Genomic DNA, 57,671 nt, shown 5'->3' with positions numbered 1-57,671 from the left:
TCGGTGGCCTTTGCTCCCTCGCCCACCGTGGAGGTACCTACGCCGCCCACTCCGCCCAGCGTGGTCACGCCCCAGGTAGTACTTCCCCCCGTACCCGTACAGCCTCCCCAGCCCGTACCGGCCCCGCTGGCCGTGGCAGTGAAGGATACGATTGTGCCCAAGCCAAAAAGTACCCGAAATTCCGTGTCCACGATTCAGATAACCCGGAGCGACAAGCAGTACAGGATTGTGGAGCGAGACGGAAAAATAACGGAGCTGGAAATTGACGGGCAGACGATCCCGGAGGATGAAATAGAAAGCTACCGGTCTGAAATAGAGCCCATCCTGGCGGAAGTGAAAGTACAGCGCGAGCAAGCCGAGGTGGCGCGGGCGCAGGCGGATGTCATGCGGAAAGAAGCTGAAATAATGCGAGGACAGGCCGACCAGATGCGCAAGGGGGCCGAAATGTTTCGGGCGAATGCCGAAGTAACGCGCCAGTTCGCCCAGCACATGCGGGAGGAAGCCCAAAAACAGCGGCAGGCGGCGGAAGCCATGCGGGTAGCCAGTAACGAAAACCGGCTGTACGCCGAAGAGGCGCGTAAGCAGGCTAACCAAAACCGCAACGAAAATGCCGAGGCGATCAGAGCGCAGGCGGAGGAGGCGCGCAAGCAGGCCGAAGTAGCCCGTCAGCAGGCCGCAGAGGCTCGTAAACAAGCGGAGGTACTTCGGGCCGAAGCGGACGTGATGCGCAAGGATGCAGAAGTAATGCGTAAAGAAGCGGAGAAAAAACGCGCGGAATTTGAGAAAATGCAGGCGGATTTTATCCAAGAACTCATCAGCGAAGGCGTGATCCGGGACAAGTCCGGCCTGTCGTACAAGCTGAGCGCGGAGGAACTGATCGTCAACGACACCAAGCAGCCGGAGGCCCTGCACCAAAAGCTCAAAGCCAAGTACCTCAAAGACGTGGCCGCCGAGATGGTCTATAACTGGAAAGGACGCACGGGCTACACCACTACCGGCTGGATTTATACCCGCTAGGGTACTTTTGAAGCGGGTTTTGAAGGAAATGGGCTATAAAAAGGCGGGAGGCGAAGAGCGGGCTAGGTTCAGTTTCTGGGTAGCTTCCGTAAAGTCCTTTTTCTGAATCAAATAAATGTCCGAATTGATGGCTCCGATGCCTTCGTAGTACTCGTCGATGTTTCCGACCAAGGTACCTCCGGCGGCTCGTATAAACGGCACGGCGGCCAGATTCATAACCGGCTTTCTGACCGTGGTCGTAACCATGGCCTCGTAACCCTGGTGCTGAAAGGCTTCGTTTAAAAGCGCAAAAGCTAGCCGGGGAGCGGCCCTTCGGTAAGCGGGCCGAAAGGCCAGCTGCTCGAAGTAGCACAGCTTTTTGTCTTCCAGCTCGTGGAGCGGAATGGTCCAGCTGGCCCGGTTTCTTTTCTGCCAGATCTCCGACGCCTTCACCAGGGCGTCGGGCAGTAAGATCCCAAACCCGACGACCTCGTTTCCGGTTTCGGCCACCAGACTCTGCGCCTGCTCTATAAAAAAGGCGTACACCTGCTCACTGGTACCCAATAAAAAGCCGCCCTGCTGGGTACTTTCGGTGGCCTCGGGCATGGGCAAGCCTTCTTTGATTCGTACCATTGACGCCGCATCCTCAGGGCGCGCTTTTCTTATTTTCATGCGTAAACACAATGTTGGGTCCTTTGAGTTGATTCAGAATAGCCCGCAGCAAACTGTCCGTACTCTGATTTTGTTGATGGTACTTTTCGGGTAGGGGCGTTCGTTTTTTTGGCAACTCGTACCAGGGTATGTTGGGGTGCTGATGGTGCGTGGCGTGCTCGTTGAAGTTCATGAGTATCCAGGAAAAAAAAGGCACGTAGCCCAGCGAACGGACGTTAAAGCGCGTTTCGCTGCCGATGGTGGTATCGTAGTGAAAGATGTACACGAACAGCGAAAGTACCCAGGCAAACGCCAGCATGGGGTACCCTAGCGAGTACAGGTACACCGCCGAGCCCCCTAACCAGTACACCGCCAGGTGAAAGCCGACGCCCAGGCCAAACAGGGCGATGGCTTTGAGCTGATCCTGCATGGTCCAGCCTTTGAAGGCCGGCGAGATCCTGACGCTGACCGAGGGCGGAATGAAAAGAAACAGAACCACCGACACCAAGGAGTGGATAAACCAGCCGCCCAGAAACACGCTCACGTACCACAATAGGTAATAAAAAGCTTTCACCAGCCAGCTGGGCTTTTGTCGGGTTACGTAGGTGTCCAGCGCCGAGGTATGGTGGTCTTTTCGGTTGAAACCGTGGTGAAAGAGGTGAATCTTCCGAAACACATTGATGGGTGTCATGATCGGAACCAGAATGAGGCCTCCCCAAAAATCATTTTTTGCCACGCTACCCGGAAACAGCTTCCGGTGGGATGCTTCGTGTCCCAGAATGTAAAGCCTGTAAAACCAAAACCCCTGCAAGAGAAGCAGGGGTAGGTGAAAGTACCAGGCGAGTCCGATCGCATTCAGGTACACGGAGCAGGTACTTAGCACCAAAAACAGACCGATGGTCTCGATCAGCAGGTAGGTGTTGATGTATTTTTTGGGCAGGCTGAGCATAGGGTTACTGGTTTTTGAAGGCTATTTTCTTTTATCTTCCCAGATGAGCTTTTGATCCGTTCTCGAAGCGAAAAAGTCAGAACACCTACCGTCGCCTCCTCCACCAAGTCCGCCGTCAGGAGCACAAAGGCTATTACATTTCTCGTCAATAAGGGTACTTGGAATGTCACAACACCGTGGGGTAACATAATATACCGTACTACCCTGGTACGTGTAACTATAGATTTTTGCGGGCGGGTTTCTGACCGGTTCTTTGGATATGCTTTTGATCAGATCCTTTATGCAGGAAGGGGTACCTCTGGGTATGTTGGCGCTTTCGCAGCCGAGGAAAAAGCCCGCGCAGAGAATGAGAAGTATTGACTTTTTCATGAATGGATTTTATTTATAATGTATTGCTAAATCACTGCTCGTCCCGATTTTCAATCGGGATGCTATCCTCTAGCGTTTTTAACGCCTATGGATGGCTATAACCTACTATCCCTCCAAATTAACTTTTCATTCTTTCTCAAATCAAAAAAGTCAGGACATTTCCCGTCGCCGTATCCATGAAATCCTCCGTTGGGTGCACAAAGAACATTACAATTTTCATCCAAAAGGTAATCATAGGCGTCGCAGCAATGTGACCGGAGGTAGTACACGGTCTTTCCCTTGAATTGGTAGCGGTACACCTCGGCCGGTGATGACCACACACCTTCGGGGGTAGCTACGTCGTTGATCAGATCCTTTATGCAGGAAGGGGTACCTCTGGGTATGTCCTCGCTTTCACAGCCGAGGAAAAAGCCCGCGCAGAGAATAAGAAGTATTGACTTTTTCATAGGTGGATTGTTTTGATGGTTTAGAGAAAAGAAAGAATCTACTTGAGTAAGTATTTGACGCCAACCGACAAGGTGATGGCTTTGTGCTTCATGGTATTACCTGAAAAGTAGTCAGGAGTTGTGAAACTGGTAAAGCTGCGCTGGTACGAAAGCGAGGCGAATAGCCAATAGGTACTTTTGAACTTATAGCCACCGCCGAATTCGGCTAATCCCGCAAGATCGAATTTCTTTATTCTATTCAATACGTCTACTACCTCCTGTTCTATAACTACATTGTCTATTTCAAATCTTGGAGATACCGTTTTTGCATGGACGAGTAAAGAGGGAGCAAGCCCAACGTTCACAAATCCGTACAGTTTATCGCCTTCGTGAAGCCCTGCTTTAATGGGAAGTGAAAGGTAGTCATACTTAAATTTTGTCGAGTGTGTGGTTGCTTGTCCAAGGGCGCTCGTAGCAACCATATCACTGGTAAAACCACGCTGTGCATAAAGTAAATCCACGCCTGCGGAATAACGTTGCTTGGCTAAATATTCATAGGATAATCCCGCAGAAACACCGTTCCTTGGGTTTGATTGAATGGAAAAATCTTTTGAAGTAACAGTACTTGCCCTGTTAACACCACCGCTAATCCCGACCACATGGTGTTGTCCCGCAACAGGTAGTACTTTAACTAGCATAAAGATAAAAAATACGTATTTCATTTTCTTAAAATTTGTGGTTTTTTGCCCAAAGGATAAACCTACTGCACCTTCTTTTTCTTCCCGAATTTCAGCACAAAATCCACGTAGGGAATGGCAATGAACGTATCCAGGCCCGCCGCCGCGGGTACCCAGAGCGCCAGGTCAATGGAGGTGCGTTCGCCAAAGAAACGCACCCCGCCCGACAGCAGCCCGACCGCCGACTGCCTGCTGTTGCCAATCAGCAGCCAGTTTTCGGTGACCAGCCCTACCTTTCGGCCCACGCGCGTCATGTAGTTAAAATTCAGGATGGGACTGGAGGCGAATTCTTCGTTGGCAAAAGCCCAGCCCAGGCCTAGGGTGGCGTTTTGTTCGCTGTTACCAAGCGTGACGTTGCCGTAAGCAATGCCCGCCAGATCTAGGTTTATTTTTGAGGTAGTTGTATTGGTCTGGTAGTCGTAGTTGTACGCACGGTTGAAGATCCCGACGCCGATGAGGCCAGCCCCCAGCGTGACGGGCCCCTGGCTAGGAAAGCTGACCTTGGGCGTAATGAAAAAAACCTGCCAGTCACGAAAGGTAGGGTTGAGCACAAAGCCCGCGCCCATGGTAAAATGATCCGTAACGCCCATCACCGCCGAATTGACAAAGACGTAGGTATTTTGGTAGTAGCCTTCGCCCTTTTTGAGCGTAAGGGCCGAAGGCGCAAAAAAGTACCGCGTCGAGTGCGGATTCGGGAACCAGTACTGGCCGTTGCGGTAGTAGCCGTCGGTCAGCTCTTCGAGACGGTCGATCTTGTCGCGGCTCAGCCGTACTTCGCCCAGGTTATCCGTCCGGACTACCACTTCGTCGTTCGTCTCCGCGATGACCTGCCCGCGGAGCGTGGAGCCATCTTTCATGTGAATGACGGACTGGCGCGCTGTTGTAGGCGTTGGGGTACCATCTTGCGCGTAAGCTGGGTGAAACAGCCAGGTACCTAGCAGGACCAGAACGAGTAAATAAAAGTGCTTTTTCATGAAATAGTCCGGGCGAATGGTGTGCTCCGAGGCAGGCGCTAGCAGCGCGGCCACCTGGGTACCGGAAGGTACTTGCGTAAAAATAAACAATGTTGGTAAATGTTGTTGGATTTTGTACCCATTCCGGGTAGGTTTGCCAGGATACCCAAAATGTTTTGGGCGCTATGTACGTGTTTTTGCTCATTTTAGCGTCTAATTAAGTACCTGTTCTTAACCAATCGCGCTTCGGCAATTATTTACTTATATTAAGTACCTCCATGTCCCGTTCTCTGCATTATGTCGCTGCTTTCCTGGCCCTGGTCGTGGGGTTGATCAATTGTGTGAGTAGCAAAAAAGGCCAAAGTACCCAACAAGGTACTTCGGCCACTACCAACGCCCTGGCCGAAGGCAAAGAGCTCTTCACCACCAACTGTATTTCCTGCCACGCGCTGGAAGAAGACGGCATGGGGCCGCGGCTGGGAGGCGTGTCGGGGGGACTTTCCGAAAAGCAATTTGTGGCTTTTGTGAACAATCCGGCCCGGTTTATCGACGCGGGCGACGAGCGCGCCGTAGCCCTGCACGCCCGCTACAAGCTCCTGATGCCGCCGTTTGAGTTTTTGGGCGACGATAAAATCAAGGCCATTTTTGCCTACCTCGACCAGGAAACCAAGCAGCGGTCCATCGCGCCGCTACCGCTCGAACAGATCAATAGCAGCTCCAGCAAGGCCCTTACGGGTAAGCTCACGCCGGTGATCCGGAAGTCGGGCCTGAAGCTGGAGCTCGAAGAATTTGCGCAGATTCCGTTTTCCAGCGAAACCCCGCCCCGCACGCGCCTGGCTACCATGCGCCCGCACCCCTCGGCCGATGGCACGCTCTACGTAAGCGACCAGCGCGGCATCATCTACCGCATCGAGAACGGCCAGGTAGGTACCTTTCTGGATGTGCGGGACAAAATCCAGGATTTCATCAATACGCCCGGCCTGGCTACGGGGCTGGGGAGCTTTATTTTCCATCCCGAGTACCTCCAGAACGGCCTGATTTACATCACCCATACCGAAGCCTACAAGCGTAAACCCGCCGACTTCGAGTACGCCGACTCCGTGAAGGTAGCCATGCAATGGGTACTTTCGGAGTGGAAAATCAAGGACGTAAAAAGCAAGGTATTTGAAGGCGACCGGCGGGAGCTGCTGCGCATCAATGTACCTAGCCAGGTACACGGCGTGCAGGACATCAACTTTATCCCCGGCCTCAGCAAGCGCGACAGCGACTACGGCCTGCTGTACATGGGCATCGGCGATGGCGGGACTACCATCGGGCGGCACCCGGAGCTTTGCCACACCATTACGTCGCTGCTGGGTACCATCATCCGGATCGACCCGCGGGGCAGCAACAGTCCCAACGGCAAGTACGGCATCCCGGCGGATAATCCCTTCGTGAAAGAAACCAACCCCGCCGTGCGGAAGGAAATATGGGCCTACGGCTTCCGCAACCCGCACCGCCAAACCTGGGACCTCGCCCACGGCAAGCGGATGTTCAGCACCGAAGTAGGGGAGGTACATATTGAAGAAGTGAACGTGATCGAGAAGGGCGGCGACTACGGCTGGAACGTGCGCGAAGGTACCTTAGGGATTTCGGCCAAGGAGCTCAAGAGCGTATTCCTGGTCAACGACGGGCCCAATTCGCCCTACCGAGTACCCTTCGTGCAGTACGACCACCTCGACGGCAACGCCATCAGCGGCGGGCCCGTGTACCGGGGCCCACTGGCGGCCCTGGACGGAAAGTACCTCTTTGGCGATATTGTCAGTGGCCGGATTTTCCACGTCAATATTGACAAGCAGCTCACTGACTCCACGGCCTACGAAATAGGCCTGGTGCAAGGTACCCGCGAAACCACCATGCAGGAGCTCACGGCCACCAAGCGCGTGGACCTACGCATCGACTATAACCCCTATACGAAGGAGCTCTACCTCATGAGCAAGAACGACGGGAAGATCCGGCGGGTGACGAAGGCCTACTTCGAGAAAAATCCGTGACGGTGGCGGAGGTAGGTACTTTATTGATACAGGGCTACCTGATGAACGCTACGGCCACCATCGGGTAGCTTTTTTTGCTACTTTTGGCCGGGCCAAAGGGTACTTTGTGCTTTGTACCAAGTACCTTACTTGTCCCGTATCAAATCGCAAAGTACCCCTTGCGCTTATCAAAGTACCTTCTCATGAAAAAAAGTTTACTGCTGCTGCTATGCTCCTTTATTTCGTATAACCTGCTGGCGCAGAATGCCTCGCTGCGTGGCTTTGTGCTGGACCAAAGTACCCGTAAGCCGCTGGCGGGCGCCGTGGTGCAGCTGGACGGCGCGCCCGAGCGGGTGCGCGTAACCAACGAGCTGGGCGAATTCCGGTTTGCCAACCTACCTTCCCAAGAATACGCGCTTACGGTCACGTTTGTGGGCTTTGAAGTACTTCGCCAAACGGTACGGCCGCAAGAGGCCAGTCAAGAATTTTTCCTGACGGCCAGCCTGGTGGCGCTGGAAGCCGTGACCGTCCAGAGCCAAAAGGCGCACCAGCGGCAGCTCATTAGTCCCATCGACATCGGGCTGCGGCCCATCATGAATTCCCAGGAGGTACTTCGGCAGGTACCGGGGCTGTTTATCGGGCAGCATGCCGGGGGCGGCAAGGCCGAGCAGATTTTCCTGCGGGGCTTCGACATCGACCACGGCACCGACGTCCGCCTGACGGCCGACGGCCTGCCCGTCAACATGGTGTCGCACGCGCACGGGCAGGGCTACGCCGACCTGCACTTTATCATTCCGGAACTGATCGAAAGCGTGGCCTTCAAGAAAGGTACCTACTCGGCCGAGCACGGCAATTTTTCCACGGCCGGGTGGGTGGATTTCCGCACGCGCGACGTCCTGGACCGCAGCTTTGTGAAGGCGGAAGTAGGGCAGTTTGATACCTACCGGGTACTGGGGGCCTTCGACCTGCTGGGCGAAAAAGCCAAGCAACGGAGCCAGTCGGCCTACCTGGCTACGGAGTACAATTTCTCCAACAGCTACTTCGACTCGCCCCAGCACTTCAACCGCCTTAATGTACTGGGAAAATACAACGGCCAGCTTAGTCCAAGTACCTACCTGAATGCCGCTTTCTCGACCTTCTGGAGCCGCTGGAACCACTCCGGGCAGATCCCCGACCGCGCCGTGGCCGACGGCCGTATTTCGCACTACGGGGCCATCGACGACACCGAAGGCGGCGAAACTTCCCGGACCAACGTCAACCTCCAGTTCCTGACGCTCACTCCCCAGGGAGGCGTTTGGAAAAACCAGGTATTTTATTCCCATTACAACTTTGAGCTGTTCTCGAACTTTACCTTTTTCCTGGAAAATCCCATCGATGGCGACCAGATCAAGCAGTACGAGCGGCGGAATCTTTTTGGCTACAACGGCAGCTACTCCCGTCCGCATACGTTGGAAGGTAAAACCGGCGAGCTGGTGGTGGGCGTCAACTACCGCCACGACCTCACCCGCGACACGGAGCTATCCCAAACCCGCAACCGCGCCGAGGTACTGGAGCGGCTTATGTACGGCGACATCAACGAGGCCAACCTGGGCGTGTACGTGGAGGAAAACCTCAGCCTGGGAAGGTACTTTAGCCTGAACGCGGGCCTTCGCTACGACGTCTTCCGGAACCAGTACGCCGACCACCTCAGCGGCGAAATCGGCGTGGCGTCGGCGGGAATTTTGCTGCCCAAGCTCAACCTGTACTATACGCCCAGTACCTCCGTGCAGCTGTACCTGAACACCGGCAAGAGCTTTCACTCCAACGACACCCGCGTGGTAGTACCCCAAAACGGCCGGGAGGTACTTCCGCCCGCCTACGGCAGCGACCTGGGCGTGAACTGGAAACCCTTCCCGCGCCTGCTGCTGAATGCGGCGGCCTGGTACCTCTGGCTCGACCAGGAGTTTGTGTACGTGGGTGATGCGGGCGTGGTGGAACCCAGCGGACAAACCCGCCGCCAAGGGCTGGACCTTTCGGCCCGCTACCAGCTGACTTCCCGGCTGTACTTCGACGCCGATCTCAACTGGGCGCAGCCCCGTGCCATCGGCGAGGAACCTGGTACCGACCGGATCCCGCTGGCGCCCGTTTTTACGTCGGTGGGTGGGCTGACGTTCCAGGGCCGCCAGGGCTTCAGTGGCTCGCTGCGGTACCGCTACATGGCCGATCGCCCGGCCAACGAAGACAATAGCCTGGTGGCCCAGGGGTACTTTATCTCCGACCTGCAACTCAACTACACGCAGAAGCGCTACGCCCTGGGGCTTTCCATTAATAACCTGCTCAATACCAAGTGGAAAGAAACGCAATTTGCTACCGTAAGCCGCCTGCGCAACGAGCCCGAGCCCGTCGAGGAGATTCACTTCACGGCGGGGAGTCCGTTTTTTGCCCGGCTGGCTTTTACGTATTTCCTCCGGTAGCTATTGGTCCCGCTGTTTCTCGACTTGCTCCAGTTCGTCCTGCTTGTCCTGACTGAGGTCGATGCGGTGAAAAGTACCTGTAGTAGGTAGTATCATCTGAAAACCAGCGATGTAGTCGATTGAGACCTTGACTTTCCCCAGCGTGCAAGCCAGCACGTGGCCGCCCTGGGTGCGGTCGTGGGTGAGGAAATGCAGGTGGTAGCCCGGTACGTTGAGGCCCTTCATGAAAGGCGGCGTGCGAAAGCCCGCCAAGGTACCTTGGGTTTGGGTAAAATCGAAGGTAGGTTGGTTCTTAACTACCTCCACCAGCGGCCGGTAGGGCTTCTCCTGTCGGGGCACGCTGCGGGTTTTGACGGCCCCAAAGTACCCCTCCACCCGGATGGCGTAGAAGAGGTTTTCGGTAGGAATGAGGCTATCGACGTAAGCGAGTAGCTGCTCAAAGCGCAGCGGACGATCCAGCGAAAAGACCGTATCGGCTTCAAAATGTACCACCGTCGCAAAGGGTGTCCGGGCCGAATCGGGCACTGGGTAGGCCTTCCCGTCCGACCGGATCTGGTAGTAATGGCCGTCCAGCGCCAGCAGCTCGCCGTCGAGGCCGTTGAAGGTACCTACGCCGAAGTCGCCGTTTTTTCGCAGCTCCCCAAAGGTAAAGGTACCGTCGTAGTCGCCCGCCAGCAGTGCGTCAATGGTCGATACCTGAAAAAGTACCTGCTCGCCGGGGGCGTGTGGTGCTTTTTCGGAAGTACAGGTACTTAGCAGCAGCCCGAGCGCGGAGCAAAGAAGGGGTAAATAGTGATTTTTCAAGTACCTGCTGGGGTTAAGGTGAAAAGAACGGCGAAAGATACAAACTCTGCGTGCACCACCGGCGGATCTTTCGTCCCCATATTTTAGAAGTACTTTCGATTTATTGGCCAGCGTCACACTTAGCTCCGTACTTGCGGTGAAGGCACCTTGAGAGGGTGACGACCACCGTAAAGTAAATAAAGAAAATTAGCCCAGGAATTTTAATACGTTTTTGTCGCTAATTTCTTTTCTTTGCTTCCTCTACACGCACTTTGTCTATCACCCTACTTTTAAAACGAAGCAACCCTTCGTTCGTTCACACCTTATTTTTGCGCTCGATTTGCCTTGGTAAAAAGGTGCTCTCGATGAGAAGACAGACCGTCATGCTCTTGCTTCGAGAAGAAAAGGTGGTAAGAGACAAAGTACCCTATCAAATAGGTTGTTAGCTGTGCATTTGAATGTGGATGAAGTACGGATGCTACACGATTTCAGGCCCGCCAGGGCGTACCTGGGCCAGGCGCTGATTTTTTCAAGAAGATGCCTTTACATGTTAGTGGTGTCTGGTAGCATAGGTACCTGTTTGGGATAGTAAAAAAACAACGTATGAGAAAATTTTCCTGGATTATTTGTGTTTGGGCTTGGCTAGTGGTTGGTAGTGCTTCCGCGCAGGACGTCCGGATCAACGAGCTTCTGGCTTCCAATTCCTCCACCATTACCGATGCCACCGGCGACTACGCCGACTGGGTCGAGCTGCGCAATACGACGGGGAGCGCGGTGTCGTTGGCCAACTACTACATTACGGATAATTTATCAAACCTGACCAAGTACCAGCTTCCAGCGGGGGTGACTGTACCTGCCAACGGGTACCTGATTTTGTGGGCGAGTGGAATGGCCAGCCGGGGCAACACTCACCTGGGGTTTAGCCTTTCGGCGGACGGGGAATCGCTGGCCCTGGTGAACCCGGACGGGCAAACCATCGTGGACCAGGTAACCTTTGGACCTCAGCGCGCCAACGTGTCCTGGGGGCGCAAGCCCGACGTGACCGGCGACTGGTACTTCCTGACCCAGCCCAGCCCGGGGGCCAGCAACAACGCCTCGCCCGCCTACAGCGCTATTCTGGACCCTCCTACTTTTTCGCAGGCGGGTGGTTTTTTTACCTCTCCTTTCGAGCTTTCCTTAGGCGTGTCCGATCCGGAAGTTACTATTTATTATACCCTCGACGGCTCCGAACCCAGCCCGAACAACGTCACGGCCCAAAGCTATACGTATAAAAATAGCTATCCGCAAAATGCCGGACATCCCTTCGGCCCGTTGCTGACGAGGTACTTTCAGTCTTACTCATTTACGGCACCGTTGCCCATTCAGGACCGCACGGGTGAACCCAACCAGGTGAGTAGCATCTCCTCTACCTGGCATCGTGATCCGTTCTACATTCCTAGCTTTCCGGTTGATAAGGGTACCGTGGTGCGGGCGGCGGCCTATAAGGAAGGAGCACTTCCCAGCCAGATCGTGACGCATTCGTACTTTTTTACGCCTACCGGCACCAACAAGTATACGTTCCCGATCCTTTCGCTCACGATACCGGAGCGCTCGCTGTTTGACTACCAGACGGGCATCTACACGGCGGGGCGGCGCTTTGACCAGGAGCGGGAAAACAACCCTTCGTTCAATGCGGCTCCTTGTAATTTAGCCAATTACTCCAATTCGGGCAGCGCCTGGGAGCGTGAGGGCAACGCCGAGCTGTTTGTAGGTACCTCCGCGGCGTTCAACCAACCCGTCGGTGTGCGGATACACGGAGGATGCTCCCGATTTTCCCAGATCAAATCCCTGCGGCTTTACAGCGGGGGGAATTTCAACTACCCCATTTTCTCGGACTACCCTTCGCTGATTCACCGAAACCTCTTGGCTCGGAATTCGGGCCAGGACTGGAATCTCACGCTGTTCCGGGACGCTTTTTTACATAAAATGGTGCAACACCTGCACTTCGATACCCAGGCGAGCCAGCCGTCGATCGTTTTCATGAATGGGGAGTATTGGGGGATTCACAACCTGCGCGAACGACACGACAACCACTACGTAGAGCGGGTATACGGCGTCGATGGGGATAACCTGGATATGTACCAGTTCAACTGGAATACCCCGCCGGAGCTGGAGGAAGGTACCTCGGCGGCCTATAATGCGTTTTCGGCCTTTATCCAAAACAATACCTTCGCCGATGCGGCCAAGTACGACTCAGTGCGGAACTGGATCGACATGAACAATTTTATCGACTACCAGGCTACCCAAATCTACGCCGCCAATACCGACTGGCCCCACAACAACGTCCGGATCTGGCGGTTGCGGGTACCGTATCAGCCCAATGCGCCGCGGGGGCATGATGGCCGCTGGCGCTGGATGCTGTTCGATACCGACTTTGGACTGGGGCAGGCGCAGCCGATTTCGCACAATACCCTCGAACACGCTACCGCCAACAACGAAAGTACCCGGGTACTTCGGCGCATGTTGGACAATACGACTTTTCGCACCGATTTTATCAGTCGGTTTACGGATTTACTCAACAGTACCTTTTTGCCCGCCCGAACGGTACCGATGCTGGAGCAAACCAAGCAGCTGTACGCTCCCGAAATGGAAGCGCACATTACCCGGTGGGCCAATATCCCCAATTTTGCTACCTGGGAGGCCAGCGTGGATGTGATTAAAAGCTTTCTGGAGCAGCGGGCCGGACACGTGCGGAATCATTTGCGAAGCAGGTTTAACCTGGGCCAGGACCGAAACGTCGTGATCAACGTCAGCAACCCAGCGCAGGGCTACGTGCGGGTGAACACGATCGACCTGCTACCCACGACCGAAGGCGTGAGCAGCCAGCCTTACCCCTGGTCGGGGCAGTATTTTCAGCAGGCATCGCTCACGCTGCGGGCACGAGCCCAGGTAGGGTACCGCTTCAAGCACTGGCAGGAGGGCGTCAACATCGCTTCCTCCGACTCAGTGTACGTACTGAGCCTGGCCGCTTCCGACCGCTCCCTGACGGCCGTCTTTGAGGTAGACCCTGCTTTTACGGCGGAGCCCCCCGCTTATGACCTTTCCGCCTGTACCTACGAATTTATGGGCTGGCCTGCCGACACCACGGCGGGTACTTTCCCATCTAACATGGCCTTTGTATACATGGATGCGCCTGACCCAACGCTGGGAGCGCAGATTGCGGGCTTCACCAGCGGCTTGTACAACTACGGTACCCGCAGCCGGGTGAATGGCCTGGACGCGGAGGGGATCTCGTTTGTAAATACCACCAGCAACGATGCCAACAACATCAACGAAGGCTACCCGATGGGCCGGATGGGGGGCGCGCTGCTGGCCCTGAACACGCTGGGACAGTCGGACGTGAGCGTGAGCTGGGTAGGTGGTACGGTAGAAGCCAACAACCGCACCTACGCCCTGCGGTTGCAATACCGGGTGGGCGACAACGGCCCCTTTACCGACCTCCTGGACGGACAGGGACAAGCCGTGGAGTACGTGCGCAATGCCACTTCGGGCCACAGCGAGACGCTGGGGCCGGTGCAGCTCCCGGCGGCGGCGCTCGACCAGCCCTACGTGCAGCTGTTCTGGCGCTACTACCAGAAGGAAACAGGGAGTGGCTCGCGGGCGCGCCTGCGCCTGGATGACATCGTGGTCAGTCGGGGTGGGTGCGAGAGTATAGCCTCCGGAGACTGGCAGAATGCCTCTACCTGGAGCTGCGGACGGGTACCTAGCGTATGCGACGCGGTGTTGATCCACGAGGGGCACGTGGTACGTCTGGAAGGGACGGGCCTGGCGCGGCAGGTGCAAGTGGCCGATGATGCGCAGCTAGAACTGGACGAAGATGCCCAGCTACAGCTGGGAGAAAACTAAAAGTACCTTCTTTCTTTACAACGCCTCGAAGTGCGCCACCATTTTCTTTCGGCCCGCCTCGTCGGGCATAGCACCGTAGCCCGCTCCCAGGTTATCGACCACGTGCTTGGGATTGGAAGTGCCCGGAATGACGCAGGTGACGGCCGGGTGCGCCAGGATGTATTTTAGAAAAAACTGCCCCCAACTCTGAATGCCGTAGTCGCTGGCCCAGGCGGGCAGCGGCTTGTTTTTTACTTTCTGAAACAGCGAGCCCGACTCGAAGGGCTCGTTGATGAGTACGGCCACGCCGTGGTCCTGAGCCGCTTTCAGCAGACTTTTCTCGGCGTCGCGCACGCCGATGGAGTACTTGAATTGTACAAAATCTACCCCTTTCGCTTTCACGATCTGCTCCAGCTGCGCGTTGGCCGAGGTACTGTAGTGCGTTACGCCCGTGTAGCGGATCTTCCCTTCGGCCTTCCACTGGGTCAGCGTTTTCAGGTGGGTTTGCCAGTCGATGAGATTATGTACCTGCATGAGGTCGATGCGCGGTCGCTTCATTTTCCGCATCGACTCCTGCATCTGCTCGATCCCCGCCCGCTGGCCCTGCGTCCATACTTTGGTGGCGTAGAAGAACTTTTCGCTCAGCTTTGTTTCCTGCGTCAGCTCCCCGATCACCTGCTCGGCCCGGCCGTACATGGGCGAGGAGTCGATCAAAGTACCCCCTTGTTCTACCATCCGCTGAAGTACCTCCCGCAGAGGCTGGCGTTCGGCGTCGGAGGTACCTACGTCAAACTGAATCCAGGTACCTAGCCCTACCACGGGTACCGGCTCGTTGCTGGAAGGAATGGGGCGCGTGCGCATGGTAGCGTGGGGTATAGCTGCCCAAGTACCCCCCTGGCACGCCAGGCCCAGCGCCGTACCGCTCGTGAGTTTCAGCATCGTTCGTCGGGATAGCAGGGGTTGCATGGCCAAGGTGTTTTGGTTCTTTCCTAATAAGCTTTTCGGTGGGAAGAATGTTTGGGGTTAATTCAGGATTGTGTAGGGCTGGTTAGGGCTGGTTCGCGTTTGCAACGCGAACCCCCGAGGCAAAGCGTTTATAACGCGCCATAAAACAAAATGAAAAAGCCGAAGAAAGAAGAGGAAAGGCTGATCTTGCTACGAAGATGGTTGTTATACAAATGAATACTATATTTGTCATTCGCTTCGTAAACAAACCCTGACTTTAACGGTCCATGAAACGCCGAAATCTAGTAGGAATGACCCTCATCACCGCCATGCTCACGAGCGCCCCCGGAACGGCGCAAAAAATAAACTACCCTGCCACCCGCCAAGTTGATCACCGCGACGAGTACCACGGCACCCAGGTACCTGACCCCTACCGCTGGCTCGAAGACGACCGCTCCGACGAAACCGCCGCTTGGGTCAAAGCCCAAAACGATGTGACCTTTGGATACCTGAACGCCATTCCGTTCAAGGAGAAGATTTTTCAGGATCTCGAAAAAGCCTACAACTACCCCAAGTACTCCGCGCCGCGCCAGAAGGGGGAGTACTTCTATTTCTACAAAAACGACGGCCTGCAAAACCAGTCGGTTTTGTACCGGCAGAAGGGCCTGAAGGACGGGGCCACCGCCGAGGTAGTACTTGATCCGAACAAGCTTTCGGCCGACGGCACCACCCGCCTGACGGTGTTTAGTTTGTCCAAAAACGGAAACTACGCCGTGGTGGGCTTTTCCCAAGGCGGCTCCGACTGGCAGGAATACCAGGTCATGGACATGAAAACCCTCAACATGCTGCCCGATAAGGTAGCGTGGGTGAAGGTATCCGGTGCTTCCTGGCAGGGCGACGGCTTCTACTACAGCCGCTACCCGAAGCCCGAAGGCAGCGCGCTGGCCGCCAAAAACGAAAACCACCAGGTCTTTTACCACCGGGTAGGTACCTCGCAGGACCAGGACCGGCTGGTATATGAGGACCCCGCCAATCCGCAGCGCTTCCACACCGTCCGCACGACCGAGGATGAGCAGTACGCCGCGCTGTACGTGAGCGACCGCGGCCAGGGCAAAGACGGCAACGGGCTGTGGGTGATGAAGCAAGGCGAAAGTACCTTTACCCCCATCGTATCGGAAATCACGGATTTTAGCTACGGCCTGGTGGAGCACCTGAACGGTACCTTCCTGATCGAAACTAATGCAGACGCGCCCAACCGTAAGGTAGTTCGGTACGATACCAAAACCAAAAGCTGGCAGCCCTTCCTACCCGAAAAGCCCGAGCCGCTGACGGGCGTTGGCACGGCGGGCGGTAAGCTATTTGCGCTCTACTCCCAGGACGTAAGTACCCGGGTGTACGTCTACGACCTGAAAGGCAAGCTCGAAAACGAAGTGAAACTACCCGGCCTGGGGGCGGCGGGCGGTTTTGGCGGTGAGAAAAACGATACCTTCGTGTTTTACACCTATACCTCCTTCAACTACCCGCCTACCATTTTCCGCTACGACCTCGCTACGAAAAAAAGTACCGTTTTCCGCGCGCCGGAGGTCACTTTCAATCCCGAAGACTACGAAACCAAGCAGGTATTTTATCCCAGCAAAGACGGCACCAAGGTACCTGCCTTCATCACCTACAAAAAGGGCCTGAAGCTCGATGGCTCCAACCCCACGATCCTGTACGGCTACGGCGGCTTCAACGTCAGCCTTACGCCCGCCTTTAGCCCCACGCGCATTCCGTTCCTGGACCAAGGTGGGGTATACGTGCAGGCCAACCTGCGCGGCGGCAGCGAGTACGGCGAGAAGTGGCACGAACAGGGCATGAAGCTCAAAAAACAAAACGTCTTCGACGACTTCATTGCGGCGGCCGAGTACCTGATCCAGGAAAAGTACACTTCGCCCGAGCGGCTGGCCCTTCAGGGCGGCTCCAATGGCGGCCTGCTGGTAGGTACCGTGATGAACCAGCGCCCCGAACTTTTCAAGGTAGCGCTGCCCGCCGTGGGTGTCATGGATATGCTGCGCTTTCACAAGTTTACCATCGGCTGGAACTGGATCGCCGACTACGGCAGCAGCGACAACCCCGAGGAGTTCAAGGTACTTTACGGCTACTCGCCCCTGCACAATATCAAAAAGGGCGTAAACTACCCCGCCACGCTCATCACCACCGCCGACCACGACGACCGCGTCGTACCGGCGCACTCGTTTAAGTACGCGGCTACGTTGCAAGAGGTAGCGGGCGTAGGCTCTACCAATCCGTTGCTGATCCGGATCGACACCAACTCGGGCCACGGAGCCAGCAATACCAAGAAAGCCCTGGAAACCACCGCCGATATGTACGCGTTTGTGTTCCGAAATATGGGGCTGTTTTGGAAGTAGGCGAGGGGTGTTAGGCTTTCTTAAGAAAGCAGGTTTTGAGTACGAGATTGCTGCCATCCACGCGGCAGTCGATCTCCTCGGGGCTGGAAGTAAGGCGAATATTTTTGATCACTTTCCCTCGCTTCAGCGTTATGGATGAGCCCTTTACCTTCAAATCTTTAGTGAGGGTTACGGAATCACCCTCGCTTAGTATGGTGCCGTTACTGTCTTTTACGTCCATGATTTTGGTAGTTAAACACTGGATTTCGTCTGAGCCAAGCGGGCTCGAAGTCGGGGCAAAGGTACCTTTCTGGGGAGAGCATTACTAATTCGACTTCGGATTTTGTGGGACCTGAGCCCATCAGCAAGCAGCTAGCCAGGATAAAAATAGACGCGCCAGAGGATGGATAGTAGCAACAAGGTACTTGCACGGCTTTACGGGGCTAAGAATAGCTAGCCCGTTCATGTATAGCAAGTTTTTATGTTTTTTTAGTTATAATCATCATCAACAATTTCAATGCAAAGAATAACAACAACCAGTAGTAAACGAGTGGCATTGCTGCTTTGTGGAGCGGCACTGACCGTGCAAATGGAAGCCGCCGCGCAAAAAGCGGGTGTAAGCATTTCCGGTGGTTCTACACAGGCCAAATTCATCGACCCCGCTAACATGGATACTTCCGTGAAGCCCGGCGACGATTTCTACACCTACGCCAGCGGCAATTGGGTCAAAACCAACCCCGTACCAGCCAAAGAAACCCGCTGGGGTAGTTTCAACGTCCTGCGCGACTTCAACATCAACGCGGTAAAAGGATTATTGGAAGAGTCGGCCAAAAATAAAACGGCCCCCGCGGGTTCGGTAGAAAAGCGCGTGAGTGACTTCTACATGGCCGCGATGGACAGCGTAACCATCGACAAGCTGGGCTACACGCCCATCAAGCCCGACTTGCAGCGCGTGGCCAATCTCAAAACCAAGCAGGCGGTGATTAACGAAATCGCCGAGTCGCGTACGCGCGGTACGGGCAGCCCGTTCTTTGGTTTTTATGTAGGGCAGGACCGTAAAAATGTGGAGGTGATGGTGCCGCAATTTTCGCAGGGAGGTACTACCTTGCCCGACCGCGACTACTACCTCAAAAACGATGCGCGCTCGGTGAAGATCCGGGAAGCGTACAAGGAGTACATCACCAAGCTTTTTACGCTGACGGGTACCCCGGCGGCCCAGGCCACGGCTAATGCCGACGTGATCCTGGCCCTGGAGACAAAGTTGGCGGCCGCACAGATGGCACGCGTCGAAATGCGCGATCCGTACAAGACGTACAACAAACTGTCGGTGGCAGATTTTTCCAAAAGTACCCCCAACCTGGATTGGAAAAAGCTGATGCCCCTCATGAAAGTGACGGGAGAGGATACGGTGCTGATCAATAACCCGTCGTTTTTTGTCAAAGCCGATTCGCTCATTGCGGCTACTTCCCTCAATGACCTCAAAACCTACCTGAGCTGGAACGTCCTGAAAACCTCGGCCTCCTACCTGAGCACCGACTTCGTCAACGCCAGCTTTGCCTTCAACCAGGTACTTACGGGCCAGAAAGTACAAACACCCCGCTGGCAGCGCATGTCGCAGCTCACCGACGGTACCATTGGCGAGCTCCTGGGCCAGCTGTACGTGAAGAAGTACTTTACGCCCGAGGCCAAGGAGCGCATGGACGAGCTCATCAAGAACCTCATCAAAGCCTACGAGGTCCGGATCAATAACCTGGAATGGATGAGCCCGGCTACCAAAGAAAAAGCCCTGGCGAAGCTACATACCTTTACGCCCAAGATTGGCTACCCCGACAACTGGCAGACCTACGAGGGCTTTGAGATTAAACCCAATACCTTTTACGCCAACGTAAAAAATGGCAGCCGCTGGGGCTATCAGGACATGGTGAGTCGCCTGGGCAAGCCCGTGGATAAAACCCGCTGGGGCATGACGCCGCCGACGGTCAACGCCTACTACAACCCCGTGCAAAACGAAATCGTGTTCCCGGCCGGAATTCTTCAATTTCCGTTCTTTGACCCCAACGCCGACGACGCCATCAACTACGGGGGCATCGGGGCGGTGATCGGTCACGAAATATCGCACGGCTTCGACGACAGCGGCAGCCAGTACGACAAAGACGGGTACCTGCGCAACTGGTGGACCGACGAAGACCGTCAGAAGTTCATGGAGCGCGCCAATCAGATCGTGGAGCAGTACAATAAGTACACCGTGCTGGATACGCTGCACGTCAACGGCAAGCTCACGCTGGGCGAGAACATCGGCGACCTGGGTGGGCTGAACGCTGCCTATACAGCCTTCAAAATGACCAAGCAGGGGCAGTCCAACGAGAAGATTGACGGCTTCACGCCCGACCAGCGCTTCTTCCTGGCCTGGGCGCAGGTATGGCGCACCAACATCCTGCCCGAAGCCGCCGCCCAGCAGGTACTCGTAGACCCGCACTCGCCGGGGCAGTGGCGTACCATCGGTCCGCTGGTGAACATGGACGCCTGGTACGAGGCCTTCGACGTGAAGCCCGGCGACAAGCTCTACGTAGCACCCGAAGACCGCATCCGGCTCTGGTAAGCGAAGGGTTATATATCGGCTAAACGGGGTACTTCGTTACTTTTGCACCTCTGCCATCCGGCGGAGGTGCTTTTTTTGTTAAGGAACAAGAACAATGGTGGATACATGATTGTATTTGAATTGGTACCCGATCCGGGTTTCAATTCAAATCCACTTTGCCGAGTAGACGAAATAGCTACCTCGGAAGTACTTGAAGCCTAAAAGACGAATCTCTTTAAATTCGACAAAAAAGGTACTTTTAAAATGCATAAACCGAGCTATACATGAAAGCAAACACATTTTGGGGAGTGATGCTGGCCGCGGGGGCAAGCCTGTGTATGCATTGCACCAGCTCCACGTCGCGCCAGCAGCACACCGCGGCGGCGGTCAGCGACAGCGTACCCTACGGGCGCATGACGCCCTCGCGCGACGGCATCGGGAAGACGTACCTGGGGCGCGAAATTGCCCAGGTGATGGGCTTTGCCGGGGCGGGTTGGCTCGAACGGGACGAGCGGCAGGAAGAGGAAAATACCGCGCTGGCGATTGAGAAACTACCCATCCAGGCCACCAGTGTGGTGGCCGACATCGGCGCGGGAACGGGTTACTACACCTTTCGCATGGCGCCCAAAGTACCCCAGGGGAAAGTATACGCCGTAGAAGTGCAGGACGAGTCGATCAGGTACCTGCGGCAGCGGGCTCAGGAAAGCGGCGTGGAGAACGTCACGGTGATCAAGGGCGGGGCGCGCTCGCCGAACCTACCCGCCCAGGCGGTGGATCTGGCGATCATGGTGGATGTGTACCACGAGCTCGAGTACCCCCGCGAGATGCTCCAGGCGCTCCGGCAAGCCCTGAAGCCCGGCGGCAAGTTGCTGCTCATCGAGTACCGGGCCGAGGACCCCAACGTACCCATTAAAAAACTTCATAAACTAAGCGTGGCCCAAGCCAACAAAGAGCTGGCCGCTAACGGCTTTCGCCTGGTGGAGCGGGGCGACTTCCTGCCAATCCAGCATTTTCTGTTGTACCAAAAGGTAGACTAAACGAGCGGCGGGCAGAGGGTACTTTGTATCCGACAGATCGCCCGGAAATAGTGTCACGGATGAATCAGTTGAAAAAGTACCTTCAAAAAAGGCCTGAGCATTCATACGCTCAGGCCTTTTTTTGAAGGTACTTCAAGCCAATTTACTACATCGCGCCGTTATTGAACAGGAACGTGTCGATCGCGAAGAGTGGCTTGCCCTTGGCGTTCGGATTTTTGAACACAAACACCAGGTTGTGCTTGCGGTTGTCGGCGGGGCTCTTGATCGGCAACGTCACGTCGCCGGCAGTGCCATTGGGTATTTCTACCGAGCCTACCACTGGGCCCGTGGGCGAATCGAGCCGGGCTTCCAAAGTACCCCCGACGGTCATATCCTGAGTCGTAAATACCGAGGCTTTCAGGTGGCTGATGCCGGTGAGGTCGAGGTCGTCAAACTGAATGTACCCGCCGTCGGCCAGGGCCACGACTACCTCGGCGTTGGTAGGTAGTTTGTATTTCATGAATTCCTTACCCGAATCCAGCGTATTGGCTTTTACTTTGGCCGGGCGCAGCGCCAGGGTATTCACGCCCGTCATGGGACCAATGGCCCCGCTTCCTTTGTCCGTGTAAGAGGCCGACAGGATGTACGAGCCGTCTTTTTCCTTGGCCTGCGTAACGTAGGTACCTTTGAGGGGTTCTTTCTTTACCTCTTTTTCCTTGGCCAGTGACAGGATGTACTTCACCATGTTTTCGGCGTCGTCCTGCTTCAGCTGCGGGTGAGCGGCCATGGCCTGCTCGCCCCATACACCGCCGCCGCCTTTGATGACTTTGTCGGAGAGCTTCTTCACGGCGCTGTTGTCTTTCTCGTAGCGCTTGGCTACTTCGCGGTACGACGGGCCGATGGAGCGGGTGTCGATGCTATGGCAGGCTTTGCAATCGCTGAGGTCGATGAGGCGCTTGCCCGTAGCAAAGCCGGTGTTGGCCTGGTGTCCCTGGGCCAGGAGCGTTTTGTCGAAGCCTTCGAGGTAGTTGATGGTCATGGTTACGTCCGTGTCGGCAATGGTACCTTTGGCCAGGCTTCCGTCTTCCTTGTCGCTTACTTTGACCTCGTACTCAACGGGTTTTTTATCCCAATAAAAGGACTTGTTGCCCTTCAGGGCGATCTCCACGTTAGGTACTTCGTTGCCCACTTTCACGGTTACGGTGGAGTTGCGGCTGTTACCGGCGGCGTCGGTCACTTTGAGCGTGGCGACGTACTCACCCGGCTTGGTGTAAGTATAGGTAGGGTTGGCCTGGGTACTTTTAGGCAATCCTTTACCAAAAGTCCACTCGTACTTGAGGGCGTCGCCGTCGTAGTCCAGGGTACCTTTAGACGAAAAGTCCACTTTCAACGGCGCGGCTCCAACGGCTTTATTCACTGAAGCCATGGCCACGGGCGGACGGTTGCCGGGGTTGAAAGTAATGTGCGAGAGCCGCGCTTCTTCATTTTGGGCAAACCAGTTGGTACCGTACTCCAGCGTGTAGAGCGAGCCATCCTTGGCAAACTGCATGTCGATCAGGTGGTTGAATTCCATCGAGGGCAGGAAGCGCTCCATGCTCACAAAATCGCCCTGGGGCGTCATCGTTACGGCGTTGATCCAACCCCGAATCCAGTCGTAGGCAAAGAATTTCTTGTCGTAGTAGCCGGGGAATTTTACCTTGGAATCCTTCTGGAAGTCGTCGGAATAGTAGACTGGCCCGGCCATGGCGTTACGCCCGCCCGTCCCTACTATGGGTCCAAACTCCGGCGAGTCGGCGTAAGGGTAGAAAATGAAAGCCTTCTGAGCGGGAGGTAGTTCGCGCAGACCCGTGTTGAGCGGTGAGTCGTTGATCGGCTTGGCCGGGTCGTAGCGCTCACCCGACTGCTTGGTTTCGAAGTCGTAGCGGTTGTAGGCACGGTTGTCGGCCACGAAGAGCGGCCAGCCAAAGTACCCCGCCTTGCGCGCCTGGTTCACCTCGTCGTAGCCACGGGGGCCGCGCTCTGCCTTGTCTTCGCGGGCGTCGGGGCCTACTTCACCCCAGTAGAGGTAGTTGGTACGCTGGTCGATCGAGATCCGGTAGGGATTGCGGTTACCCATCACGTAAATTTCCGGACGAGCCTTCGGGTTGCCTTGGGGAAACAAATTTCCTTCGGGAATGGTGTAGGTTCCGTTGGCCTGGGGCGTAATCCGCAGGATTTTCCCGCGCAGGTCGTTGGTATTGGAAGACGACTCGCGCCCGTCGAAGCCTACCATGCCGGGGCGCGGGTCCATGGGTCCGAAGCCGTCGGACTTGAAGGGATTGGTGTCGTCACCGGTGGAGAGGTACAGGTTTCCTTTGCTGTCCCAGGCAATGGAGCCGCCCGTGTGGCAGCAGTCGGTGCGCTTCACGGGTACCGTCAGGAGCAGTTGCTCCGTCGAGAGCAGCAGGGTATCCTTCACGTCGTCGTACTTGAAGCGTGAGAGGTGCTGGGCCGTATCGGCCGCCGACGAAAGTGGGGAGTAAAACAAATACACCCACTTATTTTCCTGGAATTTAGGGTCGATGTTCAAGCCCATGAGGCCGTACTCAAACTTCGTAAACACGGGTACGTCGGCCACTACTTTGAGTTTGCCGGTCTTGGGGTTGTACATTTTTACCTTTCCTTTACGCTCAGCGAAAAGTATCTTTTGGTCGTCGAGAACGGCCAGCTCGGTAGGCTCGTCCAGGTCAGAAACCAGGATGTTACGCGTAAAGCGGTTTTCTTCGGGGCGCGCTTTGCTGTAATCCAGCTTGGCAGCCATGGTGTACTGCAAACCACCCAGTAGGTGCTTTAGGAAAATGGGGTCAACGAAGGTTTCGTCGGCGTGGCCAAAGTTGGTATAGAAAGCCTTGCCGCCGTCGTACTCGTGAAACCACGCCATGGGGTGGTCGTCGCCCATCTTGCCTTCTTTGTACGTTTTTTCGTCGATTTTCACGACGACGTCCACGTTTTTGTTGAAGTTTTTGAAGTCATAAAACTCATCCTTGATGGTCCAGCGGGCCGGAAAATCCTTCATCGAAGGGTGGTTGTGGTGCACGGCATAAGCTTCGCCCGTTTGCACGTTGGGGTTGCCGGGGTGGCTGGCAAACTGCGCACCGGCCAGCTTGGTATACCAGGGCCAATCGTACTCGGTGTCGGTAGCGGCGTGGATACCCACGTAGCCACCACCCGCCTGAATGTACCTTTCAAACGCGGCCTGCTGCTCGTTGTTCAGGACGTCGCCGGTGGTACTTAGGAAGATGACCGCGCTGTATTTCTTAAGATTGTCTTCGGTAAAAAGCGTTGCATTTTCGGTGGTATCTACCGCAAATCCATTCTCCTTTCCCAATTTAAGAATGGCGGTTTTCCCGGCCGGGATGGAGGTGTGCCGGAAACCACTCGTTTTTGAAAATACCAGAACTCGCTTGCCCGGGGAGGTACCTTGGGCTTCAGCGCGGTACCCGCTCAGTAGGAGCACCGTAGCGCCAAGGGCCCACAGGACTCCTTTCACGTACTTGCTGTAAAAATTACACATGATCAATGATACATTTTAATTGGGGGTTACTAAAATCGTGTAAAGGTACTCATGCGAAAGTTACGTTTTGGAGAAATCTTGTCATTTTTCGTAGACAATCCCCAAGAAGAAGAGGTACTCTGGATTAGAAGGGTACTTTCTCCGCTTTTTACTTGTCAGAGCGACAACTGTTTTACCTGATTTGTATTACTTAACGATGGCCGGTACATTTTCGTACTTGCTCCAAACGGGAGATCGGGTACTTTTTGGAAATAGAATTGTAGGGGCACGGCGGTATTCATTCGGGCCCGAAGGTACCTTGAGGGCTCGACCGTGCTTCGTGGTTTTACAAAAAAAACAGCCGATGCTTGTTTGGAGCAAGCATCGGCTGGGCAAGAAGGTGCTGCCTTAATTAGCGGCTGGATACGGGCGATTTCTTGGTTTTCTGAATAACGAAAGGTACGCACACGGCTTCGGGGCAGCAGTCTTCTACCACCACGATGGTAGGGCAGCAGCCCTCCTGCGGACAGGTACCCTGGGTGGTGGTGTAGGTGTATTCAAAGGTACCCAGCTCCGACTCGGACACCGTAAACTGGTTGCCGGTACTGACCTGCACGGGCTGGCCGCCCTGCGCTTTGCGGAACCAAACTACCCCCGTATAGGGCGCGGGTACCTCCAGGAGTACCTGGACGCCCTGCCCGCGGCAGATCATCACGGGTACCGTAAAGCAGGTACGGTCGATGTCGTCTTCGCCTTCTTCGCCGTTGCCGGGGGTACTGTCTTCATCGTCTTCGTCCATGTGGGTAATTTCGGCGGTATTGAACCACACGCCTTGCTTCACGATCCGGACCCGGATCTGTAACGCTACGGTATCGCCCACGGCCAGGCTGTCGAAGGCCCATTGGCCGGTGGCGGTGGTGTAGGTACCTACGCTGGCGGTGGAGCTCAGGTACTGCACACCGGCGTTGAGGGTGTCGGTCACGACGATGCCGTGGGCCGTAGCTTCACCCTCATTCCAGACGCGCACCGTGTAGGTGATCGTGTCGCCCAGCATGGCCAGCCGGGTACTTACGGCTTTGTCCAGCGCCAGGTCGAAGGCCGGGTCGCAGTTGAGGCGGGTGACGGTCACGGTGTCGCTGCAGTCATTATTGCTAATAATAAAAGTGTAGGTACTTCCCTTGGCCACCAAGCCCGTAATGTACCCCTCGGGCGTGATGCTGGCTGTGTTGCCGGGAGCTACGCTCCAGCTGGCGCCGGGTACTTTGGGGAGCGATAGGGTATCGGTGCAGCTATTTTGGCTAGCGAGGCTCAGGATACCCCGGAACACGTAAACGGTGTCCGCGCAGGTACCTACCTGGGTATCCAGCAGGATGAACGTATAGATGCCGTTGGTAGCCAGCCCGGCTACGGCTCCCGTCTGGGCGTCGATGGTCACACCGGCGGGATTTTGCGCGCCGGTGATCCAGGTTTGGTTGGCCCCGGCATCGGGTAGGTTGATGCTACTGGTCGGGTGGCAGATAAACTGATCGGCCCCGGCGTTGGGTTTGTAGCATACCTCGCCGCAGTAGGGGATGAGCAGCGTGGTGTCTTGGTAGCAATTTTCTCCGTTAAAAATCCGGAGGTAGTAAGTAGCGCCGCCGGGTCCGTCGGGGTTGGGAAGGTTCGTGACACTGAAGGTACCCCCGGCCAGCGCAGTGGCCGAAGCGTAGTTGGCCAGGCCCGCCAGGCTGGTGGCGTAGGTGTACTTGTCGGCATTGGTGATACCCGTGCCCTGGAAGCTGGCGTCGTCGTTAGGCTGGCCATTGCAGGTGATGCCCGTCACGCTCACCGTCCCGATGGTGGGCTTCGGCGTAACCGTCACAACCACCTGCGCCGTATCCGAGCAGCTGTTGGCGTTCTCAGCCACGAGGTAGTAGGTAGTGTTAGAAGTGGGGCTCACGCTGGTGGGGCTTGCCACGGCCTGGCCAGCCACGCTGCCAGCCGTCCATTTGGGATTTGAGTAAGTACCGTAGTTAGGGATGAGGCTGGTCAGATCCACGCTTTCCCCGGCGCACAAAACCGTGGCCGCATCGGCAATTTGGGGCTTAGGATGGACCGTAACCGTTAACTCGGCGCTTGGACTTACGCAGCCACTGACGGTATTGGTACAAGTGGCGTAGTAGGTGGTAGTCGTAGTAGGACTGACCGTCAGGCCAGTAAGTACCTGACTAAGGGCTTCATTGGTATAAAAAGTAACGGTGCCGCTACAGCCCGAGGCCGAGAGGGTGGTACTTTCCCCGGCGCAAAGCGTAGCCGAGGTAGCAGCCAGCGTAGGGGCCGCTACGGGCGGGCAGGTGCAGCTATGGGTTACATAAAGGGTGTCTTTACAGCCGTTTAGCTCCGCGATGAGCATGAGCTGGCTACCGCTGCTGATGCCGCTCACGGTATTCCCGCTGAGGGTACCTGTGCTGGTGGTAATGGTGGCCTGGGCCGGAGCGGTAAAGGTCACGGAATAGGTCAGCAAGTCGGCGGCGCAGGTAGGTTGGCCCGCCAGGCTGAGGCTGGGCTTGGGATTGACCGTAACTACTACCTGAGCGGTATCCGAGCAGGTGCTGGCGTTCTGAGCCACCAGGTAGTAAGTAGTGTTAGCAATCGGACCCACGCTGGCAGGGTTCCCGACGGCCTCGCCATCCACACTGCCGGACGTCCAGGTGGGGTTCAGGTAGGTACCGTAGTTGGCGATGAGGCTCGTTAGATCCACGCGCTCTCCTTCACAAAGGGTAGCCGAGCCGTCGGCAATCTGCGGTTTTTCACTCACCGTGAGTTTCACAAAGGTAGTATCCGAACAAGCGATGCCGTTGGCCACCGTTTTCACCACGACCGCGTAGTACTCCGTACCGGAAGTAGGTAGTACTGAAGGCGTGAAGCTGTCGGAAGTGGCGCTGCCGAGGGCATTGCCGAGGCCGGAGGTGGTATCGGCCAGCGGGCCGTACCATTGGTACTCCAGGCCGGTGGTTGGCGTAGCCGACACCGTGAAGGCGGTCGCGGGCTCCGCGGCACAAAGTACCTGGGCGGCCGGAAGTACCTGCACCACGGGCGTTTCCAGGATCGTCAGTGTTACGGTGGTGGCGTTGTCGCAGCTGTGCAAACCATTGGTAGCCGTGGCCACGACCCGGTAGCTGTATACCCCCGGAGCCGTCGGGAGGGCCGTAAAGCAGGCCTCGGTTTGGCCGGAAATGGCCGCCGTGCCGGGGTTGGCCGCGCCGTTATTGGCATACCACTGGAAGGTAGGCTTCGCTCCTAAGGAATCAAGGGCACACAGGTTATTAAGCTCACCCTTGGCACAGATGGTCTGGTTGGGAATGTGCTTGAGAATGGGGCAGGGGATCAGGCCCATGTCGAAGGTATGGTTCACCGAAGCTTGTGCCCCCGTAGCCGCCAGGATGTAGGGAAGCCCGGCGGGAATGGCTCCCAGCGCGGTGCTGTAGGTCGTAGGATCCACGTCGGAGTCGTTCAGGTCAGGCTGGTCGCCTTCACCCGTATTGGCCAGCGTAAGCAGGTACGAGCGCCCACCCACGGTTATTTTATGATCGGCGAAAACTCCTTGTCCAAATACAATGGTGTAGTTGGTGCTGGGTGTAAGCGCGTCACCCCGGCTGGTCGAAAAGTAGTACTCGCCGTTGGCGTCGGTGGTATCGCGGGCTACCAGGGTTCCGTCGCTGGTTTTGTAGAGCGCTACGGGCACTTGGGGTACTACGCCTTGGCCGGGGTCTTGTACGCCGTTGCCGTTGGCGTCGATCCAAACGCGGTTGCCCAGCTCAAGGTACACGGGTAGGGCGCAGGTTAGCTCTACGTCACCAAGCCCGGCGGCTTTGCCCAGGGTACCGGTGCCGATCCCGTTGCTTGAGTAGATGGCGTAGGAGTCGTCGAGCCGCCCCGTATTATTATTTAATAATCGAAAACCGCCTGACCAGTACACGCCGTCTCTGGGGTCCATCGATACGGCCACGGTTTGTCCCGAACCGGGCCGGATCGCCAGTCCACCCAGTACCGTTTCGGTATGGGAGGGGTTACCGGTACCATTCGCATTAACATACCAGTTATCATCGAAGTACTCGCCAAAACCAGGGCCCTGGTTGTTGCCGGGGCCGTAGCCTTGGTAGGGACCGGCTTTTCCGTTGTTTTCGAGAATGAAGACGCCATTCCGGGCGTAGGCTTTCAGGATATCCCCCCCGCTAAAACCCGAGTGAATGGTAGTGGCTGTTCCGGTGGGCATGTAGTTCTGGATACCCGTCTGGAAACCGGTGCGGTCGGCAAGGCCAATCAGCATGGAGCCGTCGGTGTCAAATTCAATGTCGGCAAAAATGGGCTGCGGTAGCGCTACGTTGTAGTTGGTGCCCGAGCCTTTGAGGTAATCGCTCCAGCTGTCGGTCCAGGGAAACCAGCCCGCCGCCGTGATGATGTTGGCGTCGGCGTACCCACGCGGGTACGTCAGGGGGAAGTCCATGATGGGCGTAGGGGAGAAGCTACCGTTTTCATACACGTACACATACGCCCGCATGCTTCCTTTTCGGACTTCGGCTGAAGCCGAGGTATTGGAGCCGTCGCACACGCCACCTACGTACAATTTACCCCGATAGTACTTCAGTGCCCAGGGGCGCCATTCTCCGTTGGTACAGCCCGGATTCGGAATCGCGAGGCTGGTCACGGAGGTTGGTTTTGTGACGCCGTCCTGGTTGAAAGCCGATATATTCAGGACCAAGAGCGTTTTTTCGTGGAGGTTTACGGCAAAGAGTGTATCGCCATTTTCGGAAATATCCAGGTCGCCCAGGCCATCTTTACCCGTCAGGATAAAGGCGTTAGCATCCCGACTGGGACTGTTCTTGGCCGCGGGCAAATCCCGTCCGTTATTAGCCTGAGAAGCATTGGTACCCGTGGTATAGGTAGCGGTAAGGTTTACGTTAAAAGGAGCCGCGTCCAGATCTATAAAGGAAGACGTATGCGTGGTGTTGTTGGTGGGGGTACTTTGCGTCATGTCCGTTACGTAAATCCCCCCAATCCCTAAGGGCCCAAAGCCCGTGTGGCGGCGCAGCAGCGAGGCTGAGAACATCTTCTTGGTGTAGCGGTTATAGGCCAAGCCCCATACCGAGCCGGTCTGGCTGTTGATGCCCCAGTACCGGTTGGCGGCGCTCGTGGTGGTAGTGGTGAAGCCCTTACCTATGTTATTGAAAGGAACTGATACCAGCGTGGCGTCCGGGCCCGAAGTACCTCCGCCCAACGGGTGACCGTTGACGTAGCAAGGCGTAAACATCTGAGGGCTGGTATCGCAGTAGTCGGTAGGGCGGTTTACGCCCAGGTTTACGTTACAATTGGCCGCGGAAACAAACTGCACGGTGGTGCGGCTGCTGCTGCCGTTGAGGGTAGAGGAGCCGTTGTATTCGGACGGAATCCCCGAAAACTCAACCCGAGCCGGATAGGTAATGGACTGGCTGATGGCATAAGTACCATACGTATCGGTCGTGGTGGTAAAGGTATTGCCGGCGGCGTCGGTAACGCGGACTTTAACGCCCGCCAGCCCGTCGGTTTCACCGCTTTCTACCTGAATACCCCCAACGGTGGCCAGGGCTGTTTCGCGCACCCCATTTCCGTTGTAGTCGTTAAAGACAATTCCGCCAATTCCGTTAGCATTACAGGGAGTGGCGGGACAAGCCGCCGGAGCGGTGTAATTTCCCGTGGTGGTACAGCTACCGTCAAAGGCGGCGGTAATCGTACCGGCGGCCGCGTTGGCGTCTATCTCAAAGGCAATAACCTGCGGTGAGACAATCGTTTGACTTCCTGTATTAGTACCTCCGTAGTTAAACGTGTTCGCGCCCGGCTTGAAGGTGCGGCTGGTAGGGGTAGCGGTGCCGCTGGAAGGCGCAATGGATACCGTCACGGTACCGTTGGTAGGGGCTTCTAGCCAGCTGATTTCGGCCGTCACGGTGGCTTTGCTTAGACCATTGACCAGATAACAACCCGAAACGGTGATTTTGCTGATGGTGATGGAACAGGTCGCCAGCGGATCGGCGGTGGTGGAGGTACTTGTGGGCGCAGGGGCGTGGGAGAAAATTGCTTTTTCGAGCCAGCGGGCGTCAAAAGACGCACTTTCGCCGAAAATCAGCGCCAATACAACCAGGAACGGTAGTACTTTTTTCATCAGGAAGTGAGTAGTATAGTGTTAATAAAAAAGCAGTATAGCGTACTATACGTGCGCTCTCATTTCAGCAACAATTGAGCCAAAAAATAGTTATGCTGCTAAATTGAATCCTTTTTTTTAAAATGTACTGGTAGTAAGCTCTTTAAGTTAAACCACGCTCCGGCTGTACTACTAGGTAATACCCCGAAGAACCATGAAACGATTGTAAAAGCCGAGAGAAAGGGCCTAACAAAAACCGGACCAAATCCCGTATACGCAAGCGAGGCTGCTCCAAAAGAAGCAGCCTCGCCCGAAAAAATACAAATCCAAAGTACCTAGAGTCCAAGTACCTTGCGGTTGAAGGCTTCGTCGGCACCGGTACCGGCAAAGTCATCGAAGGCTTTGGTAGTGACTTCGATGATGTGGCTCTCAATAAAAGGAGCGCCTTCGGCCGCACCCTGCTCGGGCGACTTGATGCAGCACTCCCATTCCAGCACGGCCCAGCTGCCGTAATCATACTGGGATAATTTCGAGAAAATAGCCGAGAAGTCTACCTGGCCGTCGCCCAGGGAGCGGAAGCGCCCGGCGCGGTCCGCCCAGCCCGCAAAGCCGCTGTACACGCCTTGCTTGCCCGTGGGGTTGAACTCGGCGTCTTTGACGTGGAACGCCTTGATGCGGTCGTGGTAGAGATCAATGAACTGTAGGTAGTCGAGCTGCTGTAGCACGAAGTGGCTGGGGTCGTAGTTGATGTTGGCGCGGCTATGCCCACCAAGGTAGTCTACAAACATCTCGAAGGTAGTACCGTCGAAAAGGTCCTCGCCGGGGTGCAGCTCGTAGGCTACGTCCACGCCGTTTTCGTCGTACACATCCAGAATAGGCTTCCAGCGGGCCGCCAGCTCTTTAAAAGCCGTCTCGACCAGTCCGGCGGGGCGTTGCGGCCAGGGGTACAGGAACGGCCACGCCAGTGCGCCCGAAAAGGTAGCGCTGGCGGTGAGGCCCAGGTTGCGGCTGGCCACGGCCGTGTACTTGAGCTGCTGCGTAGCCCACTCAGCTCGGGCTTTGGGGTCTTTGCGCACTTCGGGGATGGCAAAGCCGTCGAACATGTCGTCGTAGACGGGATGCGAAGCCACCAGCTGCCCAATGATGTGCGAAGCCAGCTCCGTGATCTCCAGCCCCAGGTCCTGGAGCTTGCCCTTGAGCTCGTCGGCGTAGGTTTGCGACTCGGCGGCCTGCTTTACGTCAATGATGCGCGGGTCCCAGGTGGGTAGTTGTACACCCTTGTAGCCCAGGGCAGCCATGTATTTGCCAATGGTCTCTAAGGAGTTAAAGGGGGCTTCGTCGCCCAGAAACTGGGCCAGAAAGATACCCGGTCCTTTTATGGTTTTCATAGGATGGATGTTAAAGGTTAAATGGTTGATGAGGTACCTGCGAACTAGATTTCTACCCAGGCTTGTTTTTTGTTACTTTCCAAGATCCTCTCGCAAATCAGCAGCTCCCGGTAGCCATCGGCGAAGGTAGGGAAGCTGGGGTTTTCCGGCTGCTTGCCTTCGGCAATGGCCGCGTACACTTCCTTGAACATCTGCTTGGAGGTGTCGGGGAAGCCCTCGTTGTGCCCGCCGGGTAGCGAAATAATGGCCCGGGCGGCGTCACCTACCAGCGAGGGGTCGCGCAGCAGTACCTGGTTAGCGCCGTCGCGGTTCCCGATCCACATTTCGTTGGGTACTTCGGAGCACCAGTTGAAGGTTTTCTTCGAACCAGAGATTTCCAGCGTCATGCGATTTTTGCGCCCGGCCGACACCTGCGACACCGTAATGACGCCCCGGTTGCCGTTGTCGAAGCGAAGCAGTACGTTGGCGTGGTCTTCGGTAGTGATGGGTACATCGGCGTAGTCTTCGGGCCGGAGCATCATGCCCGAGTAGGTCTCTACGGGCCGCAGCGGCTTCTTACGCGTTTTGTGAATGGTGTTGAAATCCGCCATGACGGCCACGGTTTTGAGCCCGGTGATGTACTCCAGAATGTCCATCAGGTGCGAGCCAATGTCGGCGATGGCGCGCGAGTCGCCGGATTTATCGGGCTCGAGGCGCCAGTTGTAGTCGGTTTCGTAGAAAAGCCAGTCCTGCAGGTAGGAGCCAATGATCGAGTACACATCGCCCAGCTCACCGCTCTCGCACATGGCCTTCATTTGGCGGGCCAGCGGGTAGTAGCGCAGGTTGAAGTGAACGGCATTCACCAGCCCCGTTTTGGCCGCCAGCGCTACCAGCTCCTCGGCCTCGGCCAGGTCTTTGGCCAGGGGTTTTTCACAAATCACGTGCTTACCGGCCTCCAGGGCAGCCTTGGACTGCGTGTAGTGCAGGAAGTTGGGCGTACAGATATGGATACTCTGGATGTCGTCCTGCTTGAGGAGTTCGTCAAAGGTGTAGGAACGCTCGATACCCAGCACATCGGCTTTTTCGCGGGCCAGTTCGGCCGTTACTTCGCAGAGAGCGGCTACTTCTACGTTGGGTAAGCGGCGAAGCGCTTCGATATGGGCCGGACCAATGAAGCCCGTTCCCACCACACCTACTTTAATTTTGCTCATAATGAAGGGGAATTGAAAATGTAGACTAGTAAGGGGTTTAATTTTGAATGGATTCAGGATAAAAAACTACTCGTGGAAAGGCGTCCATTTGGTGTCGCTTTCGTTGGAGGCGATGACCGTATCGATGAACTTCATGCCGCGCAGGCCGTCTTCCGCCGAGGGGAAATCAAAGAGTGGGTCGGGCTTGTGACCGATTTCGTAAGCCCGTACGGCCAGGGCAAAGTTACGGTACAGGTTGGCGAAAGCCTCAAAGTACCCTTCGGGGTGCCCCGCCGGAATGCGCGTATGTACCTGCGCGGCCTCCGACAGGTTACCGACACCCGTGCGGATGATCCGAACACCCTCCTGGGTTTTGTGAATGAGCGTATTGGGCTCCATTTGCTTCCACTGTAGGCCGCCATGCTCGCCGTATACCCGGATGTTCAGGTCGTTTTCTTCGCCGTTGGCGATCTGGCTGTTTTGCAGAATCCCCTTCGCGCCGTTGTCGAAGCGAAGCAGGATGTGGGCGTCGTCGTCGAGCAGGCGACCTTCTACAAAGATGGTGAGGTCGGCACAGACTTCCGTAATTTTAAGACCGGTGATGTACTCCGCCAGGTTTTCGGCGTGGGTACCGATGTCGCCCAGGCCACCGGCGGCACCCGAGCGGGCGGGGTCGGTGCGCCAGGCGGCCTGCTTGTTGCCGGTGGCTTCTACCAGCGTGGCGAGCCAGCCCTGGGGGTACTCCACAATGACCTTCCGGATTTGGCCCAGCGCGCCCGAGCGAATGAGGTGCCGCGCCTCTTTCACCATGGGGTAGCCGGTGTAGTTGTGGGTGAGACAAAACAGCAGCCCCGTTTCTTTCACTAGAGCTACAATCTCTTCGGCCTCGGCGGTATTGAGCGTAATGGGCTTGTCGCACACCACGTGGAAGCCGTTTTCGAGGGCCATCTTGGTAGGGCCGTGGTGAACGTGGTTGGGCGTTACAATGACGACGAAGTCCATGCGTTCTCCCTTGGGAAGTTTTTTTTCCTGCTGGATCATCTCTTCGTAGGTACCATAGACGCGTTCGTCGGGTAGATACAACGCCCGGCCGGTTGCCTTAGACTTTTCCGGGCTCGAGCTAAAAGCCCCGCAAACGAGTTCGATTTCACCATCCATAATGGCGGCTCGGCGGTGGACGGCGCCGATGAATGCGTCCGTACTTCCACCTACCATGCCCATGCGAATTTTTCTTGGCATTGCTGACTGGCTTAGGGTTTGTTGAAAGATTATTCTAAAACAAAGAGTAGTATCCTCCACTCTTACTTCTTACAAAGGTAGCAAGATCAAAAAAAACAGATAATACCTATCCCTTTTATTAGTAGAAATGGGGCCTATTTCTTTTTTTTACGAAATTATTGGACAATAACTGAACAATATCAACCTTTACAACCTATCCTTTTAACCTTAAACTTTGCTATTCTTATGAATCAAAACGTCAATGCAGATCGCCTTTTTCTAGGTAGTTGCTTTGCACTCATTACCACAGCCTTTTCATTTGCCATTCGGGCGGGAATCTTGCCCCAGCTCGGAGAAGAGTTTGGGCTGAGTGCTGAGGAGCTGGGCTTTATCAACTCCATGTGGTTCTACGGTTTCCCCATCGCCATGATCGTTGGTGGCCTTGTGTATCACACCGTGGGGCCGCGTATTATCATGATGGTTGCCTTTATCATGCACACGCTGGGCATTATCATGACCATCTACTCGGGCGGATACACCGGCTTGCTGATTTCTACCCTCTTTATCGGAATTGGTAACGGCTGTACCGAAGCGGCCTGTAATCCCATGATCGCCGACTCGTACGCCGGTCTGAAAATGAACAAGATGCTGAGCCGCTTCCACATGTGGTTCCCCGGAGGGATCGTGTTGGGTAGTTTGGTTTCGCTGGCCATGACCAAAATGGATTTGGGTTGGCAGGCGCAAATCTGGATCATTATGATTCCGACGCTGATCTACGCCTATTTATTCTGGGGACAAGCCTTCCCGAAAGCCAAGGTGGAAGGGGCTACGTCCTTGTCCGAAAACTTCCGCGGTATGCTCAATCCGTTGTTCATTTTCATTTTCCTCTTTATGGCACTTACCGCTATCTCAGAGTTTGGCCCCCAGCAATGGACGGCCATTATCCTGAGTAAGAGCGGTGCCGAACCCCTCCTGATTCTCGCGCTGGTCACGGGGCTGATGGCCGTGGGACGCTTCTTCGCGGGTCCGGTGATTGGTCGTTTTGGACAAACCGGCGTTTTGCTGGGTTCAGCCATTTTCACTACTCTTGGTATCTACCTATTCAGTAGCGTTACGGGGCCCATGGCGTACGTAGCCGCTATCTTCTTTGCGCTGGGCGTTTGCTATTTCTGGCCTACCATGCTGGGTTTTGTGGCCGAGAAAGTACCCTTGAGTGGTGCTTTGGGGCTTTCCCTCGTGGGTGGTATGGGTATGTTCTCAACGGCGATTTTTCAACCGATCATCGGAGGCTGGATTGACGACCACCGGGCTACTTTCGCTACGCAGGGTTTAAGCGGTGACGCCCTGGAATTAGCCGCCGGGCAAGCAACCCTGCTCAACATGACCACCTTCCCTATTATTCTGGTGGTGGCCTTTACCGTTTTGCTTTTCTGGGTACGCTCTCGCAAAGACAAAGGGCTTCATGGCCTACCGGAGTCAGAAGTAATGCAGCAGCCGCAGTTGTAGATTTTTTGTAGAATAAGAACTACGAAAGAGGGCCATTCCAACAGGGATGGCCCTCTTTCGTGTAGCAGCAGCGTCATCTCCGTAGCTACTGGCTGGCGCAATCCGACAAGCAAGAAAAAGTACCTGCCTACTGAAGGTACCCATTTGGGCCTAATGGCCGTAGTATATATAAGGTACCTGTTCCTCCCTAATTTTTTTAACAAAACTCCTTCTTTACAGTATGCAGCAGATCAACCAGGCCCGGCTCTTCAACGCCAGCTGTTTTGCGCTTATCACCACGGCGCTGTCGTTTAGTATCCGGGCGGGTATCCTCACCCAGCTAGGTACGGAGTTTCATTTATCGCCCGAGCAGCTGGGGTACGTCAACTCGATGGCTTTTTTTGGGTTTCCCATCGCCATGATTGTCTTTGGGGCTTTGTACAATACCTTCGGTCCCAAGCGCATCATGTGGATCACGTTCATGAGCCACCTGCTGGGCATCATCCTGACCATCTATGCCAACGGATTCTGGGGGCTCCTGATCTCTACCTTTTTCATCGGTTTTGGGAACGGCTGCACCGAGGCCGCCTGCAACCCCATGATCGCCGATACCTACACGGGTAGCCAACTCAATAAAATGATGAACCGCTTTCACATGTGGTTTCCGGGTGGGATCGTCATCGGGAGCCTGGTGTCGAAGTTCATGACCGACGCGGGCCTGAGCTGGCAGTTGCAAATGGGGGTTATTCTGGTTCCGACGCTGCTCTACGCGGTACTTTTCTGGGGGCAGGATTTTCCCTCACCGCGCGCCGAGGCGGCTTCTACCCGCGAAAACTTTAAGGCCATGCTCTCGCCGCTGTACCTGTTTATGCTGGGTTGTATGGCCCTGACGGCCATTTCGGAGTTTGGCCCCACGCAGTGGGTTGGTCCCATCCTCGGAAAAGCGGGCGCAAGTCCGATGCTGATCCTGGCGCTGGTAACGGGTCTGATGGCCGTGGGGAGGTACTTTGCGGGGCCCATTGTGCACCGGTTCAATACCGTAGGGGTACTTTTGGGGTCGGCGGTTTTTGCCACCATGGGCATTGTGCTGATGAGCCAGGTCCAGGGTCCTTTGCTGTACGTATCGGCCGTTTTGTTTGCCATCGGTGTGTGTTATTTCTGGCCTACCATGCTGGGGTTTGTGGCCGAGTACGTACCCCGTAGCGGGGCGCTGGGGCTTTCCATCATGGGAGGTATGGGCATGTTCTCGACCTCCATTTTTCAGCCCATCATCGGCGGCTGGATCGAGACCAATACGGCCCTAGCTACCTCAGCGGGCCTCGTGGGCGATGCCGTCGAATTGGCGGCGGGGCAATCTACCCTTTCGAACATGGCCGTATTCCCGGCTATTCTGATCGTAGCCTTTGGTATGCTGTATTTTGTAACGCGCCATAAGCGCCCAGCCCAGGTACCTCATTCGGACATTTTGCAGGAGCCTCAGCCGTAGATGGCTGCTGGTATAATATATGATAAGCAAAAGAAGCGAGGCTCCAAGGTACCTCGCTTCTCCATAAGTATATAGGAGCAAAACGTGCTACCGCATCTTCACGAGGGTGACGCCCGCGCCGCCGCGGTCGGCATGTTCGTCCTGCAAGGTACCTACCTGGGGGTAGCTTCGCAGGTGGTTGCGTACCAGCGTGCGCAGGATGCCGTCGCCTTTGCCGTGGATCACCCGGAGCTCGTCGTAGCCCAGCATCACGGCGTTGTCCATGAACTGATCCAGTACGCTTAGGGCTTCTTCGCCGCGCTTGCCCCGGATGTCGAGGTTGAAGCTGAAATTCAGCATCCGTTCGTTGATATCCACCCCGGCCGTGCCCGCACGGGTTTTCTTTTCGCCGGTAGCGAGCTTGTAGGTTTTCTTGGAGACTTTCTCCAGGCGGTTCAGCTTCACGTTCGATTTCAGCTCCCCGATCCGGATCTCGGCGTCCTTGCCTTTGAGGGCCAGTACCTCTCCAATGGCGGTTTGGCCTTTGATACGCACGTAGCTACCCACCTCGATAGCTCCTTCTTCCGGTTCAAAATCTACCTCGGGCACAGGTACCTCTTCCACGAGCACGGGCTTGAGATTTTGCTGGTTAAATTTCTCCAGTCCGGCCCGCAGCTCGCGCGTGGTTTCTTTGTTGGCCTGGCTTTCCCGGATCTCCCGGATGGTACTTTCTATGCGTTGGTTGGTTTCTGAAAGTAAGGTTTTGGCTTTTTGCTTGGCCTCGTTCAGAATCCGCTTTTCGTTGTTGTCGAGGCTGGTTTTCAGGGCCGTATACTCGGCCAGCTGCTGCGCCAGCTTCCGTTCTTTGATGCCCAGGTCCAGGTTCTTTTCCGCAAATACCTTTCGTTCAATGTCCAGCTCTTTCAGCAGCTTTTCGAAGTTGACCTGCTGGGTACCTAGCTTGCTTTTGGCGCGCTCAATGACGCCCTTGGGCAGGCCAATCTTGTACGCAATCTCAAACGCAAACGAACTACCCGGCTTGCCGATCTCGAGCTGGTAGAGCGGCTCGAGGTGCTCGCCGTCGAAGCGCATGGCACCGTTGATAAGGCCGTCGGTTTTATCGGCCAGTACCTTCAGGTTGGTGTAGTGGGTGTTGATCACGCCATAGGCGCCCGACTGCGTGAGGTCTTCCAGGATGGCCTCGGCAATGGCCCCGCCCAGCCCCGGCTCGGTACCCGTCCCGAACTCGTCGATCAGGAACAGGCTCCGCTTGTTGGCCCGGGCCAGAAACTGCCGCATGTTGGTCAGGTGGGAGCTGTAGGTACTTAGGTCGTTTTCGAGCGACTGCTCGTCGCCAATATCAATGAATATATTCTGGAAAAAACCCATCGTAGAGTCGTCGCGCATGGGTACCAAGAGGCCGCACTGGTACATGTACTGGATCAGGCCCACGGTTTTGAGCGCAACGGATTTTCCGCCCGCGTTGGGTCCGGAGATGATCAGGATGCGTTGCTTCTGGCTGAGCTCGATGCTGAGCGGTACTACCTTTTTGCCTTGCTTCTGAAACGAAAGGTGCAGGATGGGGTGCCGCGCCTCGCGCCAGTCGACGGAGGGGCGGTTGACAAACTGCGGATTGAGCGCTTCCATCTGCACGGCGAGTTTGGCCTTGGCCCGCAAAAAATCCATCAGGCCCAGAAACTGGTAGGCCCGCTGCAAGTCGGGAAGGTAGGGGCGTAGCTGGTCGGTGAGCAGCACCAGGATGCGGTTGATCTCCCGTCGCTCTTCGTACTCCAGCTCCCGGATCTCGTTGTTGGCCTCAAGTACCTCCGTCGGCTCCAGGTACACGGTTTGGCCCGTGGCGGATTCGTCGTGGATGAAGCCCTTCAGCTTACGCTTGTGCTCGGCCGCGATGGGGATGACCATGCGGCCGTTCCGGATGGTGAGCGATACGTCGTCGCCGATCCAGCCGCTGTTTTTGGCGGTGCGCAGGAGGCTGTCCAGTTTCTTACGGATGTCGGCCCGCTCGGCAATGAGGCGGCGCCGGATCTGGGCCAGCTCCGGCGAGGCGTTGTCGCGTACCTGGCCGCGGTCGTCAATGACGCGGTCGATGGCGTCGGTCACGCTGCGCTCTACCCGAATGCTCTGGGCGTATTCGCCCAGCAGCGGAAAGGCTTCGGGCTCCTGTTTTCCAAAAAAAACCAAACACTGCCGAATGGTACTGAGCGACACCTTCAGGTCGAAGAATTCGGCCTGCGTGAGCAACATACCCTCGATGGCCGCCCGCTGTAAGTAGGGCGTAACGTCAAGGTAGTTTTGGGACGGAAAATCTTCGCCGTACTGCAGGATCTGCTTCATCTCGGCCGTTTGGCGCACGAGCTTGTCGACTAGCGTGAAGTTGTCCGAGAAACGAATTTTTTCTACAAAACGACGGCCCAGCGGACTGATGCAGGCTTCGCTCAGCCAGTCGCGTAGTCGGTCAAAACCTAATTTTTGTTCTATATTTTGGGGATAAAGCATTGGAATTCGTTCTGAAAAAAATAAGAAATCTAAGGCCGTGAAGTACCTTGGAACACCTGCCGGAATTCTTCGTTAAGTACTTTCAGGGCGTGCGTAGAGGGCTGGATGTCCTGCTCCACGACCCGTTCAAAAATTTTCCGGGCCAGGTCGTTGGCCGGAGCTTCGGGGGGTACTTCGGCGGCCGCCTGGTTGATCAGCGAAGCTACTTCGTTCTGGGCTTTAGTGATGAGCTCCCAGGCGTGGGTACTTAGGTAGAGCTGCTGGGCCAGGTTGTGGTGGTACTCCTCCCGGATGTCACGCAGAAGTACCTGCTGAAACTCCAGGGCACTTTCGGTAGAGCCCGCCAGCCGCAACACCAGGTTGTTGGGCGTGATGCGCTCCAGAAAAAGGCACATGCGCTCGTAGGCCTGTAGACGGAGCGGAAGCACAATTTCCGTACTTTTGTGGTGCATGGTCCACTCTTGCTTTTTAATGACGACCTGAGAAATCCTGAATAGCAAGTACAAGATGCCTGCGGGGACTACGATGATCACGATCAGGTTAATGAGAAGATAGAATTCCATAGATTGGTGCGCTGGGTAGTTGATAGTAAGTGGCTGGTTGAATCCAAACCACAAAAGTACAATTAAAGTGAATTTTTCGTTGAATGAATATGCCAGAGGAAAACAACGTTCTGCAAGCGCCGGTTCGTATTTCGGAAAGAGCCCGGCTGGAAGTGATCGATACGCTGGCGGCCAACAAAGTACCCGACACCTACGGGCTGCGCGTGGGGATGCGGGGCGGCGGCTGCAGTGGTACTTTTCTGCTGGGTTTTGATGTACCCGGTGATCAGGATCAGGTGTACCGGATAGATGGCCTACGGGTGATCATCGACCGGCGTCATCTGATGTACGTACTGGGGGTACTTATCGACTTCGAGGAGGGAAGCTACGGGCGCGGCTTTACGGTAGTGGCTACGGAGGTACCCACTACGGAGGTAGCACCTGGCTAGGAAGTTAGGCAAAAAGAGGAAAGCACGTAAAAAGGCTATTTTTGGCACGGTTTTAGGTATGGGTAGGGCGATGAAATCTCTGTTTAACCCTTGAAATATACCCCCAAATATACGTTCCTTCTTGCGGCGCTGATAACCCTCTTTTTATCGGTTGTTTTCTACTTTATGGAGAAGACAACCCCTACGGAGGAGGCTTATGTGCAGTTGGTGCAGGAGCGGGTAGGGGACAAGGTTCAGGAAGCGCAGGCCACCATGCGGCAGGTAGCCGAGCGCCTACAAAGTACCTCTGACGCCTCCTTTGGCAGCGTTTACAGGGAGAGTTCATTCCCGTACTACATTTTCCGAAACGGTCGCTTGCTCGTGTGGTCCGAGCATCGGTTTGTGCCGGACTACGCGCAGCTTGCCGCCTATCCCACGCCCCATTTGGTCGATCTACCCCAGGGGCAGTTTATTCTGCTGCGCGAGGTGATCAGCCGTCAGGCCCAGCGATACGATTTTTTCCTGCTCATTCCCATTTCGCGCCATCACAAAAGCGAAACTACCTACCTGCGCTCGGGCTACGATCCTGCTATTTTTCCCACGGCTCCTCAGTCCCTCAGCCGCGAGGCGGTACCAGGTACCTACGTGATTGCCGGTCCGGCGAACAAGCCTCTGTTTTGGATAGCCCCCCCCGAGCCCAGCCTCTACCGTAGCCAGTTTGTCCCATTCCGTACGTTGCTATTCATGGCCTTGTCGGCCGTTCTGTTTGGCATTTATGTATGGCTTTGGGTAAAACGACTGAAAAGCCGCCACCGCTACGGGCTAGGGTTCGTGCTCTTAGCTACCTACCTGTTGCTCCTGCGCGTACTGATGCTGCGCTTTTCGATCCCTTTTGGGCTGCTGGATGGCACAATCTTCAACCCGGCCTACTACCCTGCTTCCGGCCTGTCGCCTTCGCTCGGCGACTTGCTCCTGAACGCTCTCGTGTGCATGCTGTTGCTGCTTTTTGTGGCGGGCACCTACTTTCGGACGGTCACCTACCAGTGGCTTATCCGGCAGCCCGACGTCCCGAAAGCCGGCCTGTCGTTTCTGCTTATATTGGGGAGCTACGGCGCGTTTTTTGGCTACTATCAGGCCTTGATCGACATCTACGAAAAATCACCCTTTTCGCTGGATATTTCGCTAAGTATAACCTTCAACGCCCTTAAAATCACGGGCCTGGTGGTGTTTGTGGTGTTGTCTAGCCTGTACTTCCTGCTTACCCACCTTCTCCTTATCCTGTACATCAGGCTTAACAAGCGGCTGGGGCGCGGCTTGCTTATCCTCCTGGTGGCTACGCTGGTAGCCTGGGTCGTTGCCTACGCGCTAGGCCGTCGCCTTGAGTGGGTTTTTGGGCTGCATACCCTGTACGTGTTCGTGCTGTACGGAACCCGCCTGGCCCGCGCTTTTTACGGATTCAGGTACGCTACTACCCTTTACTACTTTTTGGGAGCCTTTGTGTGCGCTTTCGTCACTACCTGCGTGGTACACCAGCAGGAGGTCTGGAAAGATAGACAGCAGAAGAAGGAATTTGGGCAAAAAATGCTTCGGGAGGATGACCCTTTTACGGAGTTCTCGTTGAAAAATGCCCAGGCCTCCATTGCCGCCGATGCCGACATCCAAGCGGTTTTTGCTCAAAATCCTTCCCTGTCGCGGGAGCTTATTCAGCAACAGGTCCGCAGCGTGCACCTGGATCGGTACCTGGATCGCTACCAAGTAGAAATTACGTCGTTCGATGCCCAGGGACGGCCGCTGGACAACCGGCCGGGCGTGCCCGATTATTCATTTTACCGGCAGCTTTACACTACTCCCGACTACGCAACGGGCTATCCAGGCGTTTTTTTTATCAATCAGGCCCGCGAGGAAGCCTGGAAAACGTACGTCTGCTTTGTGGAAGTACCCGGTAGCTCCGCGCCACTGGGCTACGTAGTACTTGAGTGTAAACAAGCCCATGAGCTACCCAAAAGTACCTACCCGGAGTTGCTTTTGGACAATCAGTTTGTACAAGCCCCCGAAACGCGGGAGTACAGCTACGCCCTCTATGAGTCAGGGAGCCGCTTGTACAGCAGCGGGGCCTACAACTACGAGCGTAAGTTCCCGACCCGGCTTCTGGAGGACTCCACCCTGTACCAACCGGGGATTTCGTGGGATGGCTACCGGCACGTAGGCGAGCGTGGACTAAACCAGCGGCGGATTGTGGTGTCTTCCCAAGCGTGGACCTGGAAAGGCGTTTTGGCTAACTTCTCGTTTCTGTACCTGATTCTGGTGGTCGTGGCGGGCCTGGTGCTGGCGGGCCATGCGGTCTATCAGGGGCTTTCACCGATGAAGCTCACTTATTCTACCAAAATCCAGGTACTGCTCAATGCGGCTTTTATGATCCCGCTGTTTATTGTCCTGTTCTTCGTTTTGCGGGTTATCAATAGCCACTACGAAGAAAATCAGAGCCAAAACTACCTCAGCAATACGCATAATTTTTCGGCTACTATTCTTAATTACCTTACTGACTTTGAGGGAGGTAAGATGAGTAAAGACTACCTGCGGCAGGAAATACAACGCATGGCGCAGGATGCCGACCTGGACATCAACCTGTACGATACTCAGGGACGGTTGTTTATTGCCTCCAAGCCCTGGATGTACCAGAGCGGCGTACTTTCACCCTACCTGAATCCGGAAGCGTACCGACGGATCATTGAGGAGCAGGATCGGGAGGTGCTCCTGCCCGAGTCACTGGGAACTCAAACCTACAGCACTACCTACGTGGGCATCAAAGCTGGCAATCAAAGCCTGCTGGGCGTAGTGAGTGTACCCTACTTTGATTCCAAGCCCGACCTGGACCGGCAAATTAGCGATATTGTAGCCTCCGTACTGGTTATTTTTACGGCCATGCTCCTGGTGTTCCTGGCGGTGTCGTACGTGGCTTCAAACCTGTTGCTGACCCCCCTGCGCGTACTAGCCAGCAAGCTCAGCGGCACCAACCTGAACCAGCTCAACAAGCCCCTCGAGTGGCGGTCGCGGGACGAAATAGGGACGCTCATCCGGCAGTATAACCAGATGCTCGTCAACCTCCAGAATAACAAGCAGGCCCTTTCGGCCAGCGAAAAGCAGGCTGCCTGGCGCGAAATGGCCAAGCAGGTAGCGCACGAAATTAAGAACCCGCTGACGCCCATGAAGCTGACCCTGCAGCAACTGCAGCGCACCGTCCGGCGGGATGACCCGCAGGCGCTGGAAAAGGTCAGCAAAGCCATGGAGTCGATCATCGAGCAGATCGACAACATCGGGCAGATCGCGCAGTCGTTTTCGGACATTGCCAAAATGCCGCTTCCCCAAAAGGAAGTGTTTGAGGTGACGTCGGTACTGGAAAAAGCGTCGGACTTATACGCCAGTGATAGCAAGATCACCCTGGAGCGTCAGATCCAGCCGGGGCCTATCTACATTCTGGGCGACCGGCATCAGTTTGGGGCCAGCATTACGAATTTAATTTTGAACGCCATCCAATCGGTACCTGACTCCCGCCGGGCTACCGTTAGCCTGAGGCTGCATATTCACGACGACGACGTGTTGATTGAAATAAGCGATAATGGGTCGGGAATTCCGCCTAACATCCGCAGCCGGGTATTCCTGCCCAACTTCACCACCCGCGAAGGCGGCTCGGGCCTGGGCCTGGCTATGGCCAAGCGGATCATTGAACACGCGGGCGGCAGTATTTGGTTTGAAACCGAAGAAGGCGTAGGTACTACCTTTCACTTGTCTATCCCGATTGCCGATGAGGAAATAAGCGACGAAGCTCAATCCTTTTAGTTTGCCGAAAAGCCGCCGCGGAAGCCATTAGTCTTCCGCTTTGACGTGCTTCCAGTTTTCGCCGGAACGAATGCGGTTGAGCTGGGTATGGGTAATCCCAAACTGCTTGGCAATCATTTTGAGCCGGTTTTTCTCGTTTTTGAGCAACTTCTTAATCATCTTCACCTTACTTTCGGTGAGCTTGTAGTTAGACGTCCGGCGGGGCATTACCCGATTCTTCAGCGCCGGATTTTCGCGGTTATGGGCCGTCATCTCATCTTTCGTCGCCCATTTCAGGTTTTCGTAGTGATTGTTTTGCTTTTCGTAGTCGAGATGAATCACATACTTTTGATCTTCATTCGCGCGCTCCACAAAGTACTCCGCCACCAGCTTATGAATATAACGATTGATTGTACGCCCGCCCGTCACCCGGATATTCAGCGAACGGTACCCCTGTATGACGGAGCCTTTGATAAGGGTACCCTCTTTAGGGTTATTCTGAAAACTTTTTAAACGACCGTAGTTAGACACTTCATAGTGAGGTGCATTTTCCAATTCTTCAAAATTGATTCGCACCCATCGCTCGTTCCAGTAACTACCGGTTTTTTTGGGCTCATTCATGGAAATAATACAGTTAAATTAGTTTTAAAGGTTAATACCCGAATAGATATACGTAGCAAACTAAAAACTAGACCTTTCTTTGAAAAATAGATGTACGTAAGGAATGAGGTTATAATACTGTGTTTTAGAAAATGGTTTACAAAAAATGAATCTTTTTTCCAGTTTGTACAACCAATGAATGAAAAGAGGCACGATATTAATACTAGAAACGCCGAAAGCCCTAAACTGTTTGAGTACCAAGGGAAGAAGACACTTGTCACCATGAAAAAGACTTTGATCATTGGCGCCAGCGCTAACCCGGCCCGGTACGCCTACGCAGCCGCTCATCGCCTCACGGCCTATGGGCATCCTATTGTGCAAATTGGCCTGAAAGAAGGGACAACGGCCGGTGTAAAAATAGAAAAAGAAAAGGTACCTATTGACGATCTGGATACGGTGACGCTGTACGTAGGCCCCCGCAACCAGCCCGAGTACTATGACTACGTGCGGTCGTTGCGTCCCAGGCGCGTTATATTCAATCCCGGTACCGAGAACGACGAATTTGAAGCCTTGCTTCGCCAGGACGGCGTGCAAGTACTGGAAGCCTGTACGCTGGTGATGCTCTCGGTGGGTAGTTATTAATCAAGAAAAGGTAGTAGGCTTGCTTACCACCGGATCAGTGCCGAGGCCCAGGTAAAACCGCTGCCAAAAGCCGCCAGGCAGAGCAGTTGGCCTTCCTGGACCCTTCCCTGTTCCCAGGCTTCGGCCAGGGCAATGGGGATGGAAGCCGCGGTGGTGTTGCCGTAGCGCTGGATGTTGGTCACAACCTGGGCCTCCGAAAGGCCCAGCTGCTGCCGTACGTAGTCACTGATGCGAAGGTTGGCCTGGTGCGGTATCAGCAGGTCAATGTCGCCGGGCTGAAAGCCGTTGGCCTGCAGTGCCTCCTGAATCACTTCCCCAAACCGTACCACGGCGTGCTTAAACACCGCACTGCCGTTCATAACCACATTATAGCCGCCTTCGTCGGCCATTTCCTTGGTGGCGGCGCGGTCGGGGCGGCTGCTGCCGGGGTCGCGCACGTACAGGTCTTCGGCAAAACGGCCGTCGGCGTGCAGGTGCGTAGACAGGATGCGGTGGTCGGGGCTGTCGGTAGCCTGGAGCACGGCGGCTCCGGCGCCATCGCCGAAGATCACGGCTACGTTGCGCCCGGAGGTACTTTTGTCGATCCACGTGGACTGGATCTCCGAGCCCACCACCAGCGCCGTACGGTACATGCCGGATTTAAGGAACTGGTCGGCAATGGAAAGAGCGTACACAAAGCCCGAGCACTGCTCCCGGATGTCGATGATGGGCTTGCCCTCCATGCCCAGCTCCCGCTGCATCAAAAAGGCCGAGCCCGGAAAGTAGTAGTCGGGCGTGATGGTGGCATAAACCACCACATCCACGTCGGCGGGCGTAAGCGAAGCGCGTTCCAGCGCCTGCCGCGAGGCCGCCGCGGCCATGCTGGCGTTGGTATCTTTGCCGTAGGTAAAATAGCGTCGCTCCTGAATGCCGGTTCGTTCCTGAATCCACGCGTCGGAGGTTTCCATCCATTGCGTCAGATCCTGATTCGTGACTACGTTTTCGGGCACGTAGTAGCCAAGGCCGGTCATGCGGGAGTGAGGCATCAAGCTAGGGGTTAAGCAACGAAAGAATGGGTAGGAAAGGGCCTGTTCAAAAGCAGGTTAGGCGATACGCACCTCAAAGGAAAACTCTTCCATGATGAGGTTGGCCAGCAGCTTTTCGCAGGCGGTTTTTACCTTGCTTTCGGCCTCGACGGCGTCGGTCGCTTCCAGCCGCAGGGTGATGTGCTTCCCGATGCGGACGTCGCTTACCTGGTCGATCCCGAGGTTGTGCAGTCCCAGTTTGACGGCTTTGCCCTGAGGATCAAGGATTTCCTTCATCGGCATAATGTTGATATCGGCAACAAATTCCATGAGTAGTATAACAAAATAGGTACGATAATCGTGTTCGGTGCCCCGTTTGGCGGTGCAAAATTGCAACAAAATGTGCGGCTTACCAATTAGGATTTGCTTTTCGTAAAAATCAGGAGTACGGAAAGAAAAATGTACAGTCCAATCACCAGCGGCACGGCAAGTACCCCCAACCAAAGCAGCAGAAGGAGCGAAAGCAGCAAAAACAAGTACCTGACCTCATTCCCGGCCCAGCCAAACGACTTGAACTTAAGCGCAAACAGAGGCAGCTCGGCCACGAGCAAAAACGACATGACCGCCGTGAAAATAAGGAGGTTGGTGGTGTTGACGATAACGGGCTCCCAAAACTCGCCGTGGAGGCGCAGTATAAACGGCAGCGACGCCACCAGCAGGGCGTTGGCGGGCGTAGGTACCCCAATGAAAGAGTCGCTCTGGCGCGGGTCAACGTTGAATTTGGCCAGGCGCAGGGCCGAAAATACCGCCATCACAAAGGCCAGGTTCGGAATCCAGAGGTCGTCGAGTCCGGGTACACTCCGCAGCAGCAGCTGGTAGATGATCACCGTCGGCAGCAGCCCGAAGGTCACCATGTCGGCCAGGGAGTCGAGTTCCTTCCCGATGGACGACGACACGCGCAGGATACGGGCCGCGAAGCCATCCAGGAAGTCAAACACCGCCGCCAGGCCGATGAGCCCGGCCGAGAGCAGCATGTTGTTATGAAAAACCTCCACAATACCCAGGCAGCCGCAGAGGAGATTGGCGCAGGTGAGGGCGTTCGGAATCCACCGAACTACCCAGGGGCGGTTGGAACTAGCTTCGACGTTCATTTCAGAAAAGGGTTATACTTTTTTTCGTAGCCAATGGTTGTTGGCTCCATGTGCCCGGCGTACACGGTGTAGTCGTCGGGCAGGGTAAAGAGCTTGGTCCGAATGCTCGCGATGAGCGTGTCGTAGTCGCCGCCGGGGAGGTCGGTGCGGCCGATGCTCTGCCGAAAAAGTACGTCACCGCCAATGACAAACCGCTGCTCGTCGTTGACCAGCGCAAGGTGGCCCGGCGCGTGGCCGGGTACGTGAAGTACCCGAAGCGACGAACTACCAAACGTAACGGTATCGCCCTCGTGGAGCCACTGCTCTACTTCCGGCTCATCAAAGGCCGGAAAACCGTAGTTGGGCGCGTAGGTTTTGACGGCCCGCAGCAGCGGGGCGTCGTCGGGGTGCAGGCTAAAGGGTAGTTCGTAGCGGTACTTCAGGAACGAAACCCCCAGCACGTGATCGATGTGCGCGTGGGTGTTCACGATGCGGATGGGCTTCAGGCTGCGTTCTTCGAGGTAGCGCGTAAGTACGTCGTGCTCCTGTTGCTGGTAGTTGCCGGGATCCACGATCAGGGCTTCGCCCGTGAGGTCGTGCAGTACGTAGGTATTTTCGGCAAAGGGATTGAACGTAAAAGATTGGATCTGGATCATAAGCGCAAAGCGGCAGTGGTGACGAGACGAAGGTACTAAAGAGTTTGCAATCTGAGCCGCCAGATCGTAATATTGTCCGCAACGTACGCCATCTACCCCACTTACTTTCGCCAGACCGCCCCCTCATGCCCAACGAAACACCCGCCCCCGAGCCTTTATTTGCCAAAGATCAATACTACTACCTGGAAGGCCCTAAGAGCCGCAGCTACGAGCTTTTGTTTGCCTTTGATGTACTTTGGGAGTTTATCAAAGGCTTCCGTAAGCTGCACTTCGTGGGGCCGTGCGTGACGGTCTTTGGCTCGGCGCGCTTCAAGGAAGGCCACGCCTACTACGAGCTCAGCCGGAAGCTGGGGGCGCGGATCGCGCAGGAGGGCCTCACGGTGATGACCGGCGGCGGGCCGGGCGTGATGGAGGCCGCCAATCGCGGAGCCTTCGAGGTAGGGGGTAAGTCGGTGGGCTGTAACATCAAACTACCCCACGAGCAATTTCATAATCCCTACATGCAGAAATGGGTCACGATCAAGTACTTTTTTGTTCGGAAGGTACTTTTGATCAAATATTCCTACGCCTTCGTGGTGATGCCCGGCGGGGTAGGTACTTTGGACGAGCTCTTCGAAACCCTGACGCTGATCCAGACGGCCACCATCCACGATTTTCCGCTGGTGGTGATGGGCAAAGACTACCACGCGCCGCTCATTGCGATGCTCAACACCATGGTGAAGGAAGCGACCATCGCGCCCGAAGACCTGGAGCTGCTGAAATTTACCGACGATGTGGAGGAGGCCGTGGCGCACATTCGTACCTACCTTACCAAAAACTACCGCATCCTGCCCCGGCGCAAGCCGCTGGGCTGGCTCTGGGAAAAAGCTTAAAAAAAATCCAGCGCCGCGGGTGAGGGTGCGGCACTGGATTGGGAAGGTACTTGTACCAGAAATGTTAGCGCAGCGTGGCTTTGATGCGGTCGTAGTACAGTACCGTCAGGCCCTCAAAGCCGGAGTCGGTACCTACACACAGCCAGATCTCGCCCCTGGTGTTGGGTTTAACCGACACGGGCTCGGTGAAGTTGTTGCGCTTCACGAGGGTATACACGGGCTCGTCCTCGCCGTTGCTGATGTCCCCGATCACCACCATCTCGGTGCCGCCGGTAGCCTGTTGGCCTTTGTCGATGTTTACCACGTAGAAGTCATTGGCATCCAGGGTTTTGACGGGCTCGTTGGGCGAGGCTCCCGCCTTCATATACACCGAGTTGGCGGGCGAGCCGCCGATGCCCACGCTGCCTTCGGGGGCGTTGGTGGCAAAATCGACCTCCATCGTGAGGCTGTAAGTGCGGTTGGGGTCCAGGCCGGTTACCTTTCTTTTTAGGTACATAAACACATCGTCGCTGCGGTTGTGGCTCTGGATACGCAACGCGCGCTTGGTGGTATCGAGGGGCTCGGGTAGGGTGGTTCGGGCAAACTTAAACTCCATGATGTCCTCACCCTGCTCGGTACCGTACTCGGCATATTGGCCCGTCCAGCCGTCGGCTCCGGCCTCAAAGTCCGACTCCACGATCACGAAAGCCTCCACGTCACCGTCTTTATCGGTACAGGCCGACACACTCACTAGCAGGGCCAAACTACCCCATAACATCCATTTTTTCATGGTACTACTGGTTGATTTTTACTTGTAAAAAAGAAACAATTCGTACTTACTAGAGCAAAGAACGGCCCCAAAGGTTGGAAAAAAGGAGGAGGTCTATGCCCATAGAAACGATGAAGAGTTGAGAATTAATCCGTTAGGAGATCAAAAAAATTAGTCCCGCTGCAAGCCCAGCACAAAGATCGTGGGCTTTTTGTGGAGGTCGGGCCGGTGAGCGCGCCACTGTTTTACGGGGCGCGTCTGGATGAACTCGTCGGGTGCGGTGAGGTTACTGGCTATGCACAGAAGGGTGTCGGGCTGGCAGGCTTCCAGGATGGCCTCCAGCAGCTGGTTGTTGCGGAAGGGTGTTTCCATAAAAAGCTGCGTTTGCTGGCGTTGGTGGGCGTCGCGCTCGAGCTGCTGAAGGGCCTTGCGGCGCTGGGCTTTGTCGATGGGCAAGTACCCATGAAACGCAAACGACTGCCCGCTCAGGCCCGAGGCCATCAGCGCCAGCAGGATCGACGACGGCCCCACGAGTGGCACCACGCGGTAGCCCAGCGCGTGCGCCAGCCGCACCGCCACCGCACCCGGATCGGCCACGCCGGGGCAGCCCGCCTCCGAAAGTACCCCCGCCGAGCTACCCGGAGGTAGTTGGCACAGCTGCGCGGCGGTGTCGGCCTCGGGGGTATCCTTGGTTAATTCAAAAAACGTGAGCGCGTCGATGACTTTCCCCAGCCGCAGCCCACTGATGAACCGGCGCGCGGTCCGGACGTTTTCCACAAAAAAAACATCCAGCGGCTGGATCACCTCCCGCACCTGCGGGCTAAGTACCCGCTCGGCGGTACCTTCGGCCAGGACGGTCGGGATCAGGAAAAGGGTGGTGGTGTGTTTAGGGGGAGAGACAGACATATGCTTTCTAGAAAATTAGATCTGCAAAAATAGGAGGGCTCAATAGGGGAAACAAAGGGATAAATGGTATTTTTGCTTAATAGGGCCTGTTCTACAAAATGTGTACTTTTAGGGTTTTCATTTAATCAGCTTACATGATCTCATATCCCATAACCATCAAATCGTCTAAGTTTTTTACGAACAAGGCAGAAAATACCCTTTTGAATAAGTTTAGGGGGATTTTTAAGCATTTGGATGTGCAATATTTTGATGCTTTGGTAGGATACTTTTACTCAACCGGTTATTTCAGGATCAGTAAGGAACTTGCAGAGGTCGGTAACATAAGGATTCTAATTGGTATAGAACTGGATAGACTGAGCCAAAAAGCAGCAGCTAATGGATATGAGCTCAACTTGAAAGCCCACGAAGTACGTGAAGAGTACTTTCAGAAGATAAAGAAAGAAATTCAGGAATCAGAATATAGGAAAGACATAGAGGAAGGAATTCTGGAATTCATAAAGGATGTAGAAAATGGGAAAATTCAAATTAGAATCCACCCTTCTCAAAAGATTCATGCCAAAATATATATATTCCGTCAAGCAGTAGAGCACTCGCACGGTGGGTGGGGGACCGTCATTTCTGGATCAAGCAACCTGACCGAGGGAGGGCTGGAAAATAATTTTGAGTTTAATGTCCAGCTTAGCGAATATGAGGATGTAAAGTATGCCCAACAAACGTTTGAGGAGCTTTGGGAGGAAAGCGTGCCCGTTACCGCTACAATCCTAGGGCCGGTAAAAAATGAGACTTATCTTAACGAAAATTTTTCTCCCTTTGAGGTCTACGTCAAATTCCTGATCGAGTATTTCGGAAAAAGTGTAGAGTATGACCCTGACGTAGATATGCCGAAGGGCTATAAGAAACTAGCCTATCAGATTGATGCCGTACAGGATGGATTCCGGAAGCTATTGGATTATGATGGTTTTATTTTGGGAGATGTAGTAGGATTGGGAAAGACGATCATTGCTACTCTCATAGCCCGCCGGTACTCACACTACAATGGGTACCATCGCACCAAGGTACTTGTGGTACACCCGCCAGTCCTGAAAAAAAACTGGGAGAAAACCGTAAATGACTTTGGGCTGATTAATGTAGACCTTGTCTCGAACGGTAGCTTGCACCATATTCGCTACCCTGAAAACTACGATCTGATCATTGTGGATGAAGCGCACAAATTCAGGACGGATACATCGGAAATGTTTCACAGCCTGCAAAAACTTTGCAAAACACCCCGTCGCCGCTCAGATGTGAAGGATGGAAGTACCAAAAAGAAGGTAATGCTGGTGACGGCTACCCCGCTCAATAATAAGCCCGAAGACATCCGAAACCAACTCTACTTATTCCTTGATGCCAAGCAGTCGCCTCTGGAAGTAGGGAATCTACAGCACTTTTTCAGGCCCCTGATTGATGAATATGAGAAGCTAAGAAAAAAGGAAAAAGACCGGGTTAAGATTAAGGCAGGGGTAAAGAAGATTTATGAACTTATTCGGAATAAGGTACTTGAGCCGGTCATTGTGCGACGTACACGTACAGATATACGAGATACGGACCGATATTGGAAAGATATTACAGACCAAGGTCTTAATTTTCCGAATATCGGAGCGCCTAGGCAAATACTTTACCAGCTGGACCCAGCTCTAAATGAATTGTACGACCGTACTTTTCAAATCATTAGCTTTCCAAAGGTAGGCATTACCTACACGTTTTATCAGCCTTGGCGATACTTACCCAAGGATATTATTGACCCATTGTACAATCAGAGAAGTGAGGTCTTTTCAACTCAGCTGGCTATGATCATGCGCACTCGTCTGGTAAAACGCATTGATAGTAGCTTCCATGCTTTTCTGCAATCCATCAAACGCTATTGTAGCAAAAATCAGCAGATGCTGGACATGCTTAACAACGGGAGGGTCTTTTTGACTGCTAAAAATGTGGATATTAGTGAGTTCCTTTCGCAAGATAACGACGAGGATATACTTAAAGCATTAGCTGAATACGAGAATCCCGAACAGATTACAACCTATTTAACCGAAGATTTTGATCCGGAATTCAAAGTATTAATTGAGAAAGATCAGGCCTTCCTCAATCAGTTGGTGCTAGAATGGGAGCAATTTGAACATATTGATCCCAAGTTGGATGAATTTTCCTACCGGCTAGATACAGAACTTCTGAGCCCGGAAATTAATCCTAACCACAAACTGGTGGTGTTTTCGGAATCAAAGGAAACGACACGCTATTTATACGAAAAACTGAGGGAGAAGTACCGGGTTCTGGAGGTAGATGGAGACAATCTTACGGATCGAGGAGACGATGTGGCTGCCAATTTTGACGCAAACCTGGCGCTTAATAAACAGCGCAACGAATACGATATAATTATCACCACGGAGGTATTGGCCGAAGGGATCAACATGCACCGAGCCAACGTGATCGTCAATTACGATATTCCCTGGAATGCCACCCGTCTCATGCAACGCATCGGGCGGGTTAATAGGGTAGGCACCCAAAGCGAGACTATCTACATCTATAATTTTTTCCCGACTGCCCAGGCCGATCGCGATATTGAGCTAAATAAAAAGGCTTTTATGAAATTGCAGGCTTTTCATACGGCTTTGGGAGAAGATAGTCAGATTTACTCCTCTGACGAAGAGTTTGGTACTTGGGGACTATTCAGTAAACTGCCTCAGGAAGAGAAAGATGAGCGCCTGATGCTGCTCAACTGGCTCCGGGAATTCAAAGAACAGAATGAAGAGCTCTACGCCCGCATTAAACGTATGCCCGCCCGCTCGCGCGTAGGGAGAAAGTCGGTAGTAAAGAAAAATACAACCCTGACCTATGTTCGTAACAAACATCGCCACGGATTTTATTTTGTAAAATCAGATGGCACCTTCGAGGAGCTGACCTTTGTGGAGGCCGCCCGTGAATTCAAAGCCTTGCCGGTAGAAAGAGGAGTGGCCCTGCACGCGTTGCACTATGAGCAGGTACTGTTGGCGCTGAGTCAGTTCAAAGAAGAAGAGTACGTGGCGATCCACGCTGACAAAACATCTGTAAAGTTTGGCCCTAACGAACAGAAAGCGTTGGCTTATCTGAAAAATATGGGCCAAACGGAATTTGCTCAACCAGAGGACAGGAACCTCCTTGATGCAGCCCGCGATGCCATTGCCCGGGGGCGATTTCAGAAACTTCCCCGCGAGCTGAATGGCTTGCTCAAAACGGCCCAGAAAGAAAAATGGAGTATCATCGAAAGATATAACCAATTGCTGGAAGTACTAAGAAAGTACCCACTGCAAGAGCAAGAACCCGACGATATCGACAAAGCACAAGTAGTAGAAGCGGTACCCTTCCTGAGACCCCAGATTATTATTTCCGAATCTTTTTCGGCCTAAACTACCACACGATTTTTCAAACCCTCCATGACATCACAGCAAATCAGACAAATCCTCTGCCAATCCTATCAGCCCAACAATTGGAAACGACTACTCAATGCCCTTTTTCCCGACCGTGACTTTCTGAGCCGTCCTGTTGAGAAAGATCCGCAGAACCTTGAGCAGGAAAAACTGGCCGAACGGATCGCGCAGTTCGGAGAAGTTAGGCTTGCAGATAATTCACAGATCGGCTTTTATATGGTAGAGCTGAAGGCAGGAGGTACTTCCATTGCCAAAAATCGGGTGGGGTTGCGCAACCTGATTTCACGCGATGTCATTCCGGGCATTCTGGATGGGATTCTGGTCGTGTACTATATCCCAGGGGTCTCTGAGTGGCGCATGTCGTTTATTTCCAAGCAAGCTTACTGGGACGACGAGGGCAACCTTCTCAGGGAAGAAACCCAGCCCCGCCGCTATACCTATGTGTTTGGCCCTGAGGAATCCTGTAATACAGCCATTGAGCGCTTCACCATCCTGTTGGAGCACGCTCAAGAGATGCGCATCGAACACCTATTGCAGGCTTTTTCGGTCGAGAAGATCTCCGGTGCGTTTTTCGACCAGTACCATCACCATTTCAAAACCTTGGCCGGGTACCTTGAACAATCGGTGCACCGGGCACAATTCGAAGCGTTCTTTGCCGAGGAGCCTGACCCGGATGAGCAAACCCGAAAAACGGACCTGGCCATCCGGAATTTCGTCAAGAAACTCATGGGGCGGCTGGTGTTTCTCCACTTCTTGCAGAAAAAAGGCTGGATGGGAGCTACGGATCTTAATTGGCGCGACGGTCGCCGCGCTTTCATCAACGACCTGTTTAACGAATGCGCGGAGCCCGATGACTTTTACCGGACTATCCTCACCGAGCTGTTTTTTAATACGCTCAACAATGCCAAGCGGCCCGAGTTTGATTTTTTGATCAAAGGTACCACGCCCTTTGCCGATGGGGTAGTGCGGAAGGTGCCTTACCTCAATGGTGGCCTCTTTGAAAGGGATGCCCATGAGCCCATCGAGCTAGCCTTTAAAGCTACCGACTTCCGCGCCTTGCTGGATTTCTTCGGGAGCTATAATTTTACAATTGACGAAAACCTGCCCGCCGACCAGGACATAGGCGTAGACCCCGAAATGCTGGGCCTGATCTTTGAAAACCTCCTCGAGGACAACAAAGACAAAGGGACCTTTTATACACCCAAGGAAGTAGTGCACTACATGTGCCGCGAGAGCCTGAGCCTGTATTTGCGGCGGAAGTTGCAGACTATCCTGAGCCCCGGCGAAATGCGTACGCTGGACACTTTCATCAAAGGCGATCGTAACTGGATTCCTGAAGTGGTGGTACAACAGGCCGACGCCATCTACGAGGCTCTCGACACGGTGCGTATCTGCGACCCTGCTATTGGCTCGGGGGCTTTCCCGATGGGCCTGGTGCTCGAACTCTTCGACCTGAAGCGTAAGCTGTCAGGTCTCCGGGCCCGACCTCGTGATTTCAACTTTCACGTCGAGAAGCTCCGCATCATCCGGGAGAATATCTACGGTGTAGATATTGACAAAGGTGCCGTGGACATTGCCCGGCTGCGGTTTTGGCTGTCGTTGATTGTAGACGAAGAGAAGCCCAGCCCGCTGCCCAATCTCGATTACAAGATCATGCAGGGCGACTCGTTGACGGAAAGCTTTGAGGGAATACCGCTCGATAACGTACTTTCCCAACAAAAATCAGTCGTATTGGTGGAAGGTAGGCAGATGGGGATTTTTGGCGATAGCGGTGCCATGCAAACCAAACTGGACCTGTCGGACCAGGAACGCGACAACCTCAAAATGCTTGTAAACACGTACTTCGATCCTACGCTGTTCGATAAGAGTAAAACGCGGCAGCGCATTGACGCAATTATTCATGACAACATCGAGTACAATTTTGAATTGACCCACAAGCAAATTTCCCGCTTTATCCACGAAAAAGAAGATGAACTGACTTTGGTGCCCGCTGACAGCCCACGCGACAGCCCGGCCAAACTCCTTCAGAAAGCCAAAAGCCGGGAGCGCATTGGGCGTGAGCTAGCGAAAAGGCAGCAAGAAGAACGTATCTTACTGGCCAAGCGTGAAAAACTGCTGGCCCTGGAGCAGAAGGCCGACGAAAAACCCTACTTCCTTTGGCACCTGTTCTTCAACGAAATTCTAACGGGCGAGGCGGATGCGGGCTTCGACATCGTGATTGGAAACCCGCCCTACGGCGTGAAGGTGTCGGAAGAACTAACTAAACACTACGGACTCCAGAGTAAAGATTCTTACGGTACCTTCATGAGCATGGCCTTGCGTAAGCTGCTGCGACCCGACGGCGTGCTTTGTTACATTGTGTCAGATACCTGGCTTACCATCAAGAGCCACCTGCCCCTGCGAAAGATGCTGCTCGAACAGCAATTGCACAAAGTAATACGCTTGCACGCTGACTGCTTCAAGGCGGTAGTTAATTCCTGTATCTTTACGCTTACCCGGCCTGTACTCCCTCCCACCAAAGCCCCCGCACCCCAACCGGCGGAGATCATCGTCGCCGACCTCACCAACATCTCTACCCGCAAAGACATCCCGAAGTTTCGGGAGCTGATCCTTAACCTCGAGACCTTCGTAGGCGAAGCCACCCCCCACTACGCCGTGTATACCTACCCGCAAAGCCTGATAACGACCAACAGCCACCTACCCATTTTTGTGGCTAGCCCGAAATTGTTTAGGTTGATGAATGATACAGGGCTTTCTCATAAAACTAATTCTTGGGTCATAAACTGAATCAAGGTTTGGAACTTATCAGCAAATGAGTCTATCTGGGCTGCCATGTTCTTT

38 protein-coding genes (1 of these 38 running past the window's edge) are annotated in these 57,671 nt (G+C 54.9%); 15 read left to right on the top strand and 23 right to left on the bottom strand.

The window, feature by feature from the left end:
- On the top strand, positions 1–1,017 hold the end of the coding sequence (locus HNQ92_RS16575) for a M56 family metallopeptidase (RefSeq protein WP_184175206.1). 1,026 nt of this gene lie to the left of the window's left edge; 1,017 of the gene's 2,043 nt are visible here — the last part of the coding sequence; its start codon lies off the left edge, out of view; its stop codon occupies positions 1,015–1,017.
- A gap of 33 nt (positions 1,018–1,050) precedes the next feature.
- Here HNQ92_RS16575 and HNQ92_RS16570 read toward each other — a convergent pair whose 3' ends face one another.
- The 6 genes from HNQ92_RS16570 to HNQ92_RS16550 form a co-directional block, all read right to left on the bottom strand.
- Positions 1,051–1,668, bottom strand: coding sequence for a GNAT family N-acetyltransferase (locus tag HNQ92_RS16570; RefSeq protein WP_184175204.1), 618 nt, complete (start codon positions 1,666–1,668; stop codon positions 1,051–1,053).
- Complete coding sequence (locus HNQ92_RS16565) at positions 1,643–2,596, bottom strand: fatty acid desaturase family protein (protein WP_184175202.1); 954 nt, start codon at positions 2,594–2,596, stop codon at positions 1,643–1,645. The genes HNQ92_RS16570 and HNQ92_RS16565 overlap by 26 nt, the downstream gene beginning before the upstream one ends.
- 21 nt (positions 2,597–2,617) lie before the next feature.
- Positions 2,618–2,965 carry a DUF6970 domain-containing protein gene (locus tag HNQ92_RS29195; RefSeq protein WP_425504293.1) on the bottom strand — a complete coding sequence of 116 codons (348 nt, stop codon included), beginning with the start codon at positions 2,963–2,965 and terminating at the stop codon, positions 2,618–2,620.
- A gap of 95 nt (positions 2,966–3,060) precedes the next feature.
- The gene (locus HNQ92_RS16560; RefSeq protein WP_184175200.1) at positions 3,061–3,411 is read right to left on the bottom strand and encodes a DUF6970 domain-containing protein; all 351 of its coding nucleotides are present in this window, start codon (positions 3,409–3,411) and stop codon (positions 3,061–3,063) included.
- Between the two features lie 38 nt (positions 3,412–3,449).
- Positions 3,450–4,112, bottom strand: coding sequence for a porin family protein (locus tag HNQ92_RS16555; RefSeq protein WP_184175198.1), 663 nt, complete (start codon positions 4,110–4,112; stop codon positions 3,450–3,452).
- A gap of 38 nt (positions 4,113–4,150) precedes the next feature.
- Positions 4,151–5,191 (bottom strand): hypothetical protein, encoded by a 1,041-nt coding sequence (locus tag HNQ92_RS16550; RefSeq protein WP_184175196.1) that lies wholly within the window; start codon positions 5,189–5,191, stop codon positions 4,151–4,153.
- A 167-nt stretch (positions 5,192–5,358) separates the two neighbouring features.
- Between HNQ92_RS16550 and HNQ92_RS16545 the strand changes: the two genes are divergently transcribed.
- Positions 5,359–7,113: a PQQ-dependent sugar dehydrogenase gene (locus HNQ92_RS16545; RefSeq protein WP_184175194.1), complete on the top strand. Its 1,755-nt coding sequence runs from the start codon at positions 5,359–5,361 to the stop codon at positions 7,111–7,113.
- 182 nt (positions 7,114–7,295) lie between these two features.
- Entirely contained in the window at positions 7,296–9,545 is a 2,250-nt protein-coding gene (locus HNQ92_RS16540) for a TonB-dependent receptor (protein ID WP_184175192.1), read from the top strand.
- Here HNQ92_RS16540 and budA read toward each other — a convergent pair whose 3' ends face one another.
- Positions 9,546–10,349: an acetolactate decarboxylase gene (gene budA, locus HNQ92_RS16535; protein ID WP_184175190.1), complete on the bottom strand. Its 804-nt coding sequence runs from the start codon at positions 10,347–10,349 to the stop codon at positions 9,546–9,548.
- A 582-nt stretch (positions 10,350–10,931) separates the two neighbouring features.
- Between budA and HNQ92_RS16530 the strand changes: the two genes are divergently transcribed.
- Complete coding sequence (locus tag HNQ92_RS16530) at positions 10,932–14,213, top strand: CotH kinase family protein (RefSeq protein WP_184175188.1); 3,282 nt, start codon at positions 10,932–10,934, stop codon at positions 14,211–14,213.
- A 15-nt stretch (positions 14,214–14,228) separates the two neighbouring features.
- Here the strand turns inward: HNQ92_RS16530 and HNQ92_RS16525 are convergent, their stop codons facing one another.
- The gene (locus HNQ92_RS16525; protein WP_184175186.1) at positions 14,229–15,158 is read right to left on the bottom strand and encodes an aldo/keto reductase; all 930 of its coding nucleotides are present in this window, start codon (positions 15,156–15,158) and stop codon (positions 14,229–14,231) included.
- Between the two features lie 290 nt (positions 15,159–15,448).
- Here HNQ92_RS16525 and HNQ92_RS16520 point away from each other — a divergent pair, with 290 nt between their 5' ends.
- Positions 15,449–17,545: a prolyl oligopeptidase family serine peptidase gene (locus HNQ92_RS16520; protein ID WP_425504296.1), complete on the top strand. Its 2,097-nt coding sequence runs from the start codon at positions 15,449–15,451 to the stop codon at positions 17,543–17,545.
- A 10-nt stretch (positions 17,546–17,555) separates the two neighbouring features.
- On the opposite strand, the gene HNQ92_RS16515 is transcribed toward HNQ92_RS16520, so the two are convergent.
- Positions 17,556–17,765: an alkylphosphonate utilization protein gene (locus tag HNQ92_RS16515; RefSeq protein ID WP_184175184.1), complete on the bottom strand. Its 210-nt coding sequence runs from the start codon at positions 17,763–17,765 to the stop codon at positions 17,556–17,558.
- Between the two features lie 348 nt (positions 17,766–18,113).
- Between HNQ92_RS16515 and HNQ92_RS16510 the strand changes: the two genes are divergently transcribed.
- Both HNQ92_RS16510 and HNQ92_RS16505 read left to right on the top strand, forming a co-directional pair.
- Positions 18,114–20,123 (top strand): M13 family metallopeptidase, encoded by a 2,010-nt coding sequence (locus HNQ92_RS16510; protein ID WP_184175792.1) that lies wholly within the window; start codon positions 18,114–18,116, stop codon positions 20,121–20,123.
- Between the two features lie 263 nt (positions 20,124–20,386).
- On the top strand, positions 20,387–21,139 hold the full coding sequence (locus HNQ92_RS16505) for a class I SAM-dependent methyltransferase (RefSeq protein WP_246440310.1): 753 nt from the start codon (positions 20,387–20,389) through the stop codon (positions 21,137–21,139).
- Positions 21,140–21,284: 145 nt separating this feature from the next.
- Here HNQ92_RS16505 and HNQ92_RS16500 read toward each other — a convergent pair whose 3' ends face one another.
- The 5 genes from HNQ92_RS16500 to HNQ92_RS16480 all read right to left on the bottom strand — a co-directional run bounded on the left by HNQ92_RS16500 (position 21,285) and on the right by HNQ92_RS16480 (position 34,582).
- On the bottom strand, positions 21,285–24,671 hold the full coding sequence (locus HNQ92_RS16500) for a ThuA domain-containing protein (RefSeq protein ID WP_184175182.1): 3,387 nt from the start codon (positions 24,669–24,671) through the stop codon (positions 21,285–21,287).
- Between the two features lie 391 nt (positions 24,672–25,062).
- Positions 25,063–30,825 (bottom strand): SdrD B-like domain-containing protein, encoded by a 5,763-nt coding sequence (locus HNQ92_RS16495; protein ID WP_184175180.1) that lies wholly within the window; start codon positions 30,823–30,825, stop codon positions 25,063–25,065.
- A 314-nt stretch (positions 30,826–31,139) separates the two neighbouring features.
- Entirely contained in the window at positions 31,140–32,192 is a 1,053-nt protein-coding gene (locus HNQ92_RS16490; protein ID WP_184175177.1) for a sugar phosphate isomerase/epimerase family protein, read from the bottom strand.
- Between the two features lie 44 nt (positions 32,193–32,236).
- A complete protein-coding gene (locus tag HNQ92_RS16485) occupies positions 32,237–33,382 on the bottom strand; it encodes a Gfo/Idh/MocA family protein (RefSeq protein ID WP_184175175.1) in 1,146 nt (381 codons plus the stop codon).
- A 66-nt stretch (positions 33,383–33,448) separates the two neighbouring features.
- A complete protein-coding gene (locus HNQ92_RS16480) occupies positions 33,449–34,582 on the bottom strand; it encodes a Gfo/Idh/MocA family protein (RefSeq protein ID WP_184175788.1) in 1,134 nt (377 codons plus the stop codon).
- Between the two features lie 243 nt (positions 34,583–34,825).
- Between HNQ92_RS16480 and HNQ92_RS16475 the strand changes: the two genes are divergently transcribed.
- Positions 34,826–36,085 (top strand): MFS transporter, encoded by a 1,260-nt coding sequence (locus HNQ92_RS16475; RefSeq protein ID WP_184175173.1) that lies wholly within the window; start codon positions 34,826–34,828, stop codon positions 36,083–36,085.
- A 220-nt stretch (positions 36,086–36,305) separates the two neighbouring features.
- Positions 36,306–37,550: an MFS transporter gene (locus tag HNQ92_RS16470; RefSeq protein ID WP_184175171.1), complete on the top strand. Its 1,245-nt coding sequence runs from the start codon at positions 36,306–36,308 to the stop codon at positions 37,548–37,550.
- Positions 37,551–37,637: 87 nt separating this feature from the next.
- Here HNQ92_RS16470 and HNQ92_RS16465 read toward each other — a convergent pair whose 3' ends face one another.
- Positions 37,638–40,046 (bottom strand): endonuclease MutS2, encoded by a 2,409-nt coding sequence (locus HNQ92_RS16465; RefSeq protein WP_184175169.1) that lies wholly within the window; start codon positions 40,044–40,046, stop codon positions 37,638–37,640.
- 29 nt (positions 40,047–40,075) lie between these two features.
- Complete coding sequence (locus HNQ92_RS16460) at positions 40,076–40,609, bottom strand: DUF7935 family protein (protein ID WP_184175167.1); 534 nt, start codon at positions 40,607–40,609, stop codon at positions 40,076–40,078.
- An 83-nt stretch (positions 40,610–40,692) separates the two neighbouring features.
- On the opposite strand from HNQ92_RS16460, the gene HNQ92_RS16455 reads away from it, so the two are divergent.
- Together HNQ92_RS16455 and HNQ92_RS16450 are read left to right on the top strand one after the other, a co-directional pair.
- Positions 40,693–41,037 carry a HesB/IscA family protein gene (locus HNQ92_RS16455; RefSeq protein ID WP_246440308.1) on the top strand — a complete coding sequence of 115 codons (345 nt, stop codon included), beginning with the start codon at positions 40,693–40,695 and terminating at the stop codon, positions 41,035–41,037.
- A gap of 165 nt (positions 41,038–41,202) precedes the next feature.
- The gene (locus HNQ92_RS16450) at positions 41,203–44,853 is read left to right on the top strand and encodes a sensor histidine kinase (protein WP_184175165.1); all 3,651 of its coding nucleotides are present in this window, start codon (positions 41,203–41,205) and stop codon (positions 44,851–44,853) included.
- A 27-nt stretch (positions 44,854–44,880) separates the two neighbouring features.
- Here HNQ92_RS16450 and HNQ92_RS16445 read toward each other — a convergent pair whose 3' ends face one another.
- Positions 44,881–45,453 carry an NUMOD4 domain-containing protein gene (locus HNQ92_RS16445; protein ID WP_184175163.1) on the bottom strand — a complete coding sequence of 191 codons (573 nt, stop codon included), beginning with the start codon at positions 45,451–45,453 and terminating at the stop codon, positions 44,881–44,883.
- A gap of 261 nt (positions 45,454–45,714) precedes the next feature.
- Here HNQ92_RS16445 and HNQ92_RS16440 point away from each other — a divergent pair, with 261 nt between their 5' ends.
- Positions 45,715–46,074 (top strand): CoA-binding protein, encoded by a 360-nt coding sequence (locus tag HNQ92_RS16440; protein WP_184175161.1) that lies wholly within the window; start codon positions 45,715–45,717, stop codon positions 46,072–46,074.
- A 23-nt stretch (positions 46,075–46,097) separates the two neighbouring features.
- Here the strand turns inward: HNQ92_RS16440 and HNQ92_RS16435 are convergent, their stop codons facing one another.
- From HNQ92_RS16435 to HNQ92_RS16420, 4 genes are all read right to left on the bottom strand, one after another.
- Entirely contained in the window at positions 46,098–47,099 is a 1,002-nt protein-coding gene (locus HNQ92_RS16435) for a 3-oxoacyl-ACP synthase III family protein (protein ID WP_184175160.1), read from the bottom strand.
- Between the two features lie 57 nt (positions 47,100–47,156).
- A complete protein-coding gene (gene purS, locus HNQ92_RS16430; protein WP_184175159.1) occupies positions 47,157–47,408 on the bottom strand; it encodes a phosphoribosylformylglycinamidine synthase subunit PurS in 252 nt (83 codons plus the stop codon).
- Positions 47,409–47,494: 86 nt separating this feature from the next.
- Positions 47,495–48,229: a CDP-diacylglycerol--serine O-phosphatidyltransferase gene (pssA, locus tag HNQ92_RS16425; RefSeq protein WP_184175158.1), complete on the bottom strand. Its 735-nt coding sequence runs from the start codon at positions 48,227–48,229 to the stop codon at positions 47,495–47,497.
- Positions 48,226–48,864: an MBL fold metallo-hydrolase gene (locus HNQ92_RS16420; RefSeq protein ID WP_184175157.1), complete on the bottom strand. Its 639-nt coding sequence runs from the start codon at positions 48,862–48,864 to the stop codon at positions 48,226–48,228. Before HNQ92_RS16420 ends, pssA begins: the two co-directional genes overlap by 4 nt.
- Before the next feature lie 125 nt (positions 48,865–48,989).
- Here HNQ92_RS16420 and HNQ92_RS16415 point away from each other — a divergent pair, with 125 nt between their 5' ends.
- On the top strand, positions 48,990–49,736 hold the full coding sequence (locus HNQ92_RS16415; RefSeq protein ID WP_184175156.1) for an LOG family protein: 747 nt from the start codon (positions 48,990–48,992) through the stop codon (positions 49,734–49,736).
- Between the two features lie 64 nt (positions 49,737–49,800).
- On the opposite strand, the gene HNQ92_RS16410 is transcribed toward HNQ92_RS16415, so the two are convergent.
- On the bottom strand, positions 49,801–50,505 hold the full coding sequence (locus tag HNQ92_RS16410) for a hypothetical protein (protein ID WP_184175155.1): 705 nt from the start codon (positions 50,503–50,505) through the stop codon (positions 49,801–49,803).
- Between the two features lie 150 nt (positions 50,506–50,655).
- On the bottom strand, positions 50,656–51,390 hold the full coding sequence (locus tag HNQ92_RS16405) for an SAM-dependent methyltransferase (RefSeq protein ID WP_184175154.1): 735 nt from the start codon (positions 51,388–51,390) through the stop codon (positions 50,656–50,658).
- A gap of 134 nt (positions 51,391–51,524) precedes the next feature.
- Here HNQ92_RS16405 and HNQ92_RS16400 point away from each other — a divergent pair, with 134 nt between their 5' ends.
- A complete protein-coding gene (locus HNQ92_RS16400) occupies positions 51,525–54,809 on the top strand; it encodes a helicase-related protein (protein WP_184175153.1) in 3,285 nt (1,094 codons plus the stop codon).
- A gap of 27 nt (positions 54,810–54,836) precedes the next feature.
- On the top strand, positions 54,837–57,617 hold the full coding sequence (locus tag HNQ92_RS16395; protein ID WP_184175152.1) for an Eco57I restriction-modification methylase domain-containing protein: 2,781 nt from the start codon (positions 54,837–54,839) through the stop codon (positions 57,615–57,617).
- Positions 57,618–57,671: the final 54 nt, after the last annotated feature.

The organism is Rhabdobacter roseus, assembly GCF_014202275.1.
Classification (GTDB): Bacteria; Bacteroidota; Bacteroidia; order Cytophagales; family Spirosomataceae; genus Rhabdobacter; species Rhabdobacter roseus.
Note: the sequence above shows the minus strand (reverse complement) of the source record. Positions and strands in the feature narration are given on the sequence as shown.

Excerpts from the sequence above, each read along its gene's own strand:
- HNQ92_RS16500 (WP_184175182.1), bottom strand. The coding sequence starts at position 24,671 with ATGTGTAATTTTTACAGCAAGTACGTGAAAGGAGTCCTGTGGGCCCTT.
- HNQ92_RS16570 (WP_184175204.1), bottom strand. The coding sequence starts at position 1,668 with ATGAAAATAAGAAAAGCGCGCCCTGAGGATGCGGCGTCAATGGTACGA.
- HNQ92_RS16490 (WP_184175177.1), bottom strand. The coding sequence starts at position 32,192 with ATGAAAACCATAAAAGGACCGGGTATCTTTCTGGCCCAGTTTCTGGGC.
- HNQ92_RS16470 (WP_184175171.1), top strand. The coding sequence starts at position 36,306 with ATGCAGCAGATCAACCAGGCCCGGCTCTTCAACGCCAGCTGTTTTGCG.
- HNQ92_RS16450 (WP_184175165.1), top strand. The coding sequence starts at position 41,203 with ATGGAGAAGACAACCCCTACGGAGGAGGCTTATGTGCAGTTGGTGCAG.
- HNQ92_RS16460 (WP_184175167.1), bottom strand. The coding sequence starts at position 40,609 with ATGGAATTCTATCTTCTCATTAACCTGATCGTGATCATCGTAGTCCCC.
- HNQ92_RS16400 (WP_184175153.1), top strand. The coding sequence starts at position 51,525 with ATGATCTCATATCCCATAACCATCAAATCGTCTAAGTTTTTTACGAAC.
- HNQ92_RS16440 (WP_184175161.1), top strand. The coding sequence starts at position 45,715 with ATGAAAAAGACTTTGATCATTGGCGCCAGCGCTAACCCGGCCCGGTAC.
- HNQ92_RS16480 (WP_184175788.1), bottom strand. The coding sequence starts at position 34,582 with ATGGGCATGGTAGGTGGAAGTACGGACGCATTCATCGGCGCCGTCCAC.
- HNQ92_RS16420 (WP_184175157.1), bottom strand. The coding sequence starts at position 48,864 with ATGATCCAGATCCAATCTTTTACGTTCAATCCCTTTGCCGAAAATACC.
- HNQ92_RS16395 (WP_184175152.1), top strand. The coding sequence starts at position 54,837 with ATGACATCACAGCAAATCAGACAAATCCTCTGCCAATCCTATCAGCCC.
- HNQ92_RS16455 (WP_246440308.1), top strand. The coding sequence starts at position 40,693 with ATGAATATGCCAGAGGAAAACAACGTTCTGCAAGCGCCGGTTCGTATT.
- HNQ92_RS16520 (WP_425504296.1), top strand. The coding sequence starts at position 15,449 with ATGACCCTCATCACCGCCATGCTCACGAGCGCCCCCGGAACGGCGCAA.
- HNQ92_RS16435 (WP_184175160.1), bottom strand. The coding sequence starts at position 47,099 with ATGCCTCACTCCCGCATGACCGGCCTTGGCTACTACGTGCCCGAAAAC.
- HNQ92_RS16510 (WP_184175792.1), top strand. The coding sequence starts at position 18,114 with ATGGAAGCCGCCGCGCAAAAAGCGGGTGTAAGCATTTCCGGTGGTTCT.
- HNQ92_RS16540 (WP_184175192.1), top strand. The coding sequence starts at position 7,296 with ATGAAAAAAAGTTTACTGCTGCTGCTATGCTCCTTTATTTCGTATAAC.
- HNQ92_RS16475 (WP_184175173.1), top strand. The coding sequence starts at position 34,826 with ATGAATCAAAACGTCAATGCAGATCGCCTTTTTCTAGGTAGTTGCTTT.
- HNQ92_RS16560 (WP_184175200.1), bottom strand. The coding sequence starts at position 3,411 with ATGAAAAAGTCAATACTTCTTATTCTCTGCGCGGGCTTTTTCCTCGGC.
- HNQ92_RS29195 (WP_425504293.1), bottom strand. The coding sequence starts at position 2,965 with ATGAAAAAGTCAATACTTCTCATTCTCTGCGCGGGCTTTTTCCTCGGC.
- HNQ92_RS16530 (WP_184175188.1), top strand. The coding sequence starts at position 10,932 with ATGAGAAAATTTTCCTGGATTATTTGTGTTTGGGCTTGGCTAGTGGTT.
- HNQ92_RS16525 (WP_184175186.1), bottom strand. The coding sequence starts at position 15,158 with ATGCAACCCCTGCTATCCCGACGAACGATGCTGAAACTCACGAGCGGT.
- purS (WP_184175159.1), bottom strand. The coding sequence starts at position 47,408 with ATGGAATTTGTTGCCGATATCAACATTATGCCGATGAAGGAAATCCTT.
- HNQ92_RS16545 (WP_184175194.1), top strand. The coding sequence starts at position 5,359 with ATGTCCCGTTCTCTGCATTATGTCGCTGCTTTCCTGGCCCTGGTCGTG.
- HNQ92_RS16415 (WP_184175156.1), top strand. The coding sequence starts at position 48,990 with ATGCCCAACGAAACACCCGCCCCCGAGCCTTTATTTGCCAAAGATCAA.
- HNQ92_RS16495 (WP_184175180.1), bottom strand. The coding sequence starts at position 30,825 with ATGAAAAAAGTACTACCGTTCCTGGTTGTATTGGCGCTGATTTTCGGC.
- HNQ92_RS16405 (WP_184175154.1), bottom strand. The coding sequence starts at position 51,390 with ATGTCTGTCTCTCCCCCTAAACACACCACCACCCTTTTCCTGATCCCG.
- HNQ92_RS16410 (WP_184175155.1), bottom strand. The coding sequence starts at position 50,505 with ATGAAAAAATGGATGTTATGGGGTAGTTTGGCCCTGCTAGTGAGTGTG.
- HNQ92_RS16445 (WP_184175163.1), bottom strand. The coding sequence starts at position 45,453 with ATGAATGAGCCCAAAAAAACCGGTAGTTACTGGAACGAGCGATGGGTG.
- HNQ92_RS16565 (WP_184175202.1), bottom strand. The coding sequence starts at position 2,596 with ATGCTCAGCCTGCCCAAAAAATACATCAACACCTACCTGCTGATCGAG.
- pssA (WP_184175158.1), bottom strand. The coding sequence starts at position 48,229 with ATGAACGTCGAAGCTAGTTCCAACCGCCCCTGGGTAGTTCGGTGGATT.
- HNQ92_RS16515 (WP_184175184.1), bottom strand. The coding sequence starts at position 17,765 with ATGGACGTAAAAGACAGTAACGGCACCATACTAAGCGAGGGTGATTCC.
- HNQ92_RS16505 (WP_246440310.1), top strand. The coding sequence starts at position 20,387 with ATGAAAGCAAACACATTTTGGGGAGTGATGCTGGCCGCGGGGGCAAGC.
- HNQ92_RS16485 (WP_184175175.1), bottom strand. The coding sequence starts at position 33,382 with ATGAGCAAAATTAAAGTAGGTGTGGTGGGAACGGGCTTCATTGGTCCG.
- HNQ92_RS16465 (WP_184175169.1), bottom strand. The coding sequence starts at position 40,046 with ATGCTTTATCCCCAAAATATAGAACAAAAATTAGGTTTTGACCGACTA.
- HNQ92_RS16555 (WP_184175198.1), bottom strand. The coding sequence starts at position 4,112 with ATGAAATACGTATTTTTTATCTTTATGCTAGTTAAAGTACTACCTGTT.